The sequence below is a fragment of the Thermosynechococcus sp. M3746_W2019_013 genome (genome assembly GCF_015296045.1).
GTDB lineage: Bacteria > Cyanobacteriota > Cyanobacteriia > Thermosynechococcales > Thermosynechococcaceae > Thermosynechococcus.
The window spans coordinates 56,740-112,158 of the sequence record NZ_DVDW01000027.1; the positions used below are offsets into that span (position 1 = coordinate 56,740).

The 55,419-nt window shown below is 54.0% G+C and carries 60 protein-coding genes and 1 tRNA gene (2 of these 61 cut by a window edge); 32 read left to right on the plus strand and 29 right to left on the minus strand.

The window, feature by feature from the left end:
* Positions 1 to 304: the 3' portion of an NUDIX hydrolase gene (locus IGQ16_RS05475; protein ID WP_297060542.1), read on the plus strand. 131 nt of this gene lie to the left of the window's left edge; the window shows 304 of its 435 coding nt (coding positions 132–435); its start codon lies off the left edge, out of view; it ends in the stop codon at positions 302 to 304.
* On the opposite strand, the gene IGQ16_RS05480 is transcribed toward IGQ16_RS05475, so the two are convergent.
* The 5 genes from IGQ16_RS05480 to IGQ16_RS05500 form a co-directional block, all read right to left on the minus strand.
* Positions 301 to 1,029, minus strand: coding sequence for a metal ABC transporter ATP-binding protein (locus IGQ16_RS05480; protein ID WP_051372828.1), 729 nt, complete (start codon positions 1,027 to 1,029; stop codon positions 301 to 303). The two genes, IGQ16_RS05475 and IGQ16_RS05480, sit on opposite strands and share 4 nt — an antisense overlap.
* Positions 1,014 to 2,051 (minus strand): metal ABC transporter substrate-binding protein, encoded by a 1,038-nt coding sequence (locus tag IGQ16_RS05485; RefSeq protein WP_297060543.1) that lies wholly within the window; start codon positions 2,049 to 2,051, stop codon positions 1,014 to 1,016. Before IGQ16_RS05485 ends, IGQ16_RS05480 begins: the two co-directional genes overlap by 16 nt.
* Positions 2,052 to 2,610: 559 nt before the next feature.
* Complete coding sequence (gene rpsR, locus IGQ16_RS05490; RefSeq protein WP_011057896.1) at positions 2,611 to 2,826, minus strand: 30S ribosomal protein S18; 216 nt, start codon at positions 2,824 to 2,826, stop codon at positions 2,611 to 2,613.
* 13 nt (positions 2,827 to 2,839) lie between these two features.
* Positions 2,840 to 3,034 (minus strand): 50S ribosomal protein L33, encoded by a 195-nt coding sequence (gene rpmG / locus IGQ16_RS05495; protein WP_024125325.1) that lies wholly within the window; start codon positions 3,032 to 3,034, stop codon positions 2,840 to 2,842.
* 35 nt (positions 3,035 to 3,069) lie between these two features.
* On the minus strand, positions 3,070 to 3,606 hold the full coding sequence (locus IGQ16_RS05500) for an RDD family protein (protein ID WP_297039295.1): 537 nt from the start codon (positions 3,604 to 3,606) through the stop codon (positions 3,070 to 3,072).
* A gap of 90 nt (positions 3,607 to 3,696) precedes the next feature.
* Between IGQ16_RS05500 and IGQ16_RS05505 the strand changes: the two genes are divergently transcribed.
* The 3 genes from IGQ16_RS05505 (at position 3,697) to IGQ16_RS05515 (ending at position 8,625) form a co-directional block, all read left to right on the plus strand.
* Positions 3,697 to 5,415, plus strand: a complete 1,719-nt coding sequence (locus IGQ16_RS05505) for an NFACT RNA binding domain-containing protein (protein ID WP_297060545.1) — start codon at positions 3,697 to 3,699, stop codon at positions 5,413 to 5,415.
* 97 nt (positions 5,416 to 5,512) lie between these two features.
* Positions 5,513 to 5,971: a photosystem II protein PsbQ gene (gene psbQ, locus IGQ16_RS05510; protein ID WP_297041450.1), complete on the plus strand. Its 459-nt coding sequence runs from the start codon at positions 5,513 to 5,515 to the stop codon at positions 5,969 to 5,971.
* 35 nt (positions 5,972 to 6,006) lie between these two features.
* Positions 6,007 to 8,625, plus strand: coding sequence for a DNA polymerase III subunit alpha (locus IGQ16_RS05515; RefSeq protein WP_297060546.1), 2,619 nt, complete (start codon positions 6,007 to 6,009; stop codon positions 8,623 to 8,625).
* Here the strand turns inward: IGQ16_RS05515 and tmk are convergent.
* A complete protein-coding gene (gene tmk, locus IGQ16_RS05520; protein ID WP_024125320.1) occupies positions 8,551 to 9,276 on the minus strand; it encodes a dTMP kinase in 726 nt (241 codons plus the stop codon). The genes IGQ16_RS05515 and tmk overlap by 75 nt on opposite strands.
* A 194-nt stretch (positions 9,277 to 9,470) precedes the next feature.
* On the opposite strand from tmk, the gene IGQ16_RS05525 reads away from it, so the two are divergent.
* The 6 genes from IGQ16_RS05525 to IGQ16_RS05550 all read left to right on the plus strand — a co-directional run bounded on the left by IGQ16_RS05525 (position 9,471) and on the right by IGQ16_RS05550 (position 15,362).
* Positions 9,471 to 9,824, plus strand: coding sequence for a hypothetical protein (locus IGQ16_RS05525; RefSeq protein ID WP_297060548.1), 354 nt, complete (start codon positions 9,471 to 9,473; stop codon positions 9,822 to 9,824).
* On the plus strand, positions 9,821 to 10,930 hold the full coding sequence (locus tag IGQ16_RS05530; protein ID WP_297060550.1) for an FAD-binding oxidoreductase: 1,110 nt from the start codon (positions 9,821 to 9,823) through the stop codon (positions 10,928 to 10,930). The genes IGQ16_RS05525 and IGQ16_RS05530 overlap by 4 nt, the downstream gene beginning before the upstream one ends.
* Positions 10,931 to 10,963: 33 nt before the next feature.
* Positions 10,964 to 11,074: a photosystem II reaction center protein PsbM gene (psbM, locus tag IGQ16_RS05535; RefSeq protein WP_011057887.1), complete on the plus strand. Its 111-nt coding sequence runs from the start codon at positions 10,964 to 10,966 to the stop codon at positions 11,072 to 11,074.
* Between the two features lie 78 nt (positions 11,075 to 11,152).
* Positions 11,153 to 12,271, plus strand: coding sequence for an iron-containing alcohol dehydrogenase family protein (locus tag IGQ16_RS05540; protein WP_024125317.1), 1,119 nt, complete (start codon positions 11,153 to 11,155; stop codon positions 12,269 to 12,271).
* Positions 12,272 to 13,468: an aspartate aminotransferase gene (locus tag IGQ16_RS05545; RefSeq protein ID WP_297060552.1), complete on the plus strand. Its 1,197-nt coding sequence runs from the start codon at positions 12,272 to 12,274 to the stop codon at positions 13,466 to 13,468.
* Between the two features lie 16 nt (positions 13,469 to 13,484).
* Positions 13,485 to 15,362, plus strand: a complete 1,878-nt coding sequence (locus tag IGQ16_RS05550; protein ID WP_297041440.1) for a potassium transporter Kup — start codon at positions 13,485 to 13,487, stop codon at positions 15,360 to 15,362.
* Between the two features lie 19 nt (positions 15,363 to 15,381).
* Here the strand turns inward: IGQ16_RS05550 and IGQ16_RS05555 are convergent, their stop codons facing one another.
* Together IGQ16_RS05555 and mscL are read right to left on the minus strand one after the other, a co-directional pair.
* Positions 15,382 to 16,647 carry an ABC transporter substrate-binding protein gene (locus IGQ16_RS05555; RefSeq protein ID WP_024125314.1) on the minus strand — a complete coding sequence of 422 codons (1,266 nt, stop codon included), beginning with the start codon at positions 16,645 to 16,647 and terminating at the stop codon, positions 15,382 to 15,384.
* 11 nt (positions 16,648 to 16,658) lie between these two features.
* Complete coding sequence (mscL, locus tag IGQ16_RS05560; protein ID WP_297040885.1) at positions 16,659 to 17,075, minus strand: large conductance mechanosensitive channel protein MscL; 417 nt, start codon at positions 17,073 to 17,075, stop codon at positions 16,659 to 16,661.
* A 223-nt stretch (positions 17,076 to 17,298) separates the two neighbouring features.
* On the opposite strand from mscL, the gene IGQ16_RS05565 reads away from it, so the two are divergent.
* From IGQ16_RS05565 to IGQ16_RS05580, 4 genes are all read left to right on the plus strand, one after another.
* On the plus strand, positions 17,299 to 18,291 hold the full coding sequence (locus IGQ16_RS05565) for a 30S ribosomal protein S1 (protein ID WP_297040884.1): 993 nt from the start codon (positions 17,299 to 17,301) through the stop codon (positions 18,289 to 18,291).
* A gap of 1 nt (position 18,292) precedes the next feature.
* Positions 18,293 to 19,318, plus strand: coding sequence for a 4-hydroxythreonine-4-phosphate dehydrogenase PdxA (gene pdxA, locus IGQ16_RS05570; RefSeq protein WP_024125311.1), 1,026 nt, complete (start codon positions 18,293 to 18,295; stop codon positions 19,316 to 19,318).
* An 85-nt stretch (positions 19,319 to 19,403) separates the two neighbouring features.
* Positions 19,404 to 19,727: a DUF1825 family protein gene (locus tag IGQ16_RS05575; RefSeq protein ID WP_297040883.1), complete on the plus strand. Its 324-nt coding sequence runs from the start codon at positions 19,404 to 19,406 to the stop codon at positions 19,725 to 19,727.
* Positions 19,728 to 19,739: 12 nt separating this feature from the next.
* Positions 19,740 to 20,594 carry an aminotransferase class IV gene (locus IGQ16_RS05580; protein ID WP_297040882.1) on the plus strand — a complete coding sequence of 285 codons (855 nt, stop codon included), beginning with the start codon at positions 19,740 to 19,742 and terminating at the stop codon, positions 20,592 to 20,594.
* Here IGQ16_RS05580 and IGQ16_RS05585 read toward each other — a convergent pair.
* Together IGQ16_RS05585 and IGQ16_RS05590 are read right to left on the minus strand one after the other, a co-directional pair.
* Positions 20,591 to 21,712 (minus strand): aldo/keto reductase, encoded by a 1,122-nt coding sequence (locus tag IGQ16_RS05585; RefSeq protein WP_024125309.1) that lies wholly within the window; start codon positions 21,710 to 21,712, stop codon positions 20,591 to 20,593. The genes IGQ16_RS05580 and IGQ16_RS05585 overlap by 4 nt on opposite strands.
* Position 21,713: 1 nt before the next feature.
* Positions 21,714 to 22,229, minus strand: coding sequence for a bifunctional nuclease family protein (locus IGQ16_RS05590; protein WP_024125308.1), 516 nt, complete (start codon positions 22,227 to 22,229; stop codon positions 21,714 to 21,716).
* Positions 22,230 to 22,498: 269 nt separating this feature from the next.
* Between IGQ16_RS05590 and wecB the strand changes: the two genes are divergently transcribed.
* Positions 22,499 to 23,623 (plus strand): non-hydrolyzing UDP-N-acetylglucosamine 2-epimerase, encoded by a 1,125-nt coding sequence (wecB, locus tag IGQ16_RS05595; protein ID WP_024125307.1) that lies wholly within the window; start codon positions 22,499 to 22,501, stop codon positions 23,621 to 23,623.
* Positions 23,624 to 23,658: 35 nt separating this feature from the next.
* Positions 23,659 to 24,315: a diacylglycerol/polyprenol kinase family protein gene (locus tag IGQ16_RS05600; RefSeq protein WP_041429172.1), complete on the plus strand. Its 657-nt coding sequence runs from the start codon at positions 23,659 to 23,661 to the stop codon at positions 24,313 to 24,315.
* Here the strand turns inward: IGQ16_RS05600 and IGQ16_RS05605 are convergent.
* Positions 24,296 to 24,940, minus strand: a complete 645-nt coding sequence (locus IGQ16_RS05605) for a dienelactone hydrolase family protein (protein WP_297060554.1) — start codon at positions 24,938 to 24,940, stop codon at positions 24,296 to 24,298. The genes IGQ16_RS05600 and IGQ16_RS05605 overlap by 20 nt on opposite strands.
* A 1-nt stretch (position 24,941) precedes the next feature.
* A complete protein-coding gene (locus IGQ16_RS05610; RefSeq protein WP_024125304.1) occupies positions 24,942 to 25,898 on the minus strand; it encodes a LysR family transcriptional regulator in 957 nt (318 codons plus the stop codon).
* A gap of 95 nt (positions 25,899 to 25,993) precedes the next feature.
* On the opposite strand from IGQ16_RS05610, the gene IGQ16_RS05615 reads away from it, so the two are divergent.
* Positions 25,994 to 26,740, plus strand: coding sequence for a pentapeptide repeat-containing protein (locus IGQ16_RS05615; RefSeq protein WP_024125303.1), 747 nt, complete (start codon positions 25,994 to 25,996; stop codon positions 26,738 to 26,740).
* Between the two features lie 8 nt (positions 26,741 to 26,748).
* On the opposite strand, the gene ispF is transcribed toward IGQ16_RS05615, so the two are convergent.
* From ispF to uvrB, 3 genes are all read right to left on the minus strand, one after another.
* Positions 26,749 to 27,231 carry a 2-C-methyl-D-erythritol 2,4-cyclodiphosphate synthase gene (gene ispF, locus IGQ16_RS05620; protein WP_024125302.1) on the minus strand — a complete coding sequence of 161 codons (483 nt, stop codon included), beginning with the start codon at positions 27,229 to 27,231 and terminating at the stop codon, positions 26,749 to 26,751.
* A gap of 90 nt (positions 27,232 to 27,321) precedes the next feature.
* Complete coding sequence (gene apcB, locus IGQ16_RS05625; RefSeq protein ID WP_024125301.1) at positions 27,322 to 27,831, minus strand: allophycocyanin subunit beta; 510 nt, start codon at positions 27,829 to 27,831, stop codon at positions 27,322 to 27,324.
* Positions 27,832 to 27,988: 157 nt separating this feature from the next.
* Positions 27,989 to 29,995, minus strand: coding sequence for an excinuclease ABC subunit UvrB (gene uvrB / locus IGQ16_RS05630; RefSeq protein WP_297060556.1), 2,007 nt, complete (start codon positions 29,993 to 29,995; stop codon positions 27,989 to 27,991).
* 360 nt (positions 29,996 to 30,355) lie between these two features.
* Between uvrB and pyrR the strand changes: the two genes are divergently transcribed.
* From pyrR to IGQ16_RS05645, 3 genes are all read left to right on the plus strand, one after another.
* On the plus strand, positions 30,356 to 30,898 hold the full coding sequence (gene pyrR / locus IGQ16_RS05635) for a bifunctional pyr operon transcriptional regulator/uracil phosphoribosyltransferase PyrR (RefSeq protein WP_024125299.1): 543 nt from the start codon (positions 30,356 to 30,358) through the stop codon (positions 30,896 to 30,898).
* 178 nt (positions 30,899 to 31,076) lie between these two features.
* Positions 31,077 to 31,313 carry a hypothetical protein gene (locus tag IGQ16_RS05640; protein ID WP_041429166.1) on the plus strand — a complete coding sequence of 79 codons (237 nt, stop codon included), beginning with the start codon at positions 31,077 to 31,079 and terminating at the stop codon, positions 31,311 to 31,313.
* Complete coding sequence (locus IGQ16_RS05645; protein WP_255325238.1) at positions 31,310 to 31,441, plus strand: hypothetical protein; 132 nt, start codon at positions 31,310 to 31,312, stop codon at positions 31,439 to 31,441. Before IGQ16_RS05640 ends, IGQ16_RS05645 begins: the two co-directional genes overlap by 4 nt.
* Positions 31,442 to 31,708: 267 nt before the next feature.
* On the opposite strand, the gene IGQ16_RS05650 is transcribed toward IGQ16_RS05645, so the two are convergent.
* A tRNA-Ser gene (locus tag IGQ16_RS05650) sits at positions 31,709 to 31,795 on the minus strand.
* A 126-nt stretch (positions 31,796 to 31,921) separates the two neighbouring features.
* Here IGQ16_RS05650 and IGQ16_RS05655 point away from each other — a divergent pair.
* Together IGQ16_RS05655 and IGQ16_RS05660 are read left to right on the plus strand one after the other, a co-directional pair.
* The gene (locus IGQ16_RS05655; protein ID WP_297040820.1) at positions 31,922 to 32,911 is read left to right on the plus strand and encodes a cysteine synthase A; all 990 of its coding nucleotides are present in this window, start codon (positions 31,922 to 31,924) and stop codon (positions 32,909 to 32,911) included.
* Between the two features lie 88 nt (positions 32,912 to 32,999).
* Entirely contained in the window at positions 33,000 to 33,839 is an 840-nt protein-coding gene (locus IGQ16_RS05660; RefSeq protein ID WP_024125298.1) for a M48 family metallopeptidase, read from the plus strand.
* Between the two features lie 6 nt (positions 33,840 to 33,845).
* Here the strand turns inward: IGQ16_RS05660 and shc are convergent, their stop codons facing one another.
* Positions 33,846 to 35,774 carry a squalene--hopene cyclase gene (shc, locus tag IGQ16_RS05665; RefSeq protein WP_024125297.1) on the minus strand — a complete coding sequence of 643 codons (1,929 nt, stop codon included), beginning with the start codon at positions 35,772 to 35,774 and terminating at the stop codon, positions 33,846 to 33,848.
* 87 nt (positions 35,775 to 35,861) lie between these two features.
* On the opposite strand from shc, the gene IGQ16_RS05670 reads away from it, so the two are divergent.
* From IGQ16_RS05670 to cobT, 3 genes are all read left to right on the plus strand, one after another.
* Entirely contained in the window at positions 35,862 to 36,575 is a 714-nt protein-coding gene (locus tag IGQ16_RS05670) for a phycocyanobilin:ferredoxin oxidoreductase (protein ID WP_024125296.1), read from the plus strand.
* A gap of 132 nt (positions 36,576 to 36,707) precedes the next feature.
* Positions 36,708 to 37,478, plus strand: coding sequence for a peptidoglycan editing factor PgeF (gene pgeF / locus IGQ16_RS05675; RefSeq protein WP_024125295.1), 771 nt, complete (start codon positions 36,708 to 36,710; stop codon positions 37,476 to 37,478).
* A gap of 1 nt (position 37,479) precedes the next feature.
* Complete coding sequence (gene cobT / locus IGQ16_RS05680) at positions 37,480 to 38,568, plus strand: nicotinate mononucleotide-dependent phosphoribosyltransferase CobT (protein ID WP_297060560.1); 1,089 nt, start codon at positions 37,480 to 37,482, stop codon at positions 38,566 to 38,568.
* Positions 38,569 to 38,857: 289 nt separating this feature from the next.
* Here the strand turns inward: cobT and IGQ16_RS05685 are convergent, their stop codons facing one another.
* The 8 genes from IGQ16_RS05685 to IGQ16_RS05720 all read right to left on the minus strand — a co-directional run bounded on the left by IGQ16_RS05685 (position 38,858) and on the right by IGQ16_RS05720 (position 45,624).
* Positions 38,858 to 39,814 carry a metal-binding protein gene (locus tag IGQ16_RS05685; RefSeq protein WP_297060562.1) on the minus strand — a complete coding sequence of 319 codons (957 nt, stop codon included), beginning with the start codon at positions 39,812 to 39,814 and terminating at the stop codon, positions 38,858 to 38,860.
* Between the two features lie 43 nt (positions 39,815 to 39,857).
* Positions 39,858 to 41,648, minus strand: coding sequence for a serine/threonine-protein kinase (locus IGQ16_RS05690; protein ID WP_297060564.1), 1,791 nt, complete (start codon positions 41,646 to 41,648; stop codon positions 39,858 to 39,860).
* Positions 41,649 to 41,743: 95 nt separating this feature from the next.
* A complete protein-coding gene (locus IGQ16_RS05695; RefSeq protein WP_024125291.1) occupies positions 41,744 to 42,538 on the minus strand; it encodes a tetratricopeptide repeat protein in 795 nt (264 codons plus the stop codon).
* Positions 42,539 to 42,575: 37 nt separating this feature from the next.
* A complete protein-coding gene (locus IGQ16_RS05700) occupies positions 42,576 to 43,058 on the minus strand; it encodes a 2Fe-2S iron-sulfur cluster-binding protein (protein ID WP_297040241.1) in 483 nt (160 codons plus the stop codon).
* Between the two features lie 60 nt (positions 43,059 to 43,118).
* Complete coding sequence (locus IGQ16_RS05705; RefSeq protein ID WP_297040237.1) at positions 43,119 to 43,790, minus strand: V4R domain-containing protein; 672 nt, start codon at positions 43,788 to 43,790, stop codon at positions 43,119 to 43,121.
* Between the two features lie 45 nt (positions 43,791 to 43,835).
* On the minus strand, positions 43,836 to 44,321 hold the full coding sequence (locus IGQ16_RS05710; protein ID WP_024125288.1) for a hypothetical protein: 486 nt from the start codon (positions 44,319 to 44,321) through the stop codon (positions 43,836 to 43,838).
* 9 nt (positions 44,322 to 44,330) lie between these two features.
* Positions 44,331 to 44,906, minus strand: coding sequence for a hypothetical protein (locus IGQ16_RS05715; protein ID WP_297060566.1), 576 nt, complete (start codon positions 44,904 to 44,906; stop codon positions 44,331 to 44,333).
* Entirely contained in the window at positions 44,887 to 45,624 is a 738-nt protein-coding gene (locus IGQ16_RS05720; protein ID WP_024125286.1) for a V4R domain-containing protein, read from the minus strand. Before IGQ16_RS05720 ends, IGQ16_RS05715 begins: the two co-directional genes overlap by 20 nt.
* Before the next feature lie 342 nt (positions 45,625 to 45,966).
* Here IGQ16_RS05720 and IGQ16_RS05725 point away from each other — a divergent pair, with 342 nt between their 5' ends.
* The gene (locus tag IGQ16_RS05725) at positions 45,967 to 46,374 is read left to right on the plus strand and encodes an MGMT family protein (protein WP_297060568.1); all 408 of its coding nucleotides are present in this window, start codon (positions 45,967 to 45,969) and stop codon (positions 46,372 to 46,374) included.
* 75 nt (positions 46,375 to 46,449) lie between these two features.
* Positions 46,450 to 47,649, plus strand: coding sequence for a nickel pincer cofactor biosynthesis protein LarC (gene larC, locus IGQ16_RS05730; protein ID WP_297060570.1), 1,200 nt, complete (start codon positions 46,450 to 46,452; stop codon positions 47,647 to 47,649).
* On the opposite strand, the gene IGQ16_RS05735 is transcribed toward larC, so the two are convergent.
* Entirely contained in the window at positions 47,641 to 47,859 is a 219-nt protein-coding gene (locus IGQ16_RS05735) for an RNA chaperone Hfq (protein WP_024125283.1), read from the minus strand. The two genes, larC and IGQ16_RS05735, sit on opposite strands and share 9 nt — an antisense overlap.
* Positions 47,860 to 47,889: 30 nt before the next feature.
* Between IGQ16_RS05735 and dapF the strand changes: the two genes are divergently transcribed.
* The 4 genes from dapF to IGQ16_RS05755 are packed head-to-tail and all read left to right on the plus strand — an operon-like array spanning position 47,890 to position 51,507.
* Complete coding sequence (gene dapF / locus IGQ16_RS05740) at positions 47,890 to 48,750, plus strand: diaminopimelate epimerase (protein ID WP_297041283.1); 861 nt, start codon at positions 47,890 to 47,892, stop codon at positions 48,748 to 48,750.
* Positions 48,751 to 48,757: 7 nt separating this feature from the next.
* The gene (locus tag IGQ16_RS05745) at positions 48,758 to 49,660 is read left to right on the plus strand and encodes a vWA domain-containing protein (protein WP_297060572.1); all 903 of its coding nucleotides are present in this window, start codon (positions 48,758 to 48,760) and stop codon (positions 49,658 to 49,660) included.
* 19 nt (positions 49,661 to 49,679) lie between these two features.
* Entirely contained in the window at positions 49,680 to 50,399 is a 720-nt protein-coding gene (locus IGQ16_RS05750; protein ID WP_297060574.1) for a peptidase, read from the plus strand.
* Positions 50,392 to 51,507 (plus strand): DUF819 family protein, encoded by a 1,116-nt coding sequence (locus IGQ16_RS05755; protein WP_297060576.1) that lies wholly within the window; start codon positions 50,392 to 50,394, stop codon positions 51,505 to 51,507. Before IGQ16_RS05750 ends, IGQ16_RS05755 begins: the two co-directional genes overlap by 8 nt.
* Here IGQ16_RS05755 and IGQ16_RS05760 read toward each other — a convergent pair.
* The gene (locus IGQ16_RS05760; protein WP_297060578.1) at positions 51,499 to 52,818 is read right to left on the minus strand and encodes a class I SAM-dependent methyltransferase; all 1,320 of its coding nucleotides are present in this window, start codon (positions 52,816 to 52,818) and stop codon (positions 51,499 to 51,501) included. The two genes, IGQ16_RS05755 and IGQ16_RS05760, sit on opposite strands and share 9 nt — an antisense overlap.
* 81 nt (positions 52,819 to 52,899) lie before the next feature.
* A complete protein-coding gene (locus IGQ16_RS05765; RefSeq protein WP_297041100.1) occupies positions 52,900 to 54,171 on the minus strand; it encodes an FAD-dependent hydroxylase in 1,272 nt (423 codons plus the stop codon).
* A 117-nt stretch (positions 54,172 to 54,288) separates the two neighbouring features.
* On the opposite strand from IGQ16_RS05765, the gene IGQ16_RS05770 reads away from it, so the two are divergent.
* Positions 54,289 to 54,879, plus strand: a complete 591-nt coding sequence (locus IGQ16_RS05770) for a DUF3318 domain-containing protein (protein ID WP_297041099.1) — start codon at positions 54,289 to 54,291, stop codon at positions 54,877 to 54,879.
* On the opposite strand, the gene IGQ16_RS05775 is transcribed toward IGQ16_RS05770, so the two are convergent.
* On the minus strand, positions 54,876 to 55,419 hold the end of the coding sequence (locus tag IGQ16_RS05775) for a DUF445 family protein (RefSeq protein ID WP_024125276.1). Its footprint extends 701 nt past the window's final position; the window shows 544 of its 1,245 coding nt (coding positions 702–1,245); its start codon lies beyond the right edge, outside the window — the gene reads right to left on this strand; it ends in the stop codon at positions 54,876 to 54,878. The two genes, IGQ16_RS05770 and IGQ16_RS05775, sit on opposite strands and share 4 nt — an antisense overlap.

Sequence of the window (55,419 nt, forward strand, 5' to 3'; positions counted from 1 at the left end):
ACCGCTCGAGGGGGTTCAGCGGGAAGTCTATGAGGAGATTGGCTACTGCCCACCCCACTTCACCTTTTTTGGCGAGTACGGCGATCCCCAAGTACATCGCTATATTTTCACAGGCCCTTTAACCTGCGAATTGGGCGCCTTAGTCCTCAATGAAGGACAGGGGATGGACTTGGTACCCTACGCCTCTGTGGTGGCTGGAGTTCACTATGCCCAAACCCTCGGGGAAGATCGCCCCTTAGGAGCCATCCACCAACGGATTCTGCTTGATTTCTTTGCTCAATTTAGGAGGGAATCAGCCCTTTAGGCCGCAAATTGTTGCAGCACCCATTCGGGGGTTCCTAGTCCTTGGACAGAGCGATCCAGATACAGCACCTGATCGCAGGTTGCTCTTACCCGCTCCAAGTGATGGGAAATTTGTAAAATCCCCCAGCCCTCACTCACCTTGAGGGTCTCCAGGAGGTCGTAAAACTGTTGCTCACCTCGGCGATCTAAGCCAGCGGGAGCTTCATCCAAAATCAGGAGACGACGGGGCTGCACCAAGCAATAGGCCAAAAGGGCGCGTTTTGTTTCGCCCCCGGAAAGGGAACTCATGGGTTGCGCCGCAAGATGCTCTAAGTTCAGGCGTTGGAGACTCTCAAAGATGGCGCGATCGCGCTGCTGTCGGTACTGCCAAGGCCACTGCCATGTCGGTTGCCCCCAGCCCAAACCCACAAATTCAGCCACTGTGATCGGAATGCGTGGATCGCACTGGAAGTTTTGTGGCAAATAAGCCACTTGTTGGCGGACATAGGGGAGTGTGCGGCGATAGGCCATGCCATATCCTAGGAGCGTCACCCGTCCCTGCTGGTAGGGAATAATTCCCAAGATGGCTTGAATCAGGCTACTTTTGCCCGCCCCATTGGGACCAACAATGGCCATATTCGTATTGGCTGCGAGGGTAAAGGAGACATTTTCCACCACCCAGCGATCGCCCCGCCGCACGGAGAGGTTTTCCACCTCCAGTAGGTATTCCTTCACAGGGGTATCCACGCCAATTCCAAAACCGCCAAGGAATAAGGGGAACGATGGGCTTGCCGTTGCGCCCCAAACGCTTCAGCAAGGTTGAGAATGTTCTGCTCCATCTTGCCCAGGAAATAGGCAGGGGTGAGATCCGCTGCAGAAGGGGCACGCTCTAGGGGATCAAACACACTCACTTTTGCCCCCGAATCCTGCGCTAAACTTTCAAAGCCCTGTTCTTGCCCCGGTTCAGTCAAGAGCGTTTTCAGGTCACTTTGCCGCACCGCCTGCATCACCCGTTGCACGTCCGCTGGTGAGGGGTTAACGGCGGGAATACCGACGAGATAGATCGCTTTCAGGTTATACCTCTCGGCAAAATAGGGGGCCACATCGTGATAGACCACAAATGTTTTGCCGGCAAAGGGAGTGAGCTTTTCCCGTGCCAGGGCATCGAGTGCTTCTAACTTTTGAATAAAGGCAGCACTATTCTTTTCATAGATGGCAGCCCCTTCAGGATCGACGGCAATCAGGCCATCACGAATATTTTTTACCTGCTGGACAGCACGCTGGGGATCCAGCCAAATGTGGGGATTGAATTCACCATGGCTATGACTGTGGCTATGGTCGTCGTGATCATGGGCGTGGTCGGGATTACCCTTTGTGTTGGCAATTGGGGTTACTCCAGCACTGGTATCAATGACTTTAAGGTCTGTATTGGCGGCATTCTTGATTAAGGGGTCGAGGAACGTTTCCAACCCAAGACCGTTTTTGACCAAGACCCTTGCCGTCCCCAAAAGCCGCACATCCTCAGGACGGGCTTGGAAGTCGTGGGCATCAACATTAGGGGGCAACAGTTGCTCGACAGTGGCGCGATCGCCCGCAACCGCTTTTGTAAAGGCAGTGATGGGTAAAAAAGTCGTCACAATCGTCAATGGCGCTTCTGTCTGTGAGGTCTCCTGCTCCTGTGGCGACTGGGCTTGGGGGGCACAACTGCCCAAAAATACCCCCAGAATTAGCAGCAGCCCCCAGCGTTTAAGGTGTGCTTGAATAGCCATAGGGAAACAGATGAATGATAACCATTCTCATGTTTACACAGGTAGCCAGGGAGAGCAAGCAAAAATATAGCTATTTTGCAAGGGAGGGATATATTGCAAAGAGAAATAGATTAGCCCTGAAGCGTCCCGGAGATCCTTAAAGAACGTGAGGAGTTGTCTCCTAGGTCAAGCAAGGTGGCAAAATCAATGAGGTCATTTATAATCTTTTAGGTCAGTCGCGCCACCCTCCATCGCTGGCGAAAACGAGACAACTGAGTGCCCAAGGTGATCCCCTTCGTCCTTGGAAACTTGATGGGGAAGCCTTAGCGGTAGGGGTTGCTGCAAACCGCGATGACCCTTTCGTCAACCATGCCCAAGAATGTGGGGTAGAAATTTCCAGGATTAATTACGCCCTCGACCAGAGGGGCAGCAGCGGAAAAAAACAGATGAGTTTCATGGAGTAATTCGGGATGAGGATGCTGGATCCTGTCCCATTCTTTATCGGGATATCTATAAAGGGGTAAGCTTTAACCTACCCCTTCACAACAGCCCATTAAAACCAATTGGCGATCGCGAGTTCCTAGCCTTCAAGATTCAAGAAGGGCAAGAGGGCCATGATCCGTGCCCGCTTAATAGCTACTGCCAGTTGCCGCTGTTGCTTGGCGGTGAGACCGGTCACCCGCCGCGGTAGGATTTTTCCCCGCTCAGTGATAAAGCGTCGCAGTAAATCCACGTCTTTGTAGTCAATGGGTTGGCCGGGGGGAATGGGGGAAATGCGTCGCCGATAAAATGCCATAGCTGTCCTCTAATTACTTGATTTCTTTGTGAACGGTGTGTTTGTTGCAGTAGCGGCAAAATTTCTTCAGTTCTAACCGCCCTGTGGTGGTGCGACGATTTTTGGTGGTGGTGTAGCGAGAGACACCGGGCGATCGCTGTGCCGGATTAGTGCGGCACTCTGTGCACTCTAGGGTGATAATGATTCTGGCGCCTTTTGCTTTAGCCATGGTCTTGCCTATCTATCCAGTGAGCCGATCTCTAATTATGGCAGATCTTTGCGGATTTTGCTGACCAATTCAATCAGCTTGCGATCGAGGGCAAAGCCCCGCCGACAGCGATACACCTTTGTGCCGCCTAGGCGATCGTGGAGCGTGCGGTGTTCTTCATCAATCCACGCCAGACTGCAGTCAACGGCTAGGGGCAGGGCCAAAATAAGGAGGGCCATACTCGGACCATAGGATTCCAAGCCCACCAATGTCAGCAGTGCCCCGATGCCAATCACCAGTTCTCGCTTGCTGAGGGAGAGCAGATCCGGTGTTCGCTGCCGCTGATCCAACAGTCGCGCATTCATCAACCAATGGCCGGGGCTTTGACCTTTATTGCGGTTGACCATTGCCACCCGCAGTAACCACCAAACGATGGCAAAGACAAACAGTTGTCCCCACTGAATCGCTGCTGCTGGTGTGATACCGACAACGCTCGTCAGCCAGATCAGGATAAAGTCAATGCTGGTGGCGATCGCCCGTCGCCAAGGCTGAGCCAGGGGTAAGGGGGGTAGATATTGACGGGAAAGTGCCATAGCAAGCACAGGGTGGCAAAAGGCCAGAGAGTGGCTAGACTAGTATAGCTTGATGCCGATTCCCTCAAAAAATCCTGCGGAGTTTGGACGGTGCAACCCGTTGATTTGACTACTCTGCGTGCTGTTTGTGCCGATCTCCAACATTGGCTACCAGCACGGCTCGAAACGGTTTACCAGCGCGATCGCCACACGATTGCCTTGGCTCTACGCACGCTGAAAAAACAGGGTTGGCTGACCCTCAGTTGGCATCCCCAAGCGGCACGCATTGCCTTTGAACCACCGCCCCCCCGCCAGCCAGACACCTTTACCTTTAGTCAGCAGCTTCATGCCCAACTCAATCGCCTTGCCCTTGTGCGGGTTGGTCTAGTCAACCCTTGGGAGCGCGTTGTGGTTTTGGAATTTGCGCCCCGCCTGCAGGAAGCAACGCAGTGGCGTCTCTATGCCGAGATCATGGGCAAGTACAGCAACGTGATACTGGTAAACGCTGAAGGGGAAATTGTTACCGCCGCCCACCAAGTCAGCCCCCAGCAGTCCCGCTTGCGGCCCATTCTCACCGGTCAGCCCTATGTGCCCCCACCCCCCCTGACAGCAGCGCTGCCCAGTAGCGAGATTCCCTTTGAGCAATGGCAACAACAGGTGAGTGTGATCCCCGGACTGCTGCGGCAGCAACTCCTGAAGGCCTATCGGGGCTTGAGTCCTGCGTTGGTACAGCAACTACTTGCCGATGCCGCTTTGCCCCCAGAGCATCGCACTACGGATCTAAGCGCTGAAGAGTGGCGGCGGCTGTTTGACCATTGGCAGCACTGGCTGGAGTGTTTAGAGAGGGGGCATTTTGTGCCTCAATTCACAGCAACGGGCTATCGCGTCATTCCCCCTCTTGGAGTGCAGACCCCCTCAACCATTAGCATTCACGAGATTCTGGCCACCTATTACCAAGACCAACTCCAGCAGCAGCAAACACAGCAACTTCAGCAACAGTTGCACCAGAGCCTACAGGCACAACGGCAAAAACTCATCGCCAAAATTGAGGGCTTTCGAGAACAATTAGCCGCTGCCGCCGTTGGCGATCGCCAACGGTACCTCGCAGATTTACTCATGGCCCATGCCCACCTGTGGCAACCCGGCATGACCGAACTGATTGTGACGGACTTTACCACCCAAGAACCCCTCGCCATTGCCCTCTCCCCAGAAAAAAGCGCCATCCAAACGGCTCAGGAGTTATACAGGCAACACCAAAAACTGAAACGTGCCCAGCAGCACATTACCCCACTCCTCACGGCTGCTGAAGGGGAACTTGCCTATTTGGATCAGGTGGCGGCCACCCTGGCTACGGCCACATCCTTAGATGTCCTTGAGGAGATTCGGGCTGAACTGATTCAACAGGGATACCTGATAGCCCCCGATTACTATCGTCCGCCAACCACCCCTAGTCCCTACCTACGCTATACGACACCGAGTGGCTTCACGGTTCTTGTGGGGCGCAACAACCGTCAGAATGACGATCTCACCTTTCGCGTTGCCAGTCCCTACGATTGGTGGTTTCACACCCAAGAGATTCCCGGCAGCCATGTCATTCTCCGCCTTGAAGCGGGGGAGGTGCCCAGTGACAAAGATATTCAATACGTGGCGGATTTGGCGGCCTACCATAGTCAAGCGCGAGCCAGTGCCCAAGTGCCCGTCGTCTATACCCGCCGCAAGTATGTGCAAAAACCGAAGGGCGCTAATCCGGGGATGGTGATCTACGATCAGGCAACAGTGGTGTGGGGACATCCCCTCAGTGTCAGGGATTGCCCTACAGAGATACCCTAAGGGAGCAAACAGCTTCGCTGCAGCGCGGGCGATCGCGACGGGATCATGGCAGAATAGAACCGTGTTTTTTAAGACACGATATGACTGCTGAGGTTCTATGCTGCGTCTAAATCGAAAGTCCCTAATTTCAATCCTATTAAGCATTGTTGCTATTATTTTAGTCGGCTGTGGCGGCCCCAGTGCCACAACCCCACCCCCACCCACCTATAGTGAGTTGCAAATTACTCGCATTCAAGACTACCTGAGCGACATTGAGAAAAATGCCGAACGCTTTGCTGACTTAGAGGTCAGCATAGCCAAAGGTGATTGGCAGGAAGCCCGCAACATTATGCGCGGCCCTCTCGGTGAAATGTTGATGGATATGCGAGCCCTCAACCGCAACCTTTTGGCAAAGGATCAACCCACCCCCACGGCCTTGACCCGTGCCTTGACCGATGACTTCCTGAAAATTGATCAGGGGGCAGATCTCGATAGTATCACCCTAGCTCAAGAGAGCTTCCGCGAGGCTGAAGCGGATTTCAAGGCCTATCTCAACAGCTTGCCTGAGTTGTCCTAGTCTCTTGCTTTTTCCTAAGTTGATAGCCGTTGCCCATGTCCTTTGTCGGTCTGCATATTCACAGTGATTACAGTCTTCTTGATGGTGCCAGCCAGCTTCCCGACCTAGTGGCACGGGCAATGGAATTGGGGATGCCCGCGATCGCCCTCACGGACCACGGGGTAATGTATGGTGCCATTGAACTGCTAAAGCTCTGCCGTGGTAAGCCCATCAAGCCTATTATCGGCAATGAAATGTATGTCATCAATGGCGACATCACCAAGCAGGAGCGCAAACCCCGCTTTCACCAAGTGGTGCTGGCCAAAAATAAACAGGGCTACCATAACCTCTGCAAACTCACCACCATCTCTCACCTTCAGGGCTTTCAGGGCAAGGGAATTTTTGCCCGCCCCTGCATCAACAAAGAACTGTTGGCTCAATACCGTGAGGGGCTAATTGTCACCAGTGCTTGCCTCGGCGGTGAGATTCCCCAAGCCATTTTGCAGGGCAAGCCAGAGTTGGCCCGCAGTGTTGCTGCTTGGTATCAAGCGACCTTTGGTGAGGATTTTTACCTTGAGATCCAAGACCACGGCAGTCAAGAGGATCGGGTGGTGAACGTTGAACTGGTGCGCATTGGCCGTGAGTTGGGGATCAAAGTTATTGCCACCAATGACTCCCACTTTATTTCCTGTCATGACGTTGAAGCCCACGATGCCCTGCTTTGTATCCAAACCAACAAGCTGCTCAGTGATGAGAAGCGGATGCGCTACAGCGGTACGGAGTACCTGAAATCCGCCGCTGAAATGGCTCGGCTGTTTCGGGATCATTTGCCCGATGAGGTCATTCAAGAGGCCTTGGCGAATACCCTCGCAGTAGCCGCCAAGATTGAAGCCTATAACATCTTTCGTGAGCCCCAAAGTCCAGAGTTTCCGGTGCCGCCTGGCCATACAGCAGATACCTACCTAGAGCAAGTGGCATGGCAAGGACTGTTGGAGCGATTTCACCTCAGCAATCGCCAACAGTTGGAGGCCACCTATCGGCAGCGTTTGGAATACGAACTCAAAATGCTCCAGCAGATGGGGTTCTCCAACTATTTCCTAGTCGTTTGGGACTACATCAAATATGCCCGCGACCACAACATCCCCGTGGGTCCAGGCCGGGGATCGGCAGCGGGTTCCCTTGTGGCCTATGCCCTGCGCATTACCAACATTGATCCGGTTCACCATGGCTTGCTCTTTGAGCGCTTTTTGAATCCTGAGCGCAAGTCCATGCCCGACATTGATACGGACTTTTGTATTGACCGCCGCGAGGAAGTCATCCAGTACGTGACCCAAAAATACGGCAGCGATCGCGTCGCCCAGATCATCACCTTCAACCGCATGACCTCCAAGGCGGTGCTCAAGGATGTGGCACGGGTGCTGGATATTCCCTATAGCCAAGCGGATCAAATGGCGAAACTGATTCCCGTGGTGCGGGGCAAACCGGTCAAATTGGCAGTCATGATCTCCGAGGAAACCCCCTCGCCGGAGTTTAAGGAAAAGTACGACAGTGATCCGCTCGTGCGCCGCTGGATTGATATGGCCATGCGCATTGAGGGCACCAACAAAACCTATGGTGTCCATGCTGCTGGCGTCGTCATTGCCTCAGAACCCTTGGATCAACTGGTGCCGCTGCAGCGCAACAACGATGGCGCAGTGATTACCCAGTACTTCATGGAGGATTTAGAATCCCTCGGCCTTCTGAAGATGGACTTTCTGGGTCTGAAAAATCTGACCATGATCCAGAAAACCCAAGAACTGATCGAGAAAAACCATGGTCAGCGAATTGACCTTGATGCTTTACCCCTCGATGATGCCAAAACCTATCAACTGTTAGCGGAAGGTAAACTGGAGGGAATTTTTCAACTGGAATCCTCGGGGATGCGCCAAATTGTCCGTGAATTGAAGCCCTCGAATCTGGAGGACATTTCCTCGGTGCTGGCGCTCTATCGACCGGGACCTTTGGATGCTGGGCTGATCCCGAAATTCATTAACCGCAAGCATGGGCGGGAACCAATTCAATATCAACATGAGCTTTTGAAGCCGATTTTAAGCGAAACCTACGGCGTCCTGTGTTATCAGGAGCAGATTATGCGGATGGCACAGGACTTGGCGGGCTATTCCCTGGGTCAAGCGGATCTCCTCCGCCGCGCGATGGGCAAAAAGAAAAAAGAGGAAATGGAAAAACATGAAGCCCTCTTCATCGAGGGAGCAGCTAAAAATGGTGTGCCCAGTGCCATAGCCCAAGAACTTTTTAAGCAGATGCTGGATTTCGCTGAATACTGTCTGAGTGGTGAGACCGCGGTGATGACCGTGGAATATGGTGCGGTTCCCATTCGGCGCTTGGTGCAGGAGCGGTTGACCTGTCATGTGTATAGTCTTGATGCCCAAGGTCATCTTTATACGCAGCCCATTGCCCAGTGGCATTTTCAGGGCTTCCGTCCCGTGTATGAGTATCAACTGGAGGATGGCTCGACCATTTGTGCAACACCGGATCACCGCTTTATGACCACCAGGGGCCAGATGCTGCCCATTGAGCAAATTTTTCAGGAAGGACTAGAGCTATGGCAAGGCCCGATCGCCCCCAGTCAGGCGCTTCTTCAAGGTCTCAAACCAGCGGTGCAGATGTGCTGCTAGGCAATCTTGAATAGCTTTACTCACCTGATCTAGGGGTTGGTCGGCATCAATCCGCTGCCAGCGATCGCTCCCTTGCTGAGCTAAGGCCATAAATCCCTGACGAACCCGCTCATGAAAGACCACCGCATTCTGCTCGAGGCGATCCGCTATGCCCCGCTGTTGGGTACGGGCAAGACCAACACCGACGGGAAGATCTAACCAGAGAACTAAATCCGCTCCTAGACCCCCCGTAGCAATCTGGTTGATGTGCTCAATGATCTGCAAGTCCAGCCCTCGCCCATAGCCCTGGTAGGCAACGGTAGAAGCCGTATAGCGATCGCACAGGACAATGCCCCCCCGTTGCAGTTGCGGACGAATGCCAGTGGCTACATGTTGGGCGCGATCGGCGGCATAGAGGAGCAGCTCCGCTAGGGGGTCAATCTCTAAATCACTATGGAGCAGCAATTGCCGTAGACCTTGGCCCAGGGGGGTCCCTCCCGGTTCACGGGTGAGGAGTAAGGGTGGATCAACATGGGAGGATCGTAGTTTTGCCAGCCAGCCACTTTCCTCTAACCACGTGGCGATCGCCCCCATTTGAGTGGTTTTGCCGGCGCCCTCTCCCCCCTCTAGGACAATAAATAAACCCGCATAGGGATGGGTAGCAGAATGCATGAATCCAGCAATGTCAAGAAAAGGTTTGATATAATCGCGGCATGCTGCCGGCACGATGCAAGGAACGCATACAATGGGGCTGATGCTTAATTTCCTGTGATTTCCTAGGCACACCAGCAGTCACAGCACCCCATTTGTGCCGTGAGTACACCAGAACCATTATTCGCAGATTATTAGTTTACCACTTGGCGGTTATGGCTCGATATGCGCGTGTTGTTACCATTGCACTCCCTCGGGCACGGCTAAAGGAAGAGCTGGTGCAAACCCTAGAGGCCTGCGATTTGACAGTGACCCATGTAGGGGACGATTACGTGGTGGCACGGGAGAGAACGCTCGATACTATTTCAATGTCCCAACTGGTTACAGTTGAAGTCCTGATTGATAAAACCACGCCCCAAAAGGATCTCACTAAGTTTGATCTGGTGCTCAAGAACAAGGAACTGACCCTCAAGAAAAATAATCACTGCTTTGAATGGTTTGACCGTGTGAGTCGCGCCATCGCCGAAAATGAAAACTGGGAATTAGTGAATACAATTGCAACACTGTGACGGCACTGCCAGCAAATGCAACGGTGACGATTGTGGGCGCCGGGGTGGTGGGCGCGGCGATCGCCTACGAACTGAGTTGTGTTCTTGATTCAGCGGAAACCCCGATTCTGGTCCTTGAAGCGCAAGGGGAGGAAGATTGGCAAGCAACAGGTGCCGCCCTAGGGGTTCTCATCGTCCATCTCAGTCGGCGGCGGCGCGGACGCAACTTTCAGCTGCGCCAGGCCAGTTTAGCACGCTACGAAACCCTGATTCCAGAACTGGAGGCGCAAACTGGGATCAAGATTCCCTACCAGCGCCAAGGCATTGTTGAAATTTGTACCACAGAAGCGGCGGCGATGGCCGCCCAAGCATGGTTGCAGGAACAGACGCCCCAGGGTGTGCAGTGGCTTTCTCCCGCCGAAGTTCAAGATCAATGTCCCCTTCTTGATCTTCACCATATTCACGGGGCCCTTTGGGCAACGGGCGATCGCCAAGTTACCCCTAAACCCTTGACTCAAGCCCTGCGCCAAGCCGCGCGTCAACGGGGGGTAAAGTTCTTCTATCAAACCCCGGTCCGACATCTCCAACCATCGCGGGGGTGGATTCTGGAATTGGATCAAACTTCGCTGGAGACTGAATACCTCATCTTGGCGGCGGGTCTGGGGACAACGCCCCTCACCGAAGCCCTGGATCGCCCTGTTACTCTGGAACCGGTTTTAGGACAAGCCCTAGAGTTTGCCTGTCAGATTGATGCGAACACACCAGTGATGACCGCTGAAGGGATTCATTTTGTCCCTTTGCCTTGGGGGCGAGTGTGGGTAGGTGCCACTGTGGAGTTCAACACTTTAGTTGGGAATCCACAAACCCTTGATCAACTCCATGGACGAGCCAGCGAGCTTTGGCCAGTTTTGCAAACAGCTCCTTTAACACAACAGTGGCAGGGAGTGCGACCGCGTCCGAGCGATCGCCCGGCACCAATCATCGAAAAAATGGATGACCGCACTTGGCTCGCCACTGGTCATTACCGCAACGGTATTTTACTGGCTCCCGTAACCGCCCAAAAAATTGCCGAATCCGTGATCACCACCTTGGCTGAGGGCAATGTCCCAAGGGGCACACAGCATTGATAAAATAAAATTCAGTGTTGTGGGACAGATACCATGGAAGTCAACCAACTCGGCTTGATTGCAACTGCCCTGTTTGTACTGGTGCCAAGCGTGTTTTTGATTATTTTGTACGTGCAAACGGAAAGTCAGCAGAAAAGTAGTTAAGATAGTGGAAAATCTCTATGGCAAGAGCGAAAACCGCTCTATGCTGCGAGAAATTCCTGCAGTTTCTTTGTACAGCCTGTGACTGCTGCTTTTTCATCCCTTTGCATCGCGCCTACCCACATCTATCGCGGTTGGTCAATTTTCTCCCAAGCAGGGGAAGCCATTGCGCAATTGGGGCATCATCCCCTTTTAGTGGTTTCACCGCAGCGGTATCAGCAGCTTGAGCAGGAGTGGCAGGCGATCGCCCACTCCCATGATCTTACTTTCACCGTAGGAACATTCCATGGTGAGTGCAGCGAGTCTACCCTTGCCCAACTCCGCCAAGAGGCCCAAGGCAGCGATCTGATCATCGGCATTGGCGGTGGCAAAGCGCTGGATACCGCTAAGCTCTTGGGGCACCAACTTCACTTGCCCGTGGTGACCATCCCCACGTCGGCAGCCACCTGCGCCGCTTGGACAGCCCTTTCCAATGTTTATACAGAGGCCGGTGCTTTTGCCTATGATGTGGCACTCCACCGTTGCCCAGATCTGCTACTGTTGGACTACGCCCTGATTCAAACAGCTCCGAAGCGAACCCTGCTTGCCGGCATTGGTGATGCCCTTGCCAAGTGGTATGAGGCTTCGGTCAGTAGTGGCCACCGCCAAGAAACCCTGATTGTCGCTGCTGTACAGCAAGCTCGTGTATTGCGCGATATTCTCCTACAGCGGTCTGCCGAAGCCTTGAACAATCTGGGCAGTCCCGCTTGGGAAAATCTGGTTGATGCCAGTGTCCTGATGGCAGGAATGATCGGTGGATTGGGGGGTGCCCAATGCCGCACAGTAGCAGCCCATGCGATCCACAACGGTTTGACCCAACTGCCCCAAAGTCAGGGCACCCTCCACGGTGAAAAAGTGGCCTACGGTATTCTTGTCCAACTACGCTTGGAAGAGATTGTCCAAGGCAGTCAACTGGCCACAAGTGCTCGCCATCAACTTTGCCAGTTTTATGAACAGGTGGGTCTGCCCCTGAGTTTAGAGGATTTGGGCTTCCGAGAGGCCAGCTTGGCGCAACTCCAGCACGCCGCTACGGTTGCCTGTGCGCCCCATTCCGATATTCACTATCTGCCGTTTCCCGTGACGCCTGATCTAGTGCTAGAAGCAATGGTGTCCACCGTGGTCGGCTACAGCGCCAAAGTCTTGGATGGGAGTGCCCGCTAGATGGGATTAGAGTGGATTCAGCCGGCCGATCGCCTTGGGGCATTGCCGCCCTATGTTTTTGCTCGGCTTGATGAACTGAAGTTAAAGGCTCGGCAGCAGGGACTCGACCTCATTGACTTGGGCATGGGTAATCCGGATGGCTCAGCACCGCGGCCAGTGATTGAAGCGGCTATTGCTGCCTTTGAGGAACCCAGCTACCACGGTTATCCCCCCTTTGAAGGCACAGCGGTTTTCCGTCAGGCCATTACTCGCTGGTATCAGCGCCGCTACAATGTTTCCCTTGATCCCGAGGGTGAGGCCTTACCCCTTTTGGGATCAAAAGAGGGACTGACACACCTGGCCCTTGCCTACGTGAATCCAGGGGATGTCGTCCTCGTTCCTAGCCCGGCCTATCCTGCCCATTTTCGGGGGCCGGCGATCGCCGGTGCCAACATTTATCCCCTCATTCTCAAACGGGAAAAGGGTTGGCTCATTGATCTGAGTGAGATTCCCAGTGACATTGCCCGCCAAGCCAAGGTTTTGTACTTCAACTATCCCAGCAACCCCACGGCGGCGATCGCCCCCCGCTCTTTTTTTGAAGAAGTGGTTGCCTTTGCCCGGGAATACCAAATCCTTTTAGTACATGACCTTTGCTACGCCGAACTGGCCTTTGATGGCTATCAACCCACCAGCTTACTTGAAATCCCCGGTGCCAAGGAAATCGGTGTTGAGTTCCATACCCTCTCAAAAACCTATAACATGGCGGGCTGGCGGGTTGGGTTTGTCGTGGGCAACCGCCACATTATTCAGGGCTTGCGTACCCTGAAAACCAACTTGGACTATGGGGTTTTTTCAGTTTTACAGAAAGCTGCAGAGGTGGCCCTGAGCCTGCCCGATAGCTACATTGCCTCTGTGTGCGATCGCTATCGCCAGCGGCGGGATTTTCTGATTCAAGGCTTGAATGAACTGGGCTGGCAACTCACCCCAACCCAAGCAACCATGTATCTCTGGGTGCCCGTCCCCCTGGGCATGAGTTCAACAGATTTTGCCCTCAAGCTGCTTCAGGAAACGGGTATTGTTGTGACCCCCGGCAATGCCTTTGGCGAAGGCGGTGAAGGATACGTGCGGATCAGTCTCATTGCCGATCGCGATCGCCTAGGTGAAGCCCTTAAACGCATGGCTCAAGCGAATATCCGCTTCGATAGCTTAAGTCACTAACTCACCCCATCCAGCCATGACTAAAACGAATGCTGACCACCAACCCTCAAGGCTTCTTATTCTGGGTGCCCTCGGCGTCGTCTATGGCGATCTAGGGACAAGTCCCCTCTATGCCTTTGAAGAAACCTTTAATCCCCTCCACCTCCTAGCAGTTACCCCTGCCAATATCTACGGCATTCTCTCCTTGATCCTCTGGGCACTTGTCCTCATTCCAACCCTGAAATACGCAACCTTTGCCCTGCGTGCTGACAACGGTGGTGAAGGTGGCATTTTTCCCCTGATGGCCCTTGTCCTCTCGCGAATTCGCCTCAGTTCCCAATGGCGGCGCTGGGTAATCGTTTTCGGTCTGGTGGGCGCGGCCATGTTTTATGGAGATAGCACGATTACCCCTGCAATTAGTGTCCTCTCTGCGGTTGAAGGGTTAGAGGTACTCAGTCCTCAGCTTGGGGCTTGGACAGTTCCGCTAACGGTGGTGATTTTAGTGGGGTTGTTTTGGTTTCAACATCGGGGTACCACCCAAGTGGGGCAGGTCTTTGGCCCTATCATGTTCCTCTGGTTTATGACCCTAGGCATCCTTGGGGCAATCCACATCTTCGAGCAGCCCACGATTCTGAATGCCCTCAATCCTTGGTGGGGAGTACAACTGTTTTACGGCCATCCTGCCCAAGTGTTTTTCCTCTTGGGAGTGGTGATTTTGGCACTGACGGGTGCCGAGGCCATGTATGCCGATATGGGACACTTTGGCATCCAGCCCATTCGCTTGGCGTGGTATGGTCTGGTCTTTCCCGCCCTTGCCTTGAATTATCTGGGGCAGGGTGCTTTTATTCTCAAGCATCCAACAGCGACCCATAATCTCTTTTTCCAACTTGTACCTGAGTGGAGCGTATTGCCCCTAGTCATCCTCAGTACATTGGCCACCGTCATTGCGTCTCAAGCAGTGATTTCAGGCGCTTTTTCAATGACGGCGGCGGCCATCAAGTTAGGCTATCTGCCTCGCCTGCGCATTGATGTTACGGATGATCATCACCGTGGTCAGATTTATATTCCTGTAATCAACTGGTTGCTACTGGTTACGGTTCTGCTGTTGGTCATGACCTTTAGAAAGTCATCGGAACTTGCAGGTGCCTATGGTTTGGCGGTTAACTTAACCATGGTGGTTACAACCCTCTGCTTGATTCTGGTGGCGCGGCACCTATGGCGGTGGTCTATTGTGCAAATTGGCCTTGTTTGGGTCAGTATTTTAGTGATTGAAATTGCTTTCCTCATCGGCAACGCTCTCAAAATTCCCCACGGTGGCTGGTATCCCCTCGCTTTCGGCGGGGTTGTCTATATGCTCTTAGGAACGTGGCGACAAGGGCAGGTTCTGCTGCGTCAGCAACTCCTGCAAGCGAATGCTCGCTTTTCCCTCAAGGAGCTGCTCAGTCAAGGGGTTGCACGTGTGCCGGGGATTGCTGTTTTCTTCTCACCCGTTCCCCGCACGATTCCACTCAGCTTTATTCAAAACCTTCAGCACAACCATGTGTTGCATCAGCAGACGATCTTTATTCATTTAGCAACTGCGAATATACCCCATGTGCCCTTGGCAGAACAATTGGCCTATAGGGTCACCGATGTTGGTATTTATGAAATCATCCTTACCTCGGGGTTTCGCGATCGCCCGGATCTGCTACTTGCCCTTGAAACTTGCCAACATGCCCTCAATCTCCCCCTCAAGGGCCAGCCCATGAGTTTTTTCTTAGGCCGTCGGACCATCATCCCAACCCATTCCCCCGGCATGACCCACTGGCAAAAGGTTGTATTTGCTTGGCTATACCGCAATGCTGAGGATGCCATGACCTACTTCCGCCTGCCATCTGAACAGGTGGTGGAGCTTGGCATACAGGTAGAGATTTGATACGTGGGAACATTTATCCTCAACGGCTATTCCATGCGGTTTCTGCATCCTCGAGTGCCTGATCAATTGTCTTTTGTCCTAAGAGAACTGCCTGCAAATTCTCGTAGAGGAGTCGTTGTAGTTCTTTAATATCCCGCAGCGGGGGAATGAGAACCTCTGCTTGGCTCATTTGAGCAGCGCTGACGGATCGGGCAATGTCTACAGGAGTGGCCTTTTCGCCAATGGTACGAAAGTAGGGATCCGCTAAGGCTGCTTGTGTAGAAGGCAGGACATTTGCTTCCTTAGCAAAGGCAAGTTGGTTTTCATCATTGGTGACAAAGAGGGCAAATTCTACAGCCAGTTCAGGATGGCGACTCTGGCGGGGCACCAGTAAATTCATCACAGCAACATTTTTTTTGCCAGTCTCGCCCGTCAACTGGGGAGCGGGGGCTGAAACGGCTGCAATACCGGGGGCATTGGTGGCGATCGCGTTCAAAAATTCCGGACTGGTCATCAATAGAGCTGTTTGTCCCGATTGATACAGTTCAATGCCTTGGCGATGGCCTTCAGTGAGCACCTGCGGCGGCAAGAGTCCCTGACGATAGAGATCCAGCCAATACTGGAAAACAGCTTTGCCCGCGGGGGAATTAAAGGCAGCACGGCCTTGATCATCTACTAACTTCACCCCCATCTGCACCATGGCCTGCATCAGTTCGGCAGAGTCCTCGGGCACCATCGTGATAAAGAAGGCATATTTACCTGTTTTTTCCTTCACAGCTTTAGCCACCCTGGCCAGTTCTGCAAAGGTTTGGGGGGGGCGATCGACCCCAGCGGCGGCAAGAATCGCCTTGTTATAAATCGTTACCCGTGAGGTGAGGTACCACGGCACAGCAAAGCTCTTGCCCTCTAACGTCGTAGCCTGCCAGATATTCGGTAGATAACGCTCACGGACGGCGGGGGCTACATAGTCATTGAGATTTAGCCAAGCATTGCGTCCTGCCAACAACGCTGCAAAGTCGGGATTGAGGTTCACTACATCGGGAGCAGTGCCTGCCAACACCGCCATGAGAATTTTGGTCTGCATTGCCGTCCAAGGAATATCCACCCAGCGCACGTGGACAGCGGGATGTTGGGCTTCAAATTCCGCAATCAGGCGATTGAAGTAATCAGTAAATTTTGGCTGCAGTTGCATTGTCCAGAACTCAATCTGGGTGCCTTGGGGAGGCGGTGCTGTTCCGCAACTGGTTAGGATGCTCAACCATAGCCCCACCAATAGACCAGAGAACCAGCGTTGCCACCGTTGCATTGCCAGGACTCCTAAAGCGGTGGCAGTTCAGACGTGCAAGCACGACAGCGACTAGCCTTGAGGGGCACAGACTCTAAGCAGTAGGGACACTCCCGTTGTTCGGGTGCAGGGGTTTTCTTGGGTAGCAAGGGCAAAATCAGCTTCAGGAGAATAAACAGGCTCAGGGCAATCACCCCAAAGTCAAGTAAGCTGCCCAAAAACTTGCCAATTCTAAGCCCTGACCCGAGCGTGAGTTCGCGCCAGTCACCCCCAGGAATCAGAGGATTGACCAAGGGCATGATCAAGTCTTCCACAACGGAAGTGACCATGCGGCTAAAGGCACCGCCCACCACGACAGCGATCGCCAGATCAATAACATTCCCCTTCAGGGCAAATTCGCGGAACTCCTGCCAAAATTGCTTGACCTGTCGGCGGTTTAGTCGCGCCATGCCCACTCCTCAGTAATACACAAAAATTAACATTTATCTTCATCAATGACCAAAATTTTATCGATTCCGCTAGCCAACGGGCAAACTCTAGGCTAAGATTGTAGATCCAGTCAGAAAGTGTTCGAGCGATCGCTGGTATGATTGCGTATGGCACCCACTTCTGCCCGCTTGACAACTCACTATACACCGCCACTTTCGTTAAAGGAGCTAGGAAAACACTCGCATGGTCAATCAGAAAAAAACGTTAGACGTGGGCTTTACGCATGCTGATTTTGCAGCCTTACTGGACCGGTACGATTACCACTTCAATCCCGGCGACATTGTTGCTGGCACCGTCTTTAGCATCGAACCAAAGGGTGCCCTGATTGACATCGGTGCGAAAACCGCCGCCTATATCCCCATTCAAGAAATGTCTATCAACCGGATTGAGAGTCCGGAAGAGGTACTGCAACCCAACGAAACCCGCGAGTTCTTTATCCTGGCGGATGAAAACGAAGAGGGGCAGCTTACCCTCTCAATTCGCCGCATTGAGTACATGCGGGCTTGGGAGCGCGTTCGCCAACTCCAAGCCGAAGATGCCACTGTTCGCTCCCAGGTCTTTGCCACCAATCGTGGGGGTGCCCTTGTCCGCATTGAAGGGCTGCGGGGCTTTATTCCCGGTTCCCACATCAGCACTCGTGTCAACAAAGAGGAGTTGGTGGGTGAAGAACTCCCCCTGAAGTTTTTGGAGGTCGATGAAGAGCGCAACCGCCTCGTACTCAGCCACCGCCGTGCCCTTGTCGAGCGCAAGATGAACAAACTGGAGGTGGGCGAAGTGGTGGTTGGAACGGTGCGTGGGATTAAGCCCTACGGTGCCTTCATTGACATTGGTGGTGTCAGTGGTCTGCTGCACATTTCTGAGATTTCCCACGATCACATTGATACCCCCCACAGTGTTTTCAATGTCAATGATCAGGTCAAGGTGATGATTATTGACCTTGATGCTGAGCGGGGTCGGATTTCCCTTTCCACGAAGCAACTGGAGCCAGAACCCGGTGATATGGTGAAAAATCCCCAGTTGGTCTATGAAAAAGCTGAAGAGATGGCAGAGCGCTATCGGCAGCAGCTCCTGCAACAACAGCAGCAGGCCGCAGGAGAGACCCCTGAGGAAGGGATGGAAGACATTCCCGAAGCCACCGAAGACGATTCGGCTGCACCGATTCTTCAAGAAGCCTAGGATGTCCCTTGCCCTCACCCTTGGGGATCCAGCGGGTATTGGCCCAGAAATTCTCCTGAAAGCCCTAGCTCACCTGCCCTCAGAAATGTTAGGGCAGTTTTTTATTGCGGGTACAGGCCAAGTATTAGAGGAAACCTATGCTCGCCTATGTCAACAGGGACAGGTGGCCATTGATCCTGCTCAGCTTCAGATATGGGAGCATCCCCTCGACGAGGTGATTGTGCCGGGGCGTCCCAGTGTTGCCAGTGGGGCTGCTAGCTTTGCCTATCTCAAAACTGCCCTTCAGCGGGCGATCGCCGGCGAGGTGGCAGGAATTGTGACGGCACCGATTTCTAAGGCCAGCTGGCAAGCGGTCGGTTATACCTTTCCCGGTCAAACTGAAGTGCTGGCTCACTTCACAGGAACTGCCCATGTGGGCATGTTGTTCCTGGGGCGATCGCCTGTGACTCACTGGGTGCTGACTACTTTACTCGCGACTACCCACATCCCATTGCAAGCGGTGCCTAGGGCACTGACCCCCGAACGCCTCAATGAAAAGCTCGCGCTTCTTATCCAGTTTCTGAGGGAGCGGCGACATCTAGAGCGGCCTCGCATTGCCATTGCTGGATTGAATCCCCACAGCGGTGAGCAGGGACACCTAGGCCAAGAGGAAGTGACTTGGCTGATTCCATGGCTTGCAGCAGCCCAGCAGCAGTATCCCGAAGTTGAACTGATTGGCCCTGTGCCCCCCGATACCCTCTGGATTGGGGCTGCCGATGCGTGGTGGGGACGTCCTGCCCCAGCCCCCGCCTACGATGCCTACCTTGCTCTTTACCATGATCAGGGATTGATTCCGGTGAAGATGCTCGCCTTTCGGGAGGCAGTAAATACGACAATTGGCTTGCCTTTTATTCGCACGTCCCCAGATCACGGTACGGCCTTTGACATCGCGGGTACAGGGGTAGCAGACCCACAGAGTTTTTTGGCGGCGATCGCCTGGGCACAAGCTTTGAGCAAAGGATCGGTTTTCCCTCTCACGCCCGCCTAAAGTGCCTTTGATAGAATGCAACTAGATAACAAACCAAAGGGTCAAGCGTTGCCATTGTGGTTGTTGCTGTATCAGGCAGGGTCGTATGGGATTCTTTGATTCAGAAATTGTTCAACAGGAAGCACAACGTCTGTTTCAGGACTACCAGCAGTTGATGCAGCTTGGCTCCGAGTACGGCAAATTTGACCGTGAAGGTAAAAAAATTTATATCGAGAAAATGGAAGAACTCATGGACCGCTACCGTATTTTTATGAAGCGGTTTGAGTTGTCCGATGACTTTATGGCGCAGATGACCATCAAACAACTGGAAACTCAACTGAGCCAGTTTGGGATGTCGCCCCAAAGTATGTTTGATCAAATGCATCAAACCCTTGAGCGCATGAAAGCCGAAGTGGAACGCCAACCCTAGGGGAGAGGGCAAGTGTTACTCTGCAATCTGGACGGGGTAATTACGCCGGAGGCTTCGATTTCTGTTTTTGATCGCGGATTTCTTTATGGTGACAGTGTTTACGAGGTTGTGCGGACCTACGGCGGGGTTCCCTTTGCCCTGCCAGAGCACCTAGCACGATTGCGCGCCTCAGCCGCCTATCTCTACATGACTGTGCCCTGGTCTGATGAGTACATTACCCAAGAAGTTCAACGCACGTTAGCGGCTGCCCCAACAGGAGAATACTACATTCGGATTGTGGTGACCCGTGGTGGCGATCGCCGCATTGGCCTATTGCCAGAACCGACCACCCAACCGCGGTTATTGATTGTGTTGATGGCGATCGCGCCCGAACCAACGTTGAGCGAACAGGGCATTCGCCTTGCCATCGTTAAGCGGCAACGCACAAGTACTGCTGCCCTTGATCCGGCAGCCAAAACGGGCAATTACCTCAACAATATCTTGGCCCTATTGGAGGCACAGCAGGCGGGTTTTGAGGATGCCCTGCTTCTCAATGCCCAAGGACAGATTACCGAGGCCACGACCAGTAACCTCTGGATTGTCCGTGATGGTGTCGTCGAGACACCCCCCACCGCCGTTGGCATACTCCACGGAATTACGCGAGCGACGCTGTTGCAGATCGTTGCAGACTTGGGTATTCCCCATCGGGAAGTGGTTCTTACTCCACAGGACCTAGCAGGAGCCAGTGAGGGCTTTCTCAGTTCCTCGGTGCGCCTTCTAATGCCGATTCGCCAAGTGAATGAGATGGTGTTTCCGGCTTGCCCGGGACCTGTGACCCAACAGCTATGGCGAGAATTATTAGCAGTGATGGAAAAGGCGGCGGCCTAGATCGTCTGCCAAAGGCGCGATCGCGAGGTGCCCTGCAACTGCTCATGGGTTTCCCGCAATAGCCGCGGAATCTCCAAGCGACTGGGACAGCGAGGCAAACAATCGCCACATTCAGTACAGCGATTGGCGGGCTGTCCCGCAAACCAATGGCCGGCCCGGCCAAACATCCCATAGCGATATTTGCCAAATTCCGTCATGTCGTAGGCAACGGCCAAGTTGCGAAGCCGCAATACTTCAGGGATGTGGATTTCCTCTGGGCAGGGCAGACAGGCATAGCATTGGTGACAGAGATCGCTGCCTAGGGCTGCCTGCATCGCCGCTTGTAGGCGATCGCCCACGGCTTGCTCTGCGGGACTCAGGGGATCGACCTGATCGGCCACCGCCAAGGGAAAGGCCAACTCGGCAACGGTGGCAGGCCCAATGCTCAAGGTGGTGATGGCAGGCTGGCTCAGCAACCAGCGATAGCTCCAATGGAGCGGGTGAAAAGGAGCACAGAGATCTTGGAGCCGTTGGGAAGGCTGGTAGAGCTTTCCCCCTTTGTCGGCTGGGGAAATGATGAAAATGCCTAGATTCCGCTCAGCAGCAGCAGCGATCGCTGGGGCATTGCGTTGCTGAAAGTAGGTGTAATGCAGATTCACAAAGTCAAATTGATTGCTGGCGATCGCCGGCAAAATCACAGACAACGATCCATGACTGGAAAAACCCAAAGCGCCAATTACCCCCTTTGCTTGCAATTGCCGCAGCATGGCCATCCCTTCACTGCTCAGCCACGCCAGATGCTCAGGGGTATTCACTCCATGGAGGGCGACACCGTCTAAGCGTGAGAGTTGGAGACGCTCAAGGGATTGCTCAATTTGTCGCTGGACATGATCTGCATCCCCTTGGGGCAATAGTTTGGTGGTGATAAAGACAGCGGGCTGCCCCAATGCCTTAAGGGCACGGCCAATGTAGGCTTCACTGGCACCGTAGGCGGCGGCGGTTTCAATATGGTTAATGCCGTGGGCGATCGCCTCCTCAATGACCGCCTGCATCACCTCTGGGCTGCCCAAGGCACGCATCGTTCCCAGGGAAAACACCGAGAGGTCTAACCCCGTGCGACCAAAACGGCGGTAACGCATCCTAGCCTGCGGAGGAATCCTCCTCCATTCCCCGCCCCTGCTGAATAAAATCTTCAGGGCGAATTGAATCTAAAAAGCGGCGAAAGGCTTGGCGTTCTTCCTCGTCTGCATCGCGATCGACGGGAATCGAGGCATCGGCAACCACTGCTTCCATCACCCAAATCGGGCAATCACAGCGCAGGGCCAGCGCGATCGCATCGCTAGGACGAGCATCAATGTCTTTACGCGTTTCTCCTTGGCGCAGGGTCAGCACCGCATAGTAGGTGTTGTCTTCGAGGGAGTGGATGACCACCCGCTCTAGGGTCATCTTCCATTCGTTGAGGATATTTGCCATCAGATCATGGGTCATCGGTCGCGGTGCCCGTTGATTTTCCAAGGCCATTAAAATTGCCCGCGCCTCACTATCACCAATCCAGATGGGGAGTGCTCGCCGTCCAGCACCGTCTTTGAGCAACACAATTGGTGTGCGGCGGTTAGTGGCATCGAGGGCAATCCCAGCAACAGTCATTTCAATCATGGCCACCTCAGCGAGCGCAATGGCGGTGCATTTCCTTCTATTATTAACATACAGTCCTTCTCACAAAGATGGCACACCCCCACCAGACTCCCTATGGGAGAAGTCATGGCGGGGCGACGCGAGACTCCACACCCTAGCAAAAGGCTGACAGACAACTGTCCATGAGCAGTGGCAACTAGAACTTTTTGACTTTTTGTTTTGACTTTTGGACACTTCCTTCTCGGTACACTAAAAGTACTGTTTTTACTATTTTTGGTATTTAGACGGCTATGATTGCTTCCCCAATCCCGATCTGCATTACGTTGGGTACGCGTCCGGAGGCAATCAAATTGGCACCGGTTATTCAAGTCTTGCAGCGATCGCCCCTGTTTGCCCCGTACGTTGTTCTCACTGGACAGCATCGCGAGATGGTGGATCAAGTGATGGCACTGTTTGACCTACGGGCAGATCGGGACTTAGCCATTATGCAGCCAAAGCAAACCCTGACTGAAATTACCTGCCGTGCCCTCCAAGGCCTTGAGCAACTCTACCAAGAACTCCTGCCCCGTCTTGTCTTGGTACAGGGGGATACAACAACGGCCTTTGCCGCTACCCTTGCCGCCTTTTATCAGCAAATCCCTGTCGGTCATGTGGAAGCGGGCTTACGCACTAACGATCTCTATCATCCCTATCCAGAAGAAGCCAACCGCCGTCTCATTTCCCAATTGGCGCAGTTGCATTTTGCCCCTACGGCACAAGCTGTCAAGAATCTTCAGGCCGCCGGGGTCACGGGTACGATTCACCTGACGGGCAATACTGTCATTGATGCTCTGCTGCAAGTGGCCGATCGCCAACCGGTGTGCCCTGTCCCCGGCCTTGACTGGGAACAATACCGTGTCCTCCTTGCCACCGTTCACCGTCGTGAAAACTGGGGTGCCCCCCTAGAAGACATTGCCAATGGCTTCCTGAGGATCTTAAACACCCTTCCCGATACTGCCTTACTCTTGCCCCTGCATCGCAATCCCACGGTGCGTGAACCCCTCAAAGCCTATTTGGGACACCATCCCCGTGTTTTTCTTACGGAGCCCTTGGACTATCCCACCCTGGTGGCGGCGATGAAGGGATCAACCCTCCTACTCACGGATTCCGGTGGCCTACAAGAGGAAGCCCCTAGTCTCGGCAAACCAGTACTGGTGTTGCGGGAAACCACTGAACGGCCGGAAGCGGTCACCGCTGGCACCGCTAAACTAGTGGGTACCTTTGCGGATAGGATTGCAGCAGCAGCAATTGAACTGCTGACGGATCCAGTGGCCTACAACCGTATGGCAACGGCGATTAATCCCTTTGGCGATGGTCATGCTAGCGATCGCATCCTTGAGATTGTGACCCAGTTTTTTGCCCAGCAGACCCAGTAGACAAAGTAAGGAGCAACCGTTCACTGAGGATAGCAATGACAATGTTCTGGGCAGGAATTTGGGTCACAGGTTGGCTGGGCTTGGTGCTGTTAATTGCAGAACTGATCCACGCTTGGTTTCCCAACGCCAAGGAATGGTCACGGAAAGTGGTTCACATTGGCGCAGGTCAAGTCATCCTGATTGCCTACGCCCTCGGGGTACCCACGAGTTGGGGAATTGTAGCCGCAGCAATCGCTGGTATAGTGACACTGCTGTCGTATCGCGTGCCGATCTTTCCCAGTATTAGTGGCGTGGGGCGACAAAGCTGGGGCACCTTTTTTTATGCGGTGAGTATTGGCACATTAATGGCGCTCTTTTGGAAGACGCTGCCGGAACTGGCGGTTCTGGGAATTTTAGTGATGGCTTGGGGCGATGGCTTGGCTGCCCTTGTGGGAATGAACTGGGGACGCCATCCCTTGCCGGTAACCAGTAAAAGCTGGGAAGGAACTCTGACAATGTTTTGGGTGAGTACTTTGGTCGCGGCCCTCTCCCTCATCCCCATTGCCGCTTTGGCGTCCCTCTGGATTGCCCCTTTAGTGGGTGTGGGTGCAACCCTCTTGGAACTGATTGCTTGGCGAGGGATTGATAATCTGACCGTTCCGATCGGTAGCGCTTTGCTTGCCTATGGGTTACTCAGTCTGAGTTCATTTTAGGCAGGGTCTTCTCGATAAACTGGCGAGCGATCGCGATCGCCTCCCCGTTAATTTCATGGGCCATCGGTAGGGCATGAAATGCTCCCTTCACTCCCGCAGTTTGCAGGGCCTGCCAACTGGCTTGGGCACTGGCAAAGGGCACCACAGGATCCGCTGTGCCATGGATCATCAGCACCGGCGGCGAGGTGGCTGTCACCCCTGGGGGGCGGACTAAATAGCCGCTAAAGACTAATAACCCCGCCAAGGGCAAGGTTAAGCCCACCGCCAATGTCAGGGCTCCCCCTTGGGAGAATCCCCCTAAAATTGTGCGACTGAGGTCAATGGGCAAGCTGGCAATCCACTCCCGCAGTGCCGCTTCGCTGGTGGCTAGATCCGTGGCTCGCTCATCGAGCAGTAATGAGCCACTGAGGGCATTGTGCTGACTCAGGTCATACCACATCCGCCCTTGAGTTACATAGGGATGGGGAAAGGGGGCTGCCGCTGCGTAGATCTGAGCGCGGGGAGCCAGCAACGGACCAAGGGAAATCAAGTCTGCGGCATTGGCCCCCCAACCGTGGAGCAACAGGAGGGTGTGATCTGCCGCGATCGGTGGATCGGGAAAGGCAAGAAATTCGAGGGTTGCCATACTAGACGGGGTTGAGTTCCCTGGCCGGCGCCGCCCCACCGGGATAGGTGAGACTCGATTCAATCATCTCCCGTCCCTCGGTACACACATAGTCAAAGAAGGCCTGGGCCACCACCGACAGTTGTTTGCCAGCGGGATAGACCAGATGCCAGTGCCGCTGAATCGGGAAATGTTCGACATCGAGAATCGTCAACTGGCTGGACTCGCGATCCAGGGCCAAGCAGTGGTGAGACAGGACAGAAATTCCCAAGCCACCGGCGATCGCCTGCTTAATGGACTCATTACTCCCCAGTTCAAGGCGGATATTAATTGGCACACCGTGCTCTGCAAAGAGCTTCTCCACAGCTTGGCGGGTGCCCGATCCCTGCTCCCGCATAATAAAGGGCTCTCCCGCCAGCTCTTGGATCGGGATTTTACTGCGGCCACTGAGGCGATGGTGACTGGGGGCAACCACCACTAAGGGATTATCCAAAAAGCGGTGGCACTCCACATCCACATTGTCTGGCGGGCAACTGGGGATATAGAGATCGTCCATATTACCTCGGATACGCTCCACCACCTGCTCGTGGTTGGTGACGGTCAACGCCACATCAATCCCTGGATAGCGCTGGCAAAAGGGCCCCAGCAGCCGAGGAATCACATATTTGGCCGTGGTAATCACACACAGCCGCAGGTGTCCCTGCTTGAGACCCTTGAGATTGGCAACGGCCATTTCAAAGCGCTCAAGGCGTTCAAAGATGTCTTGGCAGGTGGCCAGCAGTTCCTTGCCAGCTTCCGTGAGATAGAGCCGTTTGCCCACTTGCTCAAAGAGGGGCATACCAACGGCACGGGTCAACTGCTTCATTTGAATCGAGACGGTGGGCTGCGTCAGAAAGAGTTCCTCGGCAGCTCGGGTAAAACTGCCGTGGCGAGCAGTGACCTCAAAAACCTTAAGCTGATGTAGGGTTGCTTGTTTCAAACCCATTCTCCTTTCGTCAGCGATAGGGCTACATAGACGAAATTCTATCAAATTTCGTGCCACGATAACGAAATGTGAGGAATCTCAAGGCAAGAATGATGATCAAAGGGCACTTAAATCCGGTAGTGAGCGATCGCCTGCGGGGGGGAAAACACCTGTGGAACGAATGGCGGCGAATTTATCCTCAGCTTACTGTAGATTTCAGCGAAATGAATCTTACGGGTATGGATTTGCGGGGCTATGACCTGCGGGGCTGTAATCTCAGCGGTGCCTGTCTGCGGGAGGTGAACCTTGCCCAGGGAGATTTGCGCTTTGCCAATTTGCATGGAGCGGATCTGACGGCGGCTAACTTCAATGATGCGGATTGCCGAGGGGCGTTGTTCTTAAAAACTGTGGGCGATCGCGCCACTGCCCAGCGGGCAAATTTTCAACTGGCTAACTTGCAGTACGCCCGTTTTAGCTATGCCGATTTCTCCTGGGCCACCCTTGAGCAGGCGGATTGTCGCCACAGCCATTGGTGCGAAGCGGATCTCAGCCATGTCCGCGCGGCAGCTAGCGACTTTTCCTTTGCCCTGTTGATGGGTGCTAGCCTCAATGAAGCAACGCTGCGGTTTGCGCAATTGGTGCGGGCTTCCCTTGAGGGGGTTCAGGCCTATCGCTGCAACTTCTATGGGGCCAACTTAGCCTATGCGGGGCTGACGCGGGGGTATTTTTCCCACGCCCTTTTTGTGCGTGCCAACCTCAGTCATGCCATCTGTCGCTGGGCGAATTTTCGCCATGCCAATCTCCAGCAAAGCCAGTGTGAGCAAACGGACTTTCACTACAGCCTGTATGTTACCTAGGGGTTATCCTACATTTCTGACTGCAGGAGCGCCACCGCATAGGCAGCAATGCCCTCTTCACGTCCCACAGGCCCTAATTTTTCATTGGTGGTGGCTTTGATACTAATTTGGTCGCGATCAATCCCTAGGGTGGTTGCTAGGCGATCGCGCATCTGATCGAGGTAAGGTTTCAACTTCGGACGCTCCGCCACCACAACAGCATCGATATTGCCCACCTGCCAGCCCCGCTCGGCAATGAGCGCGGCCACTTTTGCCAGCAGCACTTGACTATCTGCCCCTGCCCACTGCGGATCACTGGGGGGAAAGTAATGACCAATATCCCCAAGGCTGAGGGCACCCAAGAGGGCATCCATAATTGCATGGGTGAGGACATCGGCATCGCTGTGTCCCAAGAGTCCGAAGGCGTGCTCTAGCCTGATGCCGCCTAAAATCAAGGGACGCTCCGGAATCAGCCGGTGAATGTCGTAACCATTGCCAATGCGGATCTTCATCACTGCTGCATCGGAAATAGAGAGGGGCGATCGCCGGCGCCACCGCCCTCTATTGTTACAGAGTCTTCTACCTTAGCCAACCTCGGATATTCAGATATTCACTTCACTGAGTTGGCGGCACATGTAGTCAAAGGGCTGTTCAACAATACTGGTGTCTTCAATGCCAGCAGCAGCCACGCGATCGCGCACAATCTCTTTCATGATTTGAATGCCGCGCACCGTTGGTCCAATGGGCACGCCAAGGGAGTTGTAGGTTTCCCGCAAACCTTCGAGGACACGCTCGTTGAGGACATCCACATCCCCGGCCACAATGGCATAGCTGGCATAGCGCAGGTAGTAGTCCATATCCCGTAGGCAGGTGGCGTAGCGGCGTGTGGTGTAGGCGTTGCCGCCGGGTTGAATCAGTTCCGGCTGCTCTGTAAAGAGGGCAGAAGCCGCTTCCTTAACGATGGCGGCGGCATTGGCATTGATCACTGCTGCCGCCTTCACCCGTGCCGCACCGGAATTAAAGTAGGAGCGTAACCTGTCAACAGCATCGCGATCGAGGTAGCGACCGGTGGAATCATAGTTTTTAATGAGTGTGGTGACGGCATCACGCATAGGTTTTTTTACTCCTAGAACTGGTAAAACTAGCGTCAACCCGAACGCCAGCCGAAGTTGTGCGGATCTAAAATCGTACTTAGCTTACCACGCTAGGGTTTCCCTGCCTTCGCTCCCGTTTACGGACTGTTGCGAACTATTACAAAAGTTCATAATTTTAGGGGTGCCCCACCAGGCGATCGCGCAAACGCTTAATTTGATCGCGGTAGCGGGCAGCCTCCTCAAAGGCCAATTCTTGGGCAGCCGCCTTCATTTTCGCCTCAAGGTCTTGGATCAGTTGGGGAATATCCTCTAGGCTGAGTTCCTGTAGGGCTTGGGAAGATAAGACGGACACTGACTCGGCGTTGAGGCGGCGAGACACATCCAAAAAGGCCAAGATGGCGTTACTGGTTTTCTTGACAATGGGCTGGGGGGTAATGCCGTGGGCTTGGTTGTAGGCCAGTTGAATGGCGCGGCGGCGCTCAGTTTCTTGGATGGCTTTTTGCATACTCTCTGTGAGGGTGTCTGCATAGAGAATCGCCTGTCCGCGTACGTGCCGCGCAGCGCGGCCAATGGTTTGAATGAGCGATCGCTCCGCCCGCAGGAAGCCTTCTTTATCCGCGTCAAGGATCGCCACCAGGGACACCTCCGGCAAATCTAATCCCTCCCGCAGCAGGTTTACCCCAATCAGGACATCAAAGTCCCCTTGGCGCAGGGCTTCGAGAATCTCAATACGCTCAATGGCATTGATTTCTGAGTGCAGATAGCGCACCCGTACCCCCCGCTCTTGGAAGTACTCAGTTAGATCCTCCGCCATCCGCTTCGTAAGGGTGGTCACCAGCACCCGCTCCTGGCGATCGCACCGCAAGCGAATCTCCCCATACAGATCATCCACTTGCCCTTGGGTGGGGCGGACAAAAATTTCTGGATCTACAACCCCCGTGGGACGAATAATTTGCTCCACTACCTGTGTGGACACCGCCAATTCCCAATCCCCAGGCGTGGCCGAAACAAAAATGCACTGCTGCACCTTCTGCCAGAATTCCTCCGGCTTCAGGGGGCGATTATCCGCCGCACTGGGCAAGCGAAAGCCGTGATCAATCAGCACTTTTTTGCGGGCTTGGTCGCCATTGTACATACCGCGAATCTGCGGCACCGTTACATGGGACTCATCCACCACCAAGAGCCAATCCTCAGGAAAATAATCAATTAAACACTCTGGCGGTTCCCCCGCTGCCCGACCTGCGAGATGGCGTGAGTAGTTTTCCACACCATTGCAGTAGCCCACTTGTCGCAGCATTTCCAAGTCATAGCGGGTACGTTGACTCAGACGCTGTGCCTCAAGGAGTTTATTTTGGGCTTCCAAGTTGGCCACCTGGGCTTGGAGTTCCGCTTCAATGGCAACGCAGGCTGCTTCCAGGCGTTCAGCAGGGGTGACAAAGTGCTTCGCGGGATAGATATTCAGGCGTTGCAGACTTTGCAAGGTTTCCCCCGTCAGCGGATCGACATAGCGAATCGCTTCAACTTCATCCCCAAAGAACTCAACGCGAATGATGCGATCCTCATAGGCAGGACCAATCTCAAGCACATCCCCTTTTACGCGGAAGCGCCCCCGCCCCAGTTCGACATCGTTGCGAGTGTATTGAATGGTTGCGAGCTGCCGCAGCAGTTGCCGCAGATCCGTTTCCTTGCCCACCTCGAGGGGAATCGCGGCCTTTAGGTACTCTGCGGGAATTCCCAAACCGTAGATGCAGCTAATCGAGGCCACCACAATCACATCCCGCCGTTCAAAGAGGGAGCGGGTGGCGGAGTGGCGCAACATATCAATTTCCTCATTGATAGAGGCACTTTTTTCGATGTAGGTATCGGTAACGGGAATGTAGGCCTCCGGTTGATAGTAGTCGTAGTAGGAGATAAAGTACTCAACAGCATTTTTTGGAAAGAATGAGCGCAGTTCATTGCACAGTTGCGCCGCCAGGGTTTTGTTGTGCGCCAAAACCAGGGTGGGGCGACCAAGGGCCTCGATAACGCGGGCGATCGTGTGGGTTTTGCCTGTACCCGTTGCTCCTAGCAGCGTTTGGAAGCGATGTCCTGCCTGTACCCCGGCAACCAGTTTTTGAATTGCTTGGGGTTGATCTCCCGTGGGTTCAAAGGGAGCATGAATACGGAAGGGAGTGCTGGTCATTGCCCAATTTCTCAAGAATTCTTTCCTAGTTTTTAGGGTAACGGAGCAACATAGGAGCGAGCCACCCGCAGTCTTTTTCAGGAGAGTTGCACAGGCTGGCAACGGTCAAACCCATTTCCCCGCCCATTCTAGAAAGTAGCCGTAAAATTTGGTATCCCAAGTAACAGTTTCTCGTGTATTGTAACAATTAATTGCGCTAAATCTAAAGAATTGGTAAAAGCTTTGGCCACCTCAAAATGTCGGCAGTATCGTAGGGAAGCAAGATACCTCCTAACTGCGTCTTTGGCCCTACCCGCTTGGCGTAGGGTCTCTTTTTGCGGGAATTTCGCTAGAATCTTGGAATTCCCTACTGTGACGGCCATGGCTGGTGAAGTCGTTGAAATTTTAAGTGCCGATGATTTACGGCGCACTGTAACGCGCTTAGCTTCCCAAGTGGTGGAAAAGGCTCGCGATGCCCTCGACAAGTTAGTGTTGCTAGGGATTCATACCCGTGGGGTTCCCCTTGCCAAGCTCCTAGGACAACACGTTGAACAACTGGAAGGCGTGAGCCTCCCCATTGGTGAGTTGGATATCACGTTTTATCGCGATGACTTGGATCGCATTGGACCGCGTACCCCCCGTCGGACCCTGATTCCAGTGGATCTCTCCGGGCGGATTGTGGTTTTGGTGGATGACGTTATCTTTAGTGGTCGCACGATTCGCTCTGCCCTCAATGCCGTCCATGATTACGGTCGCCCCAATGCCATTTGGTTATTGGTACTCATCGATCGCGGGCACCGAGAATTGCCGATTCACCCTGACTTTACTGGTAAAGTGCTGCCCACAGCTCGCGATGAAGTGGTCAAGGTCCTCTTGCAGGGGATTGATCAGCGAGATGGAGTAGAGCTGTGGAAACCCTTTTAATCTTGGGAAGACCATACAGGACAGTCAATGCCATTCATCTCAAAAAAGCATTCTTTCCAATGAAGGATACATGGCTATTCAATGCCAATAGTCTTGATTGAGCGTTATTTATAGAATCCGAGCAACTGTTTGATCCTGACTTTCCCACTGATTTGAACCCTGTTTGAGTTAATCTAAGATGCCACTGAATTGGCAACGCGCCCAAAAGTATCTCCAAAAGTTTGATTTTGGGTCTCTGTTTATTGAAGAACTGGGCTGGGATACAGTCGATCGCGCCACACCGCCCTTGGAGATTGACGGTCACGCTTTCGAGGTGGTGTCTATTTCCCAAAAATGGGGCTTTATTATCTATCTTTATTATTTATTGTCTATCAATGTATTAGGCCGAAAATTCCAGCGCGGTCAATTCGGGTGAAGCGCGATCGCCAACTGCTGGACGACAGCAAATCCCTTTTGTTGGTGTTTGGGGATGAGAGCAAAACACAACAGGAATGGCTGTGGCTAAAACCAGAACTGGGCAAGAGCGCCAAGGTGCGATCTTAATTCGTACTAGGTGGGCCAAAATCCTGATTCACTGTTGCAAAGAGGTATTGGCGGTGAACTTCAAGCAAAGAAGAGAACCTAACCCATGTGAATGTTGCCGAGAAGGTAAAACAAGGCTTTGATCTTGAAGGGCAGAAGTTAAGAGGCTAGAAAAAAGGGTCGTGGGTGCTCGATAGGGCATTGGCGCTTTGATTGGCAGTCAGAGCGACTCGTCACTGGGGATGTTAAGTTTCTTGTAGATTCCATACTTCTGATCGGGGCTATCAACGGAGAGGGGGGGATTCGAACCCCCGTTAGGTGTTACCCTAAACTTGATTTCGAGTCAAGCGCATTCAACCACTCTGCCACCTCTCCAGGGATCTCCAATCATAGCAAAGGTGAATGCCAAAGGGACACTGGGCGATCGCTCTCCCTGAGGGGAATTCTGGCGGCAAAGCCTTTTACCATAAAAGTATTCAGTCAACTTAAAACAACGACGGCATGAATATTAAACAGGGTTTTGTCGGCACCGTCGGGCAGACGCCGCTGATTCGCCTCAATTACTTTAGTGACCTGACGGGCTGTGAAATTCTTGGTAAAGCGGAGTTCCTCAACCCCGGTGGCTCCGTCAAGGATCGAGCTGCCCTCTACATTATTGAAGATGCTGAAAGAAAAGGCCTTCTCAAACCCGGCGGTACAGTGGTCGAGGGCACAGCTGGCAATACCGGCATTGGCCTAGCCCACATCTGCAATGCCAAGGGCTACAAGTGCCTGATTGTGATTCCTAATACCCAATCCCAAGAAAAAATTGACCTGTTGCGTACCCTAGGTGCCGAGGTGCGCCCTGTTCCTGCCGTGCCCTACAAAGACCCCAATAACTATGTGAAGCTCTCTGGCCGTATTGCTGCTGAGATGGAGAATGCCATCTGGGCGAACCAGTTCGATAACCTTGCCAATCGCCAAGCCCACTACGAAACCACTGGCCCTGAAATCTGGGAGCAGACCGATGGCCGAATTGATGCGTGGGTAGCAGCCACTGGCACGGGGGGCACCTATGCAGGTGTAGCCCTGTTTCTCAAGGAAAAAAATCCCGCCATTCGCACTGTGATTGCCGATCCTATGGGCAGTGCCATCTATAGCTATGTAAAAACGGGTACCCTCAGTAGCACAGGGAGTTCAATCACTGAAGGCATTGGCAATAGCCGCATTACAGCAAACTTAGCAGGCGCTCCCATCGATGATGCGATTCAAATTGAGGATCCAGAGTGCCTGGAAATCATTTATCAACTGCTGCACTACGATGGCCTTTTCATGGGGGGCTCCGTGGGCATTAATGTGGCGGCAGCGGTACGTCTAGCCAAGGAACTCGGCCCCGGCCACACAATTGTCACAGTGCTGTGCGATGGGGGTTCCCGCTATCAATCGCGGCTCTTCAACCCAGAGTGGCTGGCCAGTAAGGGGCTACGGGTGCCAGAGATTAAACCACATTAAGCCTTGGGAACAATGTCTAAAATCGAGGGGTCGAAAGGGGGCAAGTAGCCGCTAGGCGTGGGTGTGGACTTTACGCGAAGCATGGGCCGTGAAAAAACAACGTTGGTTTCTCCTCTTTGCCAGTTTGGTCTGTGGGGTGGCGATCGCCTGCCATCCCGTTGCGGTACAGGCACAACATCTCTGGCAGCGGTTGCTGTTGCAGGGAATTCAGGTCATCCAACTATCCAATATCTCGCCCCGCCAAGAGGTGGCTTTGGGGCAACAGATCCATGAGCAGATGCTACGGCAAGGGATGCGCCTGGTTCGGAATCCCGCTGCTCAAAACTATGTGAATAGCATTGGTACGCGCTTGGTCAATGTCGGCGAACGTCGAGGGTTGCCCTATCAATTTCACATCATTCAAGACCCCCAAGTAAATGCCTATGCGACGATGGGGGGCTTTGTCTATGTCACGACAGGGCTAGTGCTGCGGGCAGAAAATGAGGCGGAACTAGCCAGTGTCATTGCCCACGAAATTGGCCATATCGATCAGCGCCATGTGATTCGTCAACTGCAACAAATGGCGATCGCCCAGGGCTTAATGACAGCAGCAGGCTTGGATCGCGATCGCGGGCTACAAATAGCTATGGAACTAGCTTTTCGGCGTCCCCGCAGTCGTGAGCAGGAACTAGAAGCTGATCGCTATGGGTTGGGGCTATTGGTCCGCAGCAACTACGATCCACGGGCCATGGTGACCTTTCTCGGGAAGTTGCAACGGGAGGGAGGGGCACCGCCGACGATTTTGAGTACACACCCTGCTCCCCGCGATCGCCAGTTAATTGCCGAAAATTTAATCCGCTCTGGCCTCAGCAATGAATGCGTGGTTACCCCCCAACCCCTCTGTGGCACCGATACCTTGGCCTATCAGCAACAACTGCGTTTCTTTTAGTTTCAACTAACTGGCTAAAAGATTGCGCCAGCGGGCATAACGGCCCAAGGCTGTCAGTGGAAAGTGCTGCTGGTAGTAGTGGTACTTCAAGTAAAAGTGGCAGGGAAAGCCGGTGCCAGTGAAGTAATCCTCATGCCATGTGCCGTCTGGGCGCTGCGTCTCAAGAAGATAGGCAATTCCCTTTTCAATAGCCTCTGCGGCGTAGTCCCCCGTGGCATCGCCAGCGGCCAAAAGGCCAATAATGGCCCAAGCGGTTTGGGAAGCGGTGCTATCCCCTTGGCCCTTGAGGGAAGGGTCATTGTAGCTCCAGCAGGTTTCACCCCAGCCGCCATCGGCATTTTGACACTGCACCAACCACTCAGCGGCACGGCGAATACGCCAGCGATCGTAGGGAGGAGCCACAAGGGAGAGGGCCGCCAAAACCCCACTCGTGCCATAGAGGTAATTCACCCCCCAGCGGCCAAACCAACAGCCTTCCGGTTCCTGCTCATTGCGCAAGTAGGCAAGGGCGCGATCGAGGGCACCACTGTCAAAGGCCACCTGACACCGCCCCACCATCTCCAGCACCCGTGCCGTGACATCAGCAGTATTCGGGTCAATCATTGCCTTGAGATCGCCGTAGGGAATGGTATTTAGCCAATCTTGGTCGTTGTCCACATCAAAGGCCGCCCAGCCCCCCGGCCGACACTGCATTGAGGCAATCCAAGCGACTGCCCGCTCAAGGGCTCGCCGTTTTAGGTTTTCATCGGGCAGGGTCACGGCATGGAGGGCCATCACCACTACTGCGGTATCATCCACATCGGGGTAGAAGCGATTCTCAAATTCAAAGGCCCATCCCCCCGGCTGCCCCTTTTTGTTTTTTACGTGCCAGTCTCCATAGTCAAGGATTTGCTTGGAGAGCAGCCATTCGCCAGCTTTGACAAGGGCGGGATGATCGGGAGCAACACCTGAATCCACCATGGCTCGCATCACTAAGGCGGTATCCCAAACGGGAGAGACACAGGGCTGCACGCGATATTCAGTCTCTGTTTCAATGGCAAAACGATCCACTGCTGCCATCCCCCGCTGCACAATGGGGTCATCAACAGCATAGTCAAGGGCACGCAACGCCAATAGGGAGTTGAGCATTGCCGGAATAATGCCGCCCCAATCGCCACTGGGTTCTTGATGCTCCAGCACCCACTCCTCAGCAGCCTTGAGCCCCTGTTCTCTGAGGGGATCAATCTTCAGGGTTTCAAAGAGCTTGAAGAGGCGATCGAGGCCAATAAAAACATCACTCCAGTCGCCTTGGCGGGGCAGTTCCCAGACCACGTTTGCCCGCCCTTCGGCATAGAGTTCATCGAGGGTAATGGGCGGGTCCATCGCATAAACCGGCTTGCGATCCATGACAATCAACAGTGGCACCGTGCTGCTGCGTGCCCAACTGGACATTTCATAAATGGTGAAGGGGCTACCTTCTGGCAAAAGCATGATCCAAGAAGGCAGGGAGGGAATCCCCCGCCAGTCATAGCAGCCAATGAGGGCAAGGTGCAGTTTGGTAAAGATGCGGGTTTTGCTAATGCCACCGCGGACAAGGATAAATTGCCGTGCCCTCACCAAGGCCGGATCGGTTTCGGGAACGCCCAAGAGCCGCAGTCCCATGTAGGCCTCAACACTGGTGCTGAGATCACCACCATCGCCATAAAACAGTTCCCAACCGCCGTGATCTCGCTGCTGGTTGCGTAAATACTGTTCCACTTTGGCCAAGGGTAACCGCTGTTCGGTGCCCCAGATTTTGTGGAGCAGGATTACCTCGGCGGTCATGGTTACATTGGACTCCAATTCCGCCCACCAGTAGCCCTCGGCATATTGTTGCGAAAAGAGAAAGTCTTGGCTAGCGCGAATCGCCTGTTGAAGTTGCTTTGGGTCAATGGCCGTCGTAAGTGGAGTTGGCATAATCTCTCGGCTGTTAGACTCTTGGTTAGTTTAGCGGGGGCGATCGCTCCCTCGCAAGCGGCCTAGACTTGGGTTACAATCAAGGCTATGTCTGTGCGTCAACACCAACATCCTCTGATTCAGCGGCTCGCCGATCGCATTGAAGCGATTTGGCAGGCTTTCCTTCCCTTGGCACCCTACGCCCTGCCTGAAGATTTCGGTTATGTCGAGGGTAAACTGGAAGGGGAACGGCTAACGATTGAGAACCACTGCTACCAAGCCCCTCCCTTTCGCAAGCTCCACCTTGAATTGGCACGGGTAGGGGAGAGTTTGGACATTTTGCACTGCGTCATGTTTCCAGAGCCGCGCTACGACCTACCTATGTTTGGCTGCGATCTCGTCGGTGGCCGCGGGCAAATAAGTGCTGCGATTGTGGATCTTTCCCCTGTGACGGGTCAGTTGCCCGCGGCCTACACCGCCGCCTTAAGTGCTTTGCCGAAGCTCACCTTTAGTCAACCGCGTGAGTTGCCCCCTTGGGGGCATATCTTCTCGCCTTTTTGCATTTTTATTCGGCCACAGGGAGAAACGGAGGAACAGCAATTTCTAAATCGCATTGGTGAGTACCTCACCCTCCACTGCCAACTGAGCCAGCAGGCTGTACCTACGGATCAGCCAGAGGCTGTCATTGCCGGGCAGCAGCAGTACTGCCATCAGCAACAGCAAAACGACAAAACGCGCCGTGTGCTTGAAAAAGCCTTTGGCAGCGCTTGGGCAGAACGCTATATGACTACAGTTCTCTTTGACTTGCCCCCCGCTGCTTAGATCTCATTGAGGACTTTCTCCCCGATAAACCGCATCAGTCAGATTAAAAAACAAGGATACATTGGAATGGTGAGTCGCCCGTTGGTTATCCATACCTTAGAAAACCATTGATCCAATCTGACCAATCTGACAATGTGGCACTGGCACACCACTGACCTTGGGCGCTTTCTCACCTGCGATCTCTTGCAGCAGTTTCCCCACGGCTTTTTTACTCGCGATTGGCAAGGACAAGACCTCAGCACCCTCACCGCAGCCCTAGGAACAATAGCAACACCGCTGCGAACACAACAGGTGCATGGTCATCGCGTTGCTTTGGCAGCAGAAATTTTAGCCTGTGATCAGCGCTTGGAAGCTGATGCGCTTGTGGCCACAGAGCCTGAACAAGCCCTCTGGGTTTGTAGTGCCGACTGCGTACCCTTGCTGATTGCCGATGTCGCCAGTGGCCGAGTCGCAGCCATTCATGCGGGGTGGCGGGGGACAGCAAGCCAAATCTCTAGGGCCACGCTCCAGCAGATGCAGGCATTGGGCAGTCATCTTGCCAATTTACGGATTGCCATGGGGCCTGCTATTCGCGGTGAGGTCTATCAAGTGGGGCTGAATGTTGCCCGTGCCTTGGGGCAGACTATTCTTGAGGGGGTGACAGAAACCACTGAGCGCGATGATCTCTACCAGCGTTTCGCTGCCCTAGATGCAGAGGTTGTTTTTCTTGACGCTGATCCTCAGCGACTGCGGGTGGATGTGGCCCGCGTGAATCGCTTGCAATTGCTGCAATTGGGGCTAAAGGAGGAGCAAATTGCCCTGTGTCCCCACTGTACGTTTCGGGATGCTGAGTTCTTTTTCTCCTATCGCCGTGAACACCGCAAGCAGGTGCAGTGGTCGGGAATTGTCAGTCGGTTCGCTTAGGATGATTGGCGTTGCAACTGGAGAATCCATCGCGGGTGCTTGGCGCGATCGCCATCGCCAGCACCAAGACTTTCCTGCCCTAGTCTGTGTTCTTGGATTTACAGAGACGGCATTAATTCCCGGGATCTCGGCAGCGGGTCAAACCGCCAGCGATCGCCAAATCACCGCCTTGGCCGATGGTGAGTTCCTCCTGCGAGGCATTCAACCCCACTACCACTATGCCCTACCGCCCCTGGCGGCGGGTGCTTCCCCGGCCCTGATTAGTCGTGCCCTCATTGAGGCTTTGGCGTTGCCCCTTTACGTCTTTGATGCGGGTTTACCCCTACCGCGTTTGCCCGAGATGATTGATTTGGGGGGCACACCAGCTCGCTGCCTAACCACGGGTCAGGCGATGACAGCGCAAATGGTAGCGCACCTCTGGGAACAGGGATGGTCTTGGGGTGCCAAGCTCAGCAGCCAATATCCATGGCTAATCATTGCTGAATGCGTCGTGGCGGGCACAACCACTGCCCTTGCCCTCTGTGAAAGCCTGGGCATCCCCGCTCGCGATTGTGTCGGCAGTAGCCATCGCCAAAGCAACCATACCCAAAAGTGGTCACTCGTTCAAAAGGGGCTGGCCCATCTCCCTCCTAAGGCAAACCCCTTCACCTGTGTAGCGGCCATTGGCGATCCAATGCAGGTGGTGGTCGCTGCTATGGCCCTGCGGGCCAGTCAAACCTGTGGTGTTTTGCTGGCGGGGGGATCGCAAATGATCGCAGTCTATGCGTTTGGGCGGGCGATCGCCCAGTGGCGTCAGCTTCCTTGGCATCCAGAACAAATTGTGGTGGGCACAACTCGTTGGCTGATTGAAGACCAAACGGCTCAGATTCACCGCTTGGCTGAGCGTGTCCAGTGTCCACTCATTTACACTCAACTTGACTTCAGCTCATCCCGTCACTCTGCCCTGCGGGCCTATGAACAGGGATTTGTCAAGGAAGGCGTGGGTGCGGGGGGCTGTGCCATTGCTGGCCATTTACTGGCGGGTTGGAGCAATTCAGAAATGGTGGATATTGTTGACAGGTTGGGCGATCGCTGGGCTAAGGGGATGTAACCGCTTGAATTTATTTGGCAAAAGGGCAAATCTGCTGGGGGTTGAGCCCCTCGCCATTGCTCGGAAGGGGAAGATGGGTTTCGACCAGGAGGGCAGGATATTTGCCCTGATATTTTTTAGGGCCTTCATAGGTTGGCCAACTGGAGGGGGGCGATCAACCTAGCTATATCAGCAGCTTCGCTGGTGTGGTGAACTTGGAATCCCTGCTTGCGGGCCAATTCTAGGAAAACGGCCTCTACTTTGAGACCATGTTTAAGACTTTCGCTGTAACCGTCATACTGGCTTGGTCTCATTGGTCACTTGCTACTCCAGGGGGTTCACTCATGGCCAAGCGACAGGCGGCAAGACTGGCACTGCTGTACATCTGCTCTAGGGTGGCCATTAACTGTGCTACTTCACTGGAAACCTCGTGGGGAAAGGGGGGTAAGACTGAAAGCACCCCATGGGGTTGGCCACTGGGGACCAGCACCACTAACTCTGGAGGTAGGGGTTGGCGATATTGGCAAAAGCGAGCATCGGTTTTCGGCGGCTCATAGAGGGGTGGGGGGGTAGGCACCATCGAGGGGGTGGTCGCTGTTGCCCGATAGTGGCGCAGGCGTTGGAGAATCTCCTCTTTGGTTTTGCCCCGCAATTGAAAGAGTAGAAAGGGATCTTCGTTGAAGTACTGTCCCAACAAGTAATAGACCGCGCCAATATGTTTGCAGGGATTGACTGGGTCAGGACAAGTACAGCGGCTATGGATGTCAAATTTCGTAAAGGGAAATAAACTCAGTCCAGCTTGGGTAAAGACTTCTTCAATGCTGGGGGGCAGTTCACCCGCCAGGAGCTTCGCGGCATAGAAGGCTTTTTGTGCCATGCCGTCAATGGCATATTGCCACTGCTCTTCACTAAAGGCATCCAAATGCAGTTTGACGTGATAGGGGTCGGGAGCCGTGCCCTGCACTTGGGCATGAACTTGGTTGCCCTTGAACTCTAAGGTTAGGACTCGACCCTCCCGCACATAATTGCGTGCCCGCTCTAGGCGCCGTCGCCAGCCAAAGGACTCCAGGACACCTATCCAGCGTTCACTCCACCAATGTTGACGCCCCTGGGCACTGTCGCGATCGCTGGCAGCTACCTCAACGACGGGTTCAGAGGCTACCGTTGTTGCTGTTACATCAAGCGCTACAGGAGATGACTGCTGCTTTTGCTTTTGTTTAAGACTGGCAGCTTTGCGGGTAATTTTGAGAATCTGCGGCTGTTTCATGGGTCATATCCCCCAGCTATTCTTTCTATCATAGGTTGCTGGCCTAGAGGATGAGGTCAATGTCCCACGTGGTAATGTCCCAGGTTTGTATCACACACTCACTTCCTTGCCGGCGAATCAACCAAAGGTGGCGATCGCCCGTAAAGCCAAGGCCATCAATCTGCGGTTCACTGTCCGCCGTACCGACAATTTCGCCGCTGTGGGTCACTAAACTCAAACTATGGCGACCCGCCACCACATAGCCCCAAGGTGTGGCACAGAGAAATTGAGGACGAAACCGCAGCCCCAAGCGTTGAATCCGCCAAGGCCGCAAATGTAGGAGCATCAGTAGAGGTTGCTGCGGATGATCCTCAAACGCCGCTACTTGCCATGGTTGGTTATGGGCAGGGGTGAACAACGTCAAGTGGGCAGGCAGTTGGGTGTAGAGTCGCCAGTGTCCTCGGCGGTCAAAGAGTTGAAAATGAGTGATGGGATGGGCCGTTTCAGGATGTTGGGAGCGACTAATCACCGCGCCATAGCGACGATTGAGCAGGAGTGTATCGACCCACACCCGTCCCTGCCACCCACAGCAAAGTGTGCGCTCTCCTTGACCATTCAGTTGTTGGACATGCAGCCTCAATGTGCCAACATCACTATCAATCTCGGTTTCTGCACACCAGTAACCACTGGCATCAATGGCTAACCTGTTGTGGGTGGGCAGCAGACGACATCCTAGGGGAATCTGCTGCTCATCAATGCAGTAAAGCCGTGGGGGCAGCCCCTGGAGCCGCAGCCAAGCCCTCAACTGGCCACCATAGAGTTGAAGCGGTAGGGGTGGCAGCGGCCATTGACCGATCACTTCAGGCTGAGAATCCCTGCTTTGCCAAGCCCACAGGCGATCGCCCACCACCCCATAGAAACTTGTGGCCGTGCTGGCAACCGGTCGGGGCGGTCGCGGCAAAGAAAAACCTTGGGGTTCCCCCAGCCAAACCGCCGCCGGTGACCTAGAAAACAATAGAGGCTGCTCATGACACTCTGCTTCGATAATCTCGAGAGCGAGTTGCACAGCCATCGTCATTTCCGCTGCACTTTTATAGCGGCGCTGCGGTAATTTATCTAATGCCTTAGCAATAATGCTCCGCACCAGAAAGGGCAGTCCCTCGGGAAGGGTATAGGGGCGGCTGAGGTGGGCAGCCATGAGTTCAGCAGGGGTACCGTGGAAGGGGCGATCGCCAACAATCATTTCGTACATGAGGATCCCCACTGCATAGAGATCTGAAGCGGGTAGCGTCTGACCATAGAAACGCTCCGGTGCCATATAGGCAGGGGATCCGGTTTGACCGCTGCCCTTGACATCCTCAATTAGCCGCGCCACGCCAAAATCGGATACTTTTGCCTGCCAACCCGTAGCAGTTACCTCCAGCAGGATATTTTCCGGTTTGAGATCGCAGTGGAGAATGCCGCGATGATGGGCATAGGCCAAGGCTGCGAGAACATCCAGTGTGAGGCGCAAGGCGGTCGTCAGGGGTAAGGCCTGTTCTTGTTCTAAGAGCGATCGCAATGTCCCCCCAGCACAATAGTCCATCACCAAACTGCGTCTCACTTGGGGGCTATGGTGCAGGCGAATATAGTCAATTGCTTGACAGCCAACCACATGGGGATGCTGCAGCGTCAGGAGAAAATTCAACTCCCGTAAAAAGCCACGGGTCAACAATTGCTGCTCATTGAGTACCTTAATTGCGACCAGTGCCCCCGACTGGCGATGAACTGCCAAGTAGACCTGTCCGTACTGGCCCTGACCTGCAAGATCCACCAGCCGGTAACGCGAACTTAAAGCGGCATGCGCTGTGGCCAATCACCAGCCTCAACTCGTTCGTCAAAAAACAGCTCTCAATATGATTCGCGATCGCGGGCCTGTCAATGCAGGCTCAGGCGCAAAATAACTGCCCCCTAGGAGAAGAGGATTTCTAAGGGTAGTTCTTTATTGTCCTGTTCAATACTCCCCACTTCATGGATGCGCTTGGCCAGATCCCGTGCTCGCTGATAACTGCTAATATCCCCCTGTTCAAAGAACAGCTTCGCTGCTGTACGCAGATCCTCTACTGCTCCCTTGCGATCGCCCACCGTTGAGCGGGCCACACCGCGATTATGATAGGCCTTGGCATAGGTATCGTTGAGGCGAATCGCTTCTGTGTAATCGAGAATGGCTGCTTCGACATCCCCTAGACGCTGATGGGTCAGACCGCGGTTGTAGTAGGCCTTGGCATGGCTGGGATTCACTTGGATAACTTGGGTATTTTTCTCAATTTCCCGCAGGCAGTCAAGAACCTGTTCAATTTCTTTTTGCTCCGTGTCGAGAATGCGCGTGTAGTCATGGAGATGCTGTGCCCCTTGGTTGAGTTGCATCACCTGTTTTTGCACATCCTCAAGGCGATCGCGCACCTGAGCAAGGGCAAGGGCGAGGTGACCCAACTCTGACTGCTGCTGCCCTTGGGACGCCACCAGTTCAGCCATTTTGGCCTCCTGTTGTTGGCCAAAGACTTGGAACTGGTCAGCCAGTTTTTTACGGCTCACTAAGTTTAAACCCACCGCCAACGAAAGGGGCAAGGGGGCGATCGCGCTCAAAATTGTCTGTTGCGTCGCAGCAGCAGCCACAGATAAGACAACTGCTAACCCCGTTGCTCCCCATTCAAGGGGGCCTAGACCCCTACTAGCAGCTTGGGAATTGCGATGACGGTCTTCCATAATAGTGCCCTCTTGAGGATAAAAGTGACGTAGCGCCTTAGGCATCCGACGTATTGGCGAGGTATTCACTCACCTTAACTTGGGTATCTTTCAACTGGGTAATCATCGTGCGCGTAATCAGCTTACCTGCCTCCACCAAGACGCGGCCATCGAGGGGGTGCAAAATATCCTGCTCAGCCCGCCGCCCAATCAAAGACTCAATATCTTCTACTGCATTGATATACATCCCTGAGGGAAGCTCTACCACTACCCCCGGCCCCAGAACCCGTGCCTGACAGGCGAGGCGGGAAGTTGCATTTGCCGTCGTAATCACCTCAAGGGTGCGTTGCTCCCGCTTATTGATGGGGGAAAGACTCTCCATCCCCTCCTTGATATAGACATGGCAAGTGGCACACAACCCGCGCCCACCACACTCCTTGAGCACATGGAGTTCAGAGTCCAGGATAGCAGAGAGCAAATTGTCGTTGGTGTTAATTGTCGCTTCGCGCGAGATGGGTTCAAGCTTGACAACTTTGGCCACTGCTCTTTGCTCCTTATTAAAATGGTTAATGACGCATAGAGGGTTACTTTAGGATCATACTCAAGCGGCCTGAGCGCGACAGAGTCGCTCCATAATCGTGTTATGATTCTGCCCCTCTTGCAGCCAAGCCTTGGCCGGTTCAACGCGCTCGCGCAACCCCAAAACAAAGCAATTATTGGTTGCCCCTAGGGTTTCACAGGCGGTTTGCACACAGAGGAGATCGCGACCGGTCAATTGGCTAAAGAAGGATTCTAAAATCCCTGCTTCCGCAGCGCATTGGGGCTGACCCGTATTTTTGGGAGCCGCCGCCGCAAAGGGAGAATCCCACGTTGTCACCACCAAAAAGCCCTGCTGGTAGAAGCTCACATCGAGATCAATCCTGCCCCAACCGTGGGTCTTCCAGCATTCCTTGAGGCATTGGAGAAACTCCACCATTTCCATCTCCGCAAGGGGACGGCCATAGTACTCGCTCACCTCGGCCACAAAACGGCGGTAAAAGTTCTTGCCCCACCAGCGACCACAGTTGAATAGCACCACCCCAGTGGCCTGTCCTACTTCTTGATCGAGGCCCGCATAGATGGCTTGGAGGAAAATATCCGGCAGGGCAATCAGACGGGCACCTTTGCGGTTTTCAATGAGACCGGTTTCAAAATCCCCTTGCACATAGGCATCGGCAGCGTAGTAATTGCCGGGGATGACGGGCTCTTTGACCAAATCAGCAACGGAGATCATAGGACATCCTCATTCGTAGGCATGACACGCAATTTCAACAGTCACCTAGGCGTGGACAGAGACCACGGCTGGCAAGCCCACAAGGGTCACTTGCGCCTGATCCAATAGCGGCAACATCAAGTCCTGCTGAGCGTCAGTGAGCATTTCCTTGAGGCGGTCACTGAGAAGCTCATGGCAACTGCTCCATAGGGTTTGGGTTTGGTGGGCCTTGACCACTTCCGTGAGCCACTCTAGGAGTCGATGCTGCAAAAACTCCGGATTATTTAAGAGCATGGCCATGGCGGCATAGCGCAGGAGGGCGATCGCCTGACGCAAGACCTGCTCAAGGGTTTGGGGGGGTTCGGTGGGATATTGCTTTTGCAGGGCGTCAGCTACCGGCTGGAAGATTTCAATTTCATGATCCCGCAGAAATTCGTAGGTGCTCAACCGCTGCTGAAGCGACTCGATGTGGTGGCGAAAGACTTTGATGTCCACATTGCTCAGGTAGTTTTCTTCAGCTTTGTAGTAGAGATTCATTAACTCGGTGTGCATAGGGATCTCCTAAAACAGGTTTGATAAGTCTGAGAGGGTGACTTCGGGCTCTACGGGGACAGGGGGCGGGGCTGCCACGTTACTCACTTGGGCGATCAGGGGTTGGCCTGCCCAAGGAAGACTGGCACAGAAGTCTTTGACTGATAGGCGCCACAGGGACAAACTCGGCTCTAGGGAGATGGTTTGACCGCGATGGCCCTCCCAGTTGAGTTGGCGGAAGAAGGTTTCGACTGACCAAGCAGCCCAAGAGCTGGCTAGGGTAGCCAGTGGCGGCGGTGTGATTTCCGCGGCTAGGGCCGGCGAGCCGATGGGCAAGATCACGCCTACCCCTTCCCAGTTCAGGCGCCCAAAGAAGTCCCTGACGCGGTAGCTCGGCCATTCCCCAGGGCTAGTGGGGGCGATCGCCCCTTTGACCTCAAGACCTAGCCAATTGACGCGCTGCCAAAATTCTGCCACTTTCAGTGATTGCCAGTTGAGAACCACTGTTTCTGTCACCGGCTGCTGGCGGATCAAGCCGAGCCAGTTCAGCTCCTCAAAGAATTCAGCAACGGCTTGCTGCTGCCAACTACCGTTTAGGCTTCTCATAAACCAATTCTCCACTGCGGAGCCGTTTTTCAATATCTTTGGCAGAGGCTCCTTCGTTCTGCCAGAAGGCAACCGCGTCAATGCGATCCTGCTTGCCTAAGACAAATTTGCAGTAGGTTTCACCCATGGCGTAGCACTGGATTTCAATACAACCGAGTTCTTTTTGAACCAAGCCGCTAAAGAAACCAGCAAATAGTCCTGCATAGAGGTGGCAAACTGGCCGTCCCACATCTCCTAGGGTGCGGGCCACTGCCGAATCAAAGATATTGATGAACATGAAGCCGTGTTTTTGCTCGCTGAGATCCACTTCCCAGTTCCCCCAGCCTTGGGTCGTGCAGGGCCACCACCACGCTTCGAGGACATAGGGAAGCCGCATTTGCTTGATCCCCTGCTCATAGCCATATTCCCTGGGAAACCACTCTGCAAAAAACTGAGCATCGCGCCGGCCCCATTCTTCGCCAATTTTGTACATAACGACACTGGAAGCAGGTCCCACTTCCTCTTCCAGACCTTCAATGAGACCAATGATAAAATCTTCGGTCACCAGGAGGTTGCGGGCATTGTTCCAATCCGTGTAGGTACCGCGATCGCTATCGAAGTGAAAGAAGTCCCAAAAAGCGTAGTGATGGTGGCGTTTCGGGTATTTTTTGCGCAGGAGATGGTCAACACCGTAGCGATCGCCAGCGGCGGCTTGGGGTGGGGAACTGGTCATGGTCATAGGGGACTCCATCAAATAGCGTCAGGAATATCACAAAGACACTGGAAAACTCAAGTCAAAAAGACATAGAAGCAATCATTGAGCAAAAAGCAACTTAGATGAGAAATACGTAATGATTCAAAATAAGGCACCGAATTCCACCCTCCCCTACCCCAGCATTGCTGCTGCTTAAATCATGACCGATCTATCTTTTTGTGGGCAGTTGTTCTTAATTGAATTTAGTAATTCCGTTACCACCCTTAATGTTTAATCTAGGTGGGTCGTTTTGAGGCTTGCTTCCGTAGAAATACGGATTTAGAGGGGTTGAATCTGACCTACAACTATAAAAAAGTATAAAGTCTTATGAAGATGAACATAGGGGCACTAACGTTTCAACAAAAAATTTATTGGCTAGTGAAGCAAATTCCCCTAGGGCGTGTGGCTACCTATGGCCAAATTGCCGCCCTGTGCGGCTGGCCTCGCCATGGGCGCTATGTGGGCTATGCCCTCTATCGGCTGGCACCCAATTCTGACATTCCATGGCACCGCGTGGTCAATGCTCAAGGCAAAATTTCCTATGGGCCCCAACGCCGCGGCACGGATGAATTGCAGCGCTGGCGCCTAGAGGTAGAGGGGATTGTTTTTGAGGGGGGCGATCGCATTAACTTGCGGCGCTACCAATGGCAGCCCCCCACAATGGTGTATCAACCGGTGTATCAACCGTTGATTTGGTCAGAGGGGGCAGCAACAGACTCTGCAAAAGCGGGATAAGAATAGGCAGTATATCAGCAGTCTATCAATTGTCCCTTGTTACCATATCCCTTAGTGCTGCGCCTGTAATCTGCCATGACGGTTGCCTATTTTGACTGCCCTGCTGGTGTGGCTGGGGATATGTGCTTGGGTGCCCTCCTTGATCTGGGGGTTCCCCTTGACTATCTTCAAAGCCAATTAGCGAAGTTAGGGATTGCCGATGAGTTTGAGTTGACCACGGAAACGGTACAGCGCAAAGGACAGCGGGGCCTAAAGGCACAGGTACATCTGCGCGATCGCCCCTCCCACCACTATCGCCATTGGCCGGAGATTGCCGACCAAATCCGCGCTGCCCATCTCCCCGATCGCGCCCGCGACTGGAGCCTTAAGGTTTTTGAAGCCTTGGCCATTGCTGAGGGTGCCGTGCATGGCATTGAGCCAGAAAAAGTGCATTTCCATGAAGTGGGGGCCGTGGATGCCCTTGTGGATATTGTCGGCACCTGCTTGGGGTTGGATTACCTCGATGTGAGTCACATTTACTGCTCGGCCCTACCCACTGGGGGCGGAATGGTCAAAGCGGCCCATGGTCAGCTGCCAGTTCCTGTGCCTGCTGTTCTGCAACTGTGCCAAACCTATCAAGTGCCCCTCTACAGCAATGGCATTGAAAAAGAACTAGTCACGCCTACGGGAGCTGCTCTTGTTTGTGCCCTCAGTGAGGGATTTGGTGCGCCGCCAGCAATGACATTGAAACGGGTGGGCTTAGGCGCCGGCACTCAAGAGCTGCCCCTACCCAATCTATTGCGCCTCTGGTTGGGAACGCCGCCGAATTCAGCAGAAACAGGCACCGCAAAAACGATTGTGGAACTGCAAACCCAACTGGATGACATGCCCCCCCAAGCCCTTAGCTATGCCTGTGAACAACTCTATGCCGTCGGTGCCATTGAGGTCTTTTGTCAGCCGATAACGATGAAAAAATCGCGCTTGGGAGTGTTGGTTACGGTACTGTGTCCCCCCAGTGCAGAGGCCGCCTGTGTGCAGACGCTCTTCCGTGAAACCACAACCCTGGGGCTACGGCGTCAAGTACAGGAGCGCTATGTTCTAGAGCGGCAAATGCAGGAAATCCCAACCTCCTTTGGAAAAGTGCGGGTGAAAGTAGCGGCGCACCAAGGACAGCGGATCAATGTCCAGCCGGAATACGAAGACTGTGCCGCCCTTGCTCGTCAACATCAGCAACCTTGGCAGATGGTCTATCAAGAGGCTTTGGCAGTGGCACTGCAACTGTGGCCCTTAGGCTAGCTTCGGTTTAATAAAGACAATGGCCTGCTTCCAAATAATTGTGGGTTGATCATAGTGATCGACAACGCAGAGGCAATTCGTATCCTGCCAGCGCACTTTGCCAACCACAAGATCGCTGGTGCTGAGCTTGACTTCAACCTCGGTGCTATCTTTAATGAAGGTCTGTACTTGGCGAATGCTAGGCAGTGCCGTGTTAAATTCATCCGTCATTGGTTTCCCCTCTCTTACTTTTTCAATTCTATGAGCCTATCTTTTCAGAAGTACCAAGGGTTAGGTAACGATTTCCTTCTCATTGATAATCGCCATCAGGAAGAGCTGCTTTTAAGTCCGGAACAAGCCCAATACTGGTGCGATCGCCACTTCGGCGTGGGTGCGGATGGGGTCATTTTTTTACTGCGGGGAACTGGAGAAAGTGATTACCGCATGCGGATGTACAACGCTGATGGCTCAGTGGCGGAAATGTGCGGCAATGGCATTCGCTGTTTGGCCAAGTTCATTTTTGCCCTTGAGGGTCGCTCCGGCGGTGAAATTGTGCGCTACCGCATTGACACCCTTGCCGGTCTGATTGTGCCGGAGGTACAAGCGGATGGTCAGGTCACCGTGGATATGGGCAAACCCCAACTTTTGGCGCAGCAGATTCCCACCACCTTGGCAGCCGCAGATCAAAAAGTGATTGATGTTCCCCTCACGGTGGGCGATCGCCAGTGGTTGGTGACATGCGTGAGTATGGGCAATCCCCACTGCGTCACCTTTGTGGAGGATGTAGCTGCCCTGGATTTAGCTGTGATTGGTCCCCAGTTTGAGCATCACCCCGCTTTTCCCCAGCGCACCAATACTGAGTTTGTGCAAGTCCTAGGGAGCGATCGCCTGCGGATGCGCGTCTGGGAACGGGGAGCCGGTATGACCCTTGCCTGTGGAACGGGAGCCTGTGCCACCCTAGTCGCTGCTGTTTTGACTGGTTGCCTGAGTCCTGGGGGCGATCAAGCCCAAGCCACGGTTGAACTGCCAGGGGGCAATCTCCAGATTCGCTGGGATTTGCCTAGCCAACATCTGTATATGACTGGGCCTGCCCTTGCAGTCTTTAGCGGTACCTTGCCCTAGGTGAGCTATGACCCGTCGGCGGCAACTGTGGTATTACCCTCTTTTTCAGATTCCCCTCATTCTCTTAATAGGCTGTGTCCTCCTGGCGCTACTCTTCTCGCTGTTGAATTGGGGACGCCCCAGTGTCGCCGTTGTTCTCTCCCTTGATCTCAGCGGCAGTACGTTTGGCAATAGTCCATTGCAATTTAATCAACCACAAACCGTCATGGCCCAACAGGTGCTCGCTGCCAAGCTCTACATACAACGCAACCAACGGCATCTCGCCACCCCCAATGAAGTCATGATCCACGGCTTTGGCCGCAATGTGGTGTTTCTTACGCCCCGGTTTGAGACCCATAGTGATCTGCTACTCACCCAACTAGATCAAGCCCTCAATCGCAGTGATTTGTTAGCGCAGGTGGATCCGACGGCCAAAAATCTTTCGGGGGCGATCGCCATCGCCACCCAACAACTGCAACAGATTCCCAATCGCTGCCGCGAAGTGCTCCTCATTACTGATGGTGCAGCCCCTGTGGACGCGGGTGTGGTTGCCAATGCCCGTCAGCAACGGGTGAAAATCAATGCCATTGTCGTGGGTGATCATGCGCCGCAACTAGCTGCAGCCACCGAAGCCACGGGTGGGCAATACCGCTCTGCCCCTGTCGCCCTTCTTGAGGAACTGGTGGGTCAAACCTTTTTTGAAAGCTTCAATCGCAACACCCGCTGGCCAATCTTTTGGGGTGGAATGGCCATCGTCTGTTTCATGTGGCTCTTGGTCTTGCCCTTGGATCGCTGGGTGTTGCAGGGGTGGTTGCATTTACCCATGAATCGGGCGGGTCAAATTGCCTTGCTCAATGCCCTTTTCTGGACTGTGGCGATTCCCATGATTCTCTGGCGATTTCCGGGCTGGCCCTTTGTGCAAACCTGTTGAGGAGCAAGGAGGCGCCAGTATGAAGCGTTGGTGGTGGTTCTTGGTGTGCATGGTTGCCCTAGGACTGATGTTGGACGGTACCCCAGGGAATTGGGAGTCCTTGGCGGGCACCCCAAACCTGACGCGCCAGAATATCCAATTACCACCAGCGGTTTACTATCCGTTGCCTCCGTCCCTAGCTGAGATTCCTAGGAAAGGCGAAGATTATTTTGATGAAGTCCAACCGGTGGAAGTGGGCTATTTACTGTGGACTCGGTTCCCAGTCACCGTTGCCATTGAACCCCCCCGGTGGGATCCAAACCATGTGTGGCAAGCAGCCGCGGCCCAGGCAGTAGCGGAGTGGTCAACCTATTTGCCCTTAGAAATTGTTGATCCCAGCCGCCCTGCCAATATTCGCCTCCTCTCGCAGCGACCCACAGATCAAAATAACCGCCGCGCCCGCTTTGCTGAAACCAGCTATGAACTCTTTGTGGATAGCCAAGGGGTACTGCGCCATCGCTGCCGTGTCGTGGTGCGCCCTACCCAAGCTGCTAAGTTTGTTCTTGGGGCGCTGCGCCATGAACTGGGTCATGCCCTTGGCATTTGGGGACATAGCCCCCTACCCACTGATGCCCTCTATTTTGCCCAGGTAGCAGACCCGCCTCCGATTTCGCAGCGGGATGTGAATACCCTGCGGCGGGTCTATGAGCAACCCACCCGGTTGGGACAGCGACTACCAGAATGGACGCCCCATGGATGAATCCTTGATCCTTTGGGGCATCCTATTGACGCTGACGGCTCTAGGGCTATGGCTAGAGCATCGCTTTCGCTGGGCAGCACGGTTGGGGTCTTCGCTGATCATTCTGATTTTGGCGGCCGTCTGCGCCAATGTTGGTATTCTTCCCCAGCAATCTGCGGTCTATGACACAATCTACGACACCATTACCTCGTTGGCGATCGTCTGGCTACTGCTGCTGGTGAATTTACAGGATGTGGGGCGCCTGGGGCGATCGGCCCTGTTGGCCTTTGGCCTTGCCAGTTTTGGAACCTTGGTGGGTGCGCTCCTTGCCAGTGTCCTGTTCCATAGTCGGTTTCTGGGGGATACCCCCCGCTTGGCGGGAAGTTTGGCAGCCAGCTATATTGGCGGCAGCCTTAACTTTGTGGGGGTTGGGCGTGCCCTTAACCTTTCGGATTTGCTCTTTAGTGCGGCCACGACGGCAGATAACTTGCTCACAGCCATTTGGCTGGCAACCACGCTGAGTCTGCCTTCGCTGTTGGCACGCTTTTATCCCCCCCAGGAGGAGGGGGAAGCGGTTACCGTAACCTCCCTGCCCACCGCCTCAGCGATCGCTCCCCTAGATTTAGGGATTCTCCTCAGCTTGGCCGTGGCTGTCTTGGTACTGTCAAGGGCACTGCATCGGTTTTGGCCGCTCATTCCCACCCTTGTCTGGCTCACCACCCTCAGCTTGGCATTGGCGCAATTTCAGTGGATCCGCTATCTGCGGGGGATGGGGGCTTTGGGGATGTTTGGCCTGAATCTTTTTTTTACGGTGATTGGTGCTGGTACCCATGTGCCATCCCTAATTCCGGTGGGAATGGAAATGATTCTCTTTACCACTGTGATTGTTTTTACCCATGGTCTCGTCACCTTTGGCCTTGGGGTCCTCCTGAAGTTGGATGTAGAACTGTTGGCTCTTGCCTCCCAAGCGGCTGTTGGCGGGCCTACCACTGCCGTTGCCCAAGCCACTGGTCGGCATCGGCCCCAACTGCTGGGTGTAGGGATTACGTTGGGATTGCTGGGATACGCGATCGCCAACTATTTGGGATTGGCGCTTGCCCAAGTTCTGGGCTGGATTGGCCTAGGGTAAGCTGACAAGAACAAACAAACTGAGTTCCAAGCGGGTCAAGAGGGCTTGCAGTTGCTGCCGTGCCACCCTTGGTTCAATGGGTTCGAGTGTGACGGGGTCAAGGGGTGCCAAGCATTGATAGCGATCGCACAAGTCCGGAAAAGCCAAGGGGTGATCAAACAGGGGCAATAGGGTTGCCAGGCCGAGGGGATCCACATAGACAGGGGTGGGACTAGAAAAGGACATAAACGTACCCAGATCAACAATCATCCGATCATTGAGGTACCCTAGCCATTTTTCCTTGATTGCCTCCGTACACAGTTGCGGATGTAGATGAACCGTACTTTGATCCCACTGCTCCTCCGACCATTCCCCCAAGTCGGCTACGGTGGCGCGGGGTTGCGGACTACACCAAAAATCCAAGAGGCGATGCACCGGATGCAGAAGGTCGTACATCTCCAACTGCACGGACTGCGGCACATCGGGTAGGCTCAAGGCCAAAAAGGTGGGCAGGTTTTCTGGGTCTTTGAAGAGATCCACCAGATTCCAGTGGCGCCAGTTGACCATGGAAATAAATTCTAGACCCGCTGCTTCTAGGTATTGAAACAGCTGGGGAATGGTGCTGCCTTTATCTGCCACCAGTAGATGATTTGCCAAGAGGGTCTCATTGCTCTCTTGCTGTTCGTAGTGGGGGTTCCAGGTTCGGGCTTTGAGATCCACACCATCCTTGAGTTCTTTCATGATGTCGCGGACGATGTCTATTTCCATTTCTTCGGGATTCTCGTCCATCAAGCCCATCAGCTTAAAGAGATTTTGGGCACGAAAGAAGGGGAAGCGCTGCAGCGCACTGTGGAGATTACTGCGGAGAATGCCATCGGGCTTAAGGACACTTTTGAGGGCATTGAGGCCTTCAACAGGGTCAGGCAGCAAATATAACACTTCATCGCAATTGATGTAGTCAAACTGCTCGCCCCAACTGGGCAAATCCAAAATCGAGCGCACCTCAAAGTAAACGTTATCAAAGTGATGGAACTTGAGCCGCTCCGCCGCCAACTTCACAGATTCAGGGGATAGATCAATACCCACAATTTCCGCACCGGGGTTGGCGATCGCCAGGACTAAGGACTTATAGCCCGTGCCACAGCCGGCATCGAGAATCCGCTTACCCTTGGTCTGTGGCACCCGATGATCCCGCACATAAAAGGGGGTCACTAAATCGTGGACAAAAAGAACGTTCGGGTCATCCTTGGGAGTTTTGTCAATGGCCACACGGGGATAGGGACCATAGTCAAACTGGCGGCGAATTTTCTCTAGATCATCCGTAGCAGCCATCCCTCTCTCCCAAGCAGTTGGTTTCTCTGTCAAATTGATACTACAAGAGTGCTGGCACTGGAGATAGGTGCGTAGAAAGTTTTAACGCCCTCTGGGGAATTGACAATCGGTCGGCAGGGGGAGGAGGAGACCTGCCATAAACCGTAGCACCAGACGCTTGAGGGGGGAAACGGTTCGCAACAGCCACAGCCCGCAGCGGCGCACCGCCACCAAAGGCCACCATGTATTGGAAAACAGACGGTTAAGGAAGTCGGTAAAGGCAAGGGTCAAGACATTTTGCCACCAGCGTTGGCGGTGAAATTGCATGAGGTGTCGGCGATCGCCAATTTCCTCAAGGGGGGTAGCCAAAATCTGCTGTGCCAGATTCCACACATCCCGCAGTCCCAAATTGAGTCCTTGTCCCCCCACGGGATGGCAGCGGTGGGCTGCATCGCCAATGACCACAAAGCGATCCGCCGCGTAGGAGTTGACTTGCATGAATTGGGCTGGAAAGACAAAGCGATCGCTCACAGCCGTAATCTCCGCCATCTGGGGATCAAGATAGGGCTGAAGTGTTGCTAAAAAGCTGCGATCGTCGAGGGCCGCAACGGCTTCCGCCTCTGGGTGGGGCAGTGTCCAAACCACTCGATAGCGATTCTGCGGTAGGGGTAGCACTCCCATTGGTCCTGTTGGCCAAAAGCGCTCGTAGGCAATCACAGGTTGGGGATGGGCAACCTCGAGGGTGGCAACCACACAGGACTGAGGATATTTCCATCCCTTGGGTTCAATGCCCATCTGCTGCCGTAGGGGAGACTTGCCACCCTCTGCGGCGACCACTAAACGGGCTGCCAAGTGAGCCACCTTGGGTTGGGTAGGGTCACCAGAAATCAGGGTCAACTGAGCGCGATCGCCCTGCACTTCGTTGGTCACTACCCGCCACGGGCAGTAGAACGTGACATTGCTGGCAGACTGTACAACGCTCTGAAGGGTCTCGGCGATCGCTGCGTGCTCACCCACATAACCAATGGCTTCCGTGCCCAGATCCGCTGGGGAAAAGTTAACCATCAAGGGGAACCGTTCATCGGAGAGTTGCACCACCTCAAAGGGCTGCACATGGGGCATGAGCTTATCCCACACCCCTATTTCCTCAAAGAAGTAACGAGACACTTGGTGGAGGGCGTAGGCTTGACCCTTGGTGTTTTCCCGCCTGTAGGGAGTTGCCTCAATGAGGGCGATCGCTAGACCACTGTTGCGTAGCGCACAGGCCAGACTTAGACCCACAATCCCGGCACCAACAATCGCCACATCCACGGCGGGCAGCTCTTGAGCAGAAGCGACCAGGGACGGTTCTGAGGGGGCAAAGGCCGATGTCATCACCATTTTGATTTGGGCACAAAAAACACATGCCCCTTTATTCTAAGAAATCTGCAAGATTGCCGGAAATGTACAGCAATGGCAGACTAGGGGCAGAGCAATTGCATCACTATTCCTATGACCCCAGAAGCTGAGATTCATCGTCTGCTTGATCTCATGCCGGCGTCGGCACGGATGCGCTGTAAGTTGGTTTCTCGACCGCAACAAAGCCAAGTCCTGCGCTATCAGCCCCCTCTTCCTTGGGGCGATCGCCCAATTGAAATTAACTTTCGCCTGTGGCAGCATCTCGATCCCCCAGAGCGCGATCTGTTACTGCTGCGGGCAGTGGCTTGGTTTAACACCACGGGTTTGATCAAACTTGACCTCTACCAAGGACTAACGGTGGCCGGCTTACTGGGTACCCTCTTCCAGGCAATCCAAGCAGACCCCATTGGTATTTTGGTGGCGGGGGGGCTAACCACCTTTGCGGGGCTGCAAGTGTGGCAAAATACGCGGGGAATTCCCGTGGAGGTGGCGGCCGATCGCCAGGCCCTGCTCTTGGCTCAACGGCGCGGCTACAGTGAACAAGAGGCTGCCAAAGCGCTCCTTTCAGGTATCTCTCGGGTAGCAGAGTTGGAACGCCGTCCCGTTCTTGATGTCACTGAACTGATTCGCTGCCAAAACCTGCGCCAGTTGGCGGGTGAGTCTGAAGTCAAAGTTCCCGTTTAGGGCACTTGCAGACTTTGCCAGTACAAAAAGCCTGCCTGTACCACCCCAATTAAAAAGCCAAGAATGCCCCCCAAGCGGACAATAGCTTGCAACTCACTGCGAACAATGCCCTGAATTGCTAGTTCGAGATTTTCTGGTGAGGTGGCCTTGACCCGATCCACAATCACCCGATCTAAATCCAAAATCGGAATCGCCCGCTCAATGATCAGTTCCATATCCCGTTCCAGATAGCGATCGAGCACCAAAGCCAATTCATCGCTGACCACTTCCAAGGAGGCACCCAGACTCGCCGAATCTCGCAGTCGCCGCAAAATACTCAGGGAAATCGTTTCCCACTCCACCGTTTGACTGACCGTTTCAATGACGCTAGAGCCCTGCTCTTGGATATAACTGCGCACCGTCTGCCGAAACAGTTGCCGTAGCTCCCGCACCGTACCGAGGGGCAAACTTTGCAGGGTAATATTTTGCAGGGCTTCCACCAAGCGTTGCCGCAGTGCCAATGCCGTAATCAATTCTCCGAGGCGGCGGTTACAGGCTTCC

Bases quoted from the DNA above. Each gene is read 5' to 3' on its own strand.
- ispF (WP_024125302.1), bottom strand. From the start codon at position 27,231: ATGAAGATCCGCATTGGCAATGGTTACGACATTCACCGGCTGATTCCG.
- IGQ16_RS05575 (WP_297040883.1), top strand. From the start codon at position 19,404: ATGGGATTCTTTGATTCAGAAATTGTTCAACAGGAAGCACAACGTCTG.
- wecB (WP_024125307.1), top strand. From the start codon at position 22,499: ATGATTGCTTCCCCAATCCCGATCTGCATTACGTTGGGTACGCGTCCG.
- IGQ16_RS05750 (WP_297060574.1), top strand. From the start codon at position 49,680: ATGAAGCGTTGGTGGTGGTTCTTGGTGTGCATGGTTGCCCTAGGACTG.
- IGQ16_RS05735 (WP_024125283.1), bottom strand. From the start codon at position 47,859: ATGACGGATGAATTTAACACGGCACTGCCTAGCATTCGCCAAGTACAG.
- IGQ16_RS05705 (WP_297040237.1), bottom strand. From the start codon at position 43,790: ATGATCTCCGTTGCTGATTTGGTCAAAGAGCCCGTCATCCCCGGCAAT.
- pdxA (WP_024125311.1), top strand. From the start codon at position 18,293: ATGTCCCTTGCCCTCACCCTTGGGGATCCAGCGGGTATTGGCCCAGAA.
- dapF (WP_297041283.1), top strand. From the start codon at position 47,890: ATGAGCCTATCTTTTCAGAAGTACCAAGGGTTAGGTAACGATTTCCTT.
- IGQ16_RS05615 (WP_024125303.1), top strand. From the start codon at position 25,994: ATGATGATCAAAGGGCACTTAAATCCGGTAGTGAGCGATCGCCTGCGG.
- IGQ16_RS05500 (WP_297039295.1), bottom strand. From the start codon at position 3,606: ATGGCACTTTCCCGTCAATATCTACCCCCCTTACCCCTGGCTCAGCCT.
- IGQ16_RS05760 (WP_297060578.1), bottom strand. From the start codon at position 52,818: ATGGCTGCTACGGATGATCTAGAGAAAATTCGCCGCCAGTTTGACTAT.
- IGQ16_RS05640 (WP_041429166.1), top strand. From the start codon at position 31,077: ATGCCACTGAATTGGCAACGCGCCCAAAAGTATCTCCAAAAGTTTGAT.
- IGQ16_RS05605 (WP_297060554.1), bottom strand. From the start codon at position 24,940: ATGGCAACCCTCGAATTTCTTGCCTTTCCCGATCCACCGATCGCGGCA.
- apcB (WP_024125301.1), bottom strand. From the start codon at position 27,831: ATGCGTGATGCCGTCACCACACTCATTAAAAACTATGATTCCACCGGT.
- IGQ16_RS05525 (WP_297060548.1), top strand. From the start codon at position 9,471: ATGGCTCGATATGCGCGTGTTGTTACCATTGCACTCCCTCGGGCACGG.
- IGQ16_RS05590 (WP_024125308.1), bottom strand. From the start codon at position 22,229: ATGATTGAAATGACTGTTGCTGGGATTGCCCTCGATGCCACTAACCGC.
- IGQ16_RS05695 (WP_024125291.1), bottom strand. From the start codon at position 42,538: ATGGAAGACCGTCATCGCAATTCCCAAGCTGCTAGTAGGGGTCTAGGC.
- psbQ (WP_297041450.1), top strand. From the start codon at position 5,513: ATGCTGCGTCTAAATCGAAAGTCCCTAATTTCAATCCTATTAAGCATT.
- IGQ16_RS05685 (WP_297060562.1), bottom strand. From the start codon at position 39,814: ATGAAACAGCCGCAGATTCTCAAAATTACCCGCAAAGCTGCCAGTCTT.
- IGQ16_RS05555 (WP_024125314.1), bottom strand. From the start codon at position 16,647: ATGCAACGGTGGCAACGCTGGTTCTCTGGTCTATTGGTGGGGCTATGG.
- larC (WP_297060570.1), top strand. From the start codon at position 46,450: ATGACGGTTGCCTATTTTGACTGCCCTGCTGGTGTGGCTGGGGATATG.
- IGQ16_RS05600 (WP_041429172.1), top strand. From the start codon at position 23,659: ATGACAATGTTCTGGGCAGGAATTTGGGTCACAGGTTGGCTGGGCTTG.
- IGQ16_RS05515 (WP_297060546.1), top strand. From the start codon at position 6,007: ATGTCCTTTGTCGGTCTGCATATTCACAGTGATTACAGTCTTCTTGAT.
- pyrR (WP_024125299.1), top strand. From the start codon at position 30,356: ATGGCTGGTGAAGTCGTTGAAATTTTAAGTGCCGATGATTTACGGCGC.
- IGQ16_RS05745 (WP_297060572.1), top strand. From the start codon at position 48,758: ATGACCCGTCGGCGGCAACTGTGGTATTACCCTCTTTTTCAGATTCCC.
- IGQ16_RS05565 (WP_297040884.1), top strand. From the start codon at position 17,299: ATGGTCAATCAGAAAAAAACGTTAGACGTGGGCTTTACGCATGCTGAT.
- rpsR (WP_011057896.1), bottom strand. From the start codon at position 2,826: ATGGCATTTTATCGGCGACGCATTTCCCCCATTCCCCCCGGCCAACCC.
- cobT (WP_297060560.1), top strand. From the start codon at position 37,480: ATGATTGGCGTTGCAACTGGAGAATCCATCGCGGGTGCTTGGCGCGAT.
- uvrB (WP_297060556.1), bottom strand. From the start codon at position 29,995: ATGACCAGCACTCCCTTCCGTATTCATGCTCCCTTTGAACCCACGGGA.
- IGQ16_RS05710 (WP_024125288.1), bottom strand. From the start codon at position 44,321: ATGCACACCGAGTTAATGAATCTCTACTACAAAGCTGAAGAAAACTAC.
- IGQ16_RS05585 (WP_024125309.1), bottom strand. From the start codon at position 21,712: ATGCGTTACCGCCGTTTTGGTCGCACGGGGTTAGACCTCTCGGTGTTT.
- IGQ16_RS05550 (WP_297041440.1), top strand. From the start codon at position 13,485: ATGACTAAAACGAATGCTGACCACCAACCCTCAAGGCTTCTTATTCTG.
- IGQ16_RS05545 (WP_297060552.1), top strand. From the start codon at position 12,272: ATGGGATTAGAGTGGATTCAGCCGGCCGATCGCCTTGGGGCATTGCCG.
- IGQ16_RS05655 (WP_297040820.1), top strand. From the start codon at position 31,922: ATGAATATTAAACAGGGTTTTGTCGGCACCGTCGGGCAGACGCCGCTG.
- IGQ16_RS05770 (WP_297041099.1), top strand. From the start codon at position 54,289: ATGACCCCAGAAGCTGAGATTCATCGTCTGCTTGATCTCATGCCGGCG.
- IGQ16_RS05725 (WP_297060568.1), top strand. From the start codon at position 45,967: ATGAAGATGAACATAGGGGCACTAACGTTTCAACAAAAAATTTATTGG.
- mscL (WP_297040885.1), bottom strand. From the start codon at position 17,075: ATGGCGCGACTAAACCGCCGACAGGTCAAGCAATTTTGGCAGGAGTTC.
- IGQ16_RS05765 (WP_297041100.1), bottom strand. From the start codon at position 54,171: ATGACATCGGCCTTTGCCCCCTCAGAACCGTCCCTGGTCGCTTCTGCT.
- IGQ16_RS05720 (WP_024125286.1), bottom strand. From the start codon at position 45,624: ATGACCATGACCAGTTCCCCACCCCAAGCCGCCGCTGGCGATCGCTAC.
- IGQ16_RS05485 (WP_297060543.1), bottom strand. From the start codon at position 2,051: ATGGCTATTCAAGCACACCTTAAACGCTGGGGGCTGCTGCTAATTCTG.
- pgeF (WP_024125295.1), top strand. From the start codon at position 36,708: ATGTGGCACTGGCACACCACTGACCTTGGGCGCTTTCTCACCTGCGAT.
- psbM (WP_011057887.1), top strand. From the start codon at position 10,964: ATGGAAGTCAACCAACTCGGCTTGATTGCAACTGCCCTGTTTGTACTG.
- IGQ16_RS05670 (WP_024125296.1), top strand. From the start codon at position 35,862: ATGTCTGTGCGTCAACACCAACATCCTCTGATTCAGCGGCTCGCCGAT.
- shc (WP_024125297.1), bottom strand. From the start codon at position 35,774: ATGCCAACTCCACTTACGACGGCCATTGACCCAAAGCAACTTCAACAG.
- IGQ16_RS05715 (WP_297060566.1), bottom strand. From the start codon at position 44,906: ATGAGAAGCCTAAACGGTAGTTGGCAGCAGCAAGCCGTTGCTGAATTC.
- tmk (WP_024125320.1), bottom strand. From the start codon at position 9,276: ATGCATTCTGCTACCCATCCCTATGCGGGTTTATTTATTGTCCTAGAG.
- IGQ16_RS05755 (WP_297060576.1), top strand. From the start codon at position 50,392: ATGGATGAATCCTTGATCCTTTGGGGCATCCTATTGACGCTGACGGCT.
- rpmG (WP_024125325.1), bottom strand. From the start codon at position 3,034: ATGGCTAAAGCAAAAGGCGCCAGAATCATTATCACCCTAGAGTGCACA.